56 protein-coding genes (1 of these 56 running past the window's edge) are annotated in these 55,034 nt (G+C 67.0%); 31 read left to right on the top strand and 25 right to left on the bottom strand.

The window, feature by feature from the left end:
* Positions 1-109 precede the first annotated feature (109 nt).
* From J0F76_RS03040 to J0F76_RS03030, 3 genes are all read left to right on the top strand, one after another.
* Positions 110-316, top strand: coding sequence for a cold-shock protein (locus tag J0F76_RS03040; RefSeq protein WP_089388183.1), 207 nt, complete (start codon positions 110-112; stop codon positions 314-316).
* An 81-nt stretch (positions 317-397) separates the two neighbouring features.
* Positions 398-1,024, top strand: coding sequence for a DsbA family oxidoreductase (locus tag J0F76_RS03035; protein WP_207465583.1), 627 nt, complete (start codon positions 398-400; stop codon positions 1,022-1,024).
* Positions 1,025-1,079: 55 nt separating this feature from the next.
* Positions 1,080-2,300, top strand: coding sequence for a multidrug effflux MFS transporter (locus J0F76_RS03030; RefSeq protein ID WP_242689948.1), 1,221 nt, complete (start codon positions 1,080-1,082; stop codon positions 2,298-2,300).
* Here the strand turns inward: J0F76_RS03030 and J0F76_RS03025 are convergent.
* From J0F76_RS03025 to J0F76_RS03010, 4 genes are all read right to left on the bottom strand, one after another.
* Positions 2,259-2,825 (bottom strand): nucleoside/nucleotide kinase family protein, encoded by a 567-nt coding sequence (locus J0F76_RS03025; RefSeq protein ID WP_341351552.1) that lies wholly within the window; start codon positions 2,823-2,825, stop codon positions 2,259-2,261. The two genes, J0F76_RS03030 and J0F76_RS03025, sit on opposite strands and share 42 nt — an antisense overlap.
* A gap of 113 nt (positions 2,826-2,938) precedes the next feature.
* The gene (locus tag J0F76_RS03020) at positions 2,939-3,712 is read right to left on the bottom strand and encodes an ATP-binding cassette domain-containing protein (protein ID WP_242689947.1); all 774 of its coding nucleotides are present in this window, start codon (positions 3,710-3,712) and stop codon (positions 2,939-2,941) included.
* On the bottom strand, positions 3,709-4,764 hold the full coding sequence (locus tag J0F76_RS03015; protein WP_207465579.1) for an ABC transporter permease: 1,056 nt from the start codon (positions 4,762-4,764) through the stop codon (positions 3,709-3,711). The genes J0F76_RS03020 and J0F76_RS03015 overlap by 4 nt, the downstream gene beginning before the upstream one ends.
* A 54-nt stretch (positions 4,765-4,818) precedes the next feature.
* Positions 4,819-5,847, bottom strand: coding sequence for a sugar ABC transporter substrate-binding protein (locus J0F76_RS03010; protein WP_207465577.1), 1,029 nt, complete (start codon positions 5,845-5,847; stop codon positions 4,819-4,821).
* A gap of 120 nt (positions 5,848-5,967) precedes the next feature.
* Here J0F76_RS03010 and J0F76_RS03005 point away from each other — a divergent pair, with 120 nt between their 5' ends.
* Entirely contained in the window at positions 5,968-7,074 is a 1,107-nt protein-coding gene (locus tag J0F76_RS03005) for an ROK family transcriptional regulator (protein WP_207465575.1), read from the top strand.
* A gap of 125 nt (positions 7,075-7,199) precedes the next feature.
* On the top strand, positions 7,200-7,820 hold the full coding sequence (gene rpsD / locus J0F76_RS03000) for a 30S ribosomal protein S4 (protein WP_207465573.1): 621 nt from the start codon (positions 7,200-7,202) through the stop codon (positions 7,818-7,820).
* Positions 7,821-8,031: 211 nt separating this feature from the next.
* Here the strand turns inward: rpsD and J0F76_RS02995 are convergent, their stop codons facing one another.
* Positions 8,032-9,318: a glycosyltransferase family 4 protein gene (locus tag J0F76_RS02995; RefSeq protein ID WP_207465563.1), complete on the bottom strand. Its 1,287-nt coding sequence runs from the start codon at positions 9,316-9,318 to the stop codon at positions 8,032-8,034.
* 124 nt (positions 9,319-9,442) lie between these two features.
* On the opposite strand from J0F76_RS02995, the gene hisC reads away from it, so the two are divergent.
* Entirely contained in the window at positions 9,443-10,534 is a 1,092-nt protein-coding gene (gene hisC / locus J0F76_RS02990) for a histidinol-phosphate transaminase (protein ID WP_207465561.1), read from the top strand.
* Positions 10,531-11,454 (top strand): prephenate/arogenate dehydrogenase family protein, encoded by a 924-nt coding sequence (locus J0F76_RS02985; RefSeq protein WP_207465559.1) that lies wholly within the window; start codon positions 10,531-10,533, stop codon positions 11,452-11,454. The genes hisC and J0F76_RS02985 overlap by 4 nt, the downstream gene beginning before the upstream one ends.
* Here the strand turns inward: J0F76_RS02985 and J0F76_RS02980 are convergent.
* Complete coding sequence (locus tag J0F76_RS02980; protein ID WP_207465557.1) at positions 11,451-12,380, bottom strand: DUF2125 domain-containing protein; 930 nt, start codon at positions 12,378-12,380, stop codon at positions 11,451-11,453. The genes J0F76_RS02985 and J0F76_RS02980 overlap by 4 nt on opposite strands.
* Before the next feature lie 63 nt (positions 12,381-12,443).
* Here J0F76_RS02980 and J0F76_RS02975 point away from each other — a divergent pair, with 63 nt between their 5' ends.
* The 3 genes from J0F76_RS02975 (at position 12,444) to J0F76_RS02965 (ending at position 16,138) form a co-directional block, all read left to right on the top strand.
* Positions 12,444-13,001, top strand: a complete 558-nt coding sequence (locus J0F76_RS02975; RefSeq protein WP_207465555.1) for a gamma-glutamylcyclotransferase — start codon at positions 12,444-12,446, stop codon at positions 12,999-13,001.
* 215 nt (positions 13,002-13,216) lie between these two features.
* A complete protein-coding gene (locus tag J0F76_RS02970) occupies positions 13,217-14,434 on the top strand; it encodes a coiled-coil domain-containing protein (protein WP_242689952.1) in 1,218 nt (405 codons plus the stop codon).
* A gap of 3 nt (positions 14,435-14,437) precedes the next feature.
* A complete protein-coding gene (locus J0F76_RS02965) occupies positions 14,438-16,138 on the top strand; it encodes a peptidoglycan -binding protein (protein WP_207465553.1) in 1,701 nt (566 codons plus the stop codon).
* Here the strand turns inward: J0F76_RS02965 and J0F76_RS02960 are convergent, their stop codons facing one another.
* Together J0F76_RS02960 and J0F76_RS02955 are read right to left on the bottom strand one after the other, a co-directional pair.
* Positions 16,139-17,161, bottom strand: a complete 1,023-nt coding sequence (locus J0F76_RS02960) for a YihY/virulence factor BrkB family protein (RefSeq protein WP_207465551.1) — start codon at positions 17,159-17,161, stop codon at positions 16,139-16,141.
* Between the two features lie 13 nt (positions 17,162-17,174).
* Positions 17,175-17,861 (bottom strand): hypothetical protein, encoded by a 687-nt coding sequence (locus tag J0F76_RS02955; protein ID WP_207465549.1) that lies wholly within the window; start codon positions 17,859-17,861, stop codon positions 17,175-17,177.
* 175 nt (positions 17,862-18,036) lie between these two features.
* Between J0F76_RS02955 and purB the strand changes: the two genes are divergently transcribed.
* From purB to gap, 4 genes are all read left to right on the top strand, one after another.
* Positions 18,037-19,350 (top strand): adenylosuccinate lyase, encoded by a 1,314-nt coding sequence (gene purB, locus J0F76_RS02950; protein ID WP_207465547.1) that lies wholly within the window; start codon positions 18,037-18,039, stop codon positions 19,348-19,350.
* A gap of 70 nt (positions 19,351-19,420) precedes the next feature.
* The gene (locus J0F76_RS02945) at positions 19,421-20,431 is read left to right on the top strand and encodes a FliG C-terminal domain-containing protein (RefSeq protein ID WP_207465545.1); all 1,011 of its coding nucleotides are present in this window, start codon (positions 19,421-19,423) and stop codon (positions 20,429-20,431) included.
* Between the two features lie 41 nt (positions 20,432-20,472).
* Positions 20,473-20,616 carry a hypothetical protein gene (locus J0F76_RS02940; protein WP_207465542.1) on the top strand — a complete coding sequence of 48 codons (144 nt, stop codon included), beginning with the start codon at positions 20,473-20,475 and terminating at the stop codon, positions 20,614-20,616.
* A gap of 88 nt (positions 20,617-20,704) precedes the next feature.
* Positions 20,705-21,706 (top strand): type I glyceraldehyde-3-phosphate dehydrogenase, encoded by a 1,002-nt coding sequence (gene gap / locus J0F76_RS02935; protein ID WP_207465540.1) that lies wholly within the window; start codon positions 20,705-20,707, stop codon positions 21,704-21,706.
* A 32-nt stretch (positions 21,707-21,738) separates the two neighbouring features.
* Here the strand turns inward: gap and J0F76_RS02930 are convergent, their stop codons facing one another.
* On the bottom strand, positions 21,739-22,038 hold the full coding sequence (locus J0F76_RS02930; RefSeq protein ID WP_207465538.1) for an antibiotic ABC transporter: 300 nt from the start codon (positions 22,036-22,038) through the stop codon (positions 21,739-21,741).
* Positions 22,039-22,177: 139 nt separating this feature from the next.
* Here J0F76_RS02930 and pyrC point away from each other — a divergent pair, with 139 nt between their 5' ends.
* From pyrC to J0F76_RS02910, 4 genes are all read left to right on the top strand, one after another.
* Positions 22,178-23,221, top strand: coding sequence for a dihydroorotase (gene pyrC / locus J0F76_RS02925; RefSeq protein ID WP_207465536.1), 1,044 nt, complete (start codon positions 22,178-22,180; stop codon positions 23,219-23,221).
* On the top strand, positions 23,218-23,889 hold the full coding sequence (locus J0F76_RS02920; protein ID WP_207465534.1) for an orotate phosphoribosyltransferase: 672 nt from the start codon (positions 23,218-23,220) through the stop codon (positions 23,887-23,889). Before pyrC ends, J0F76_RS02920 begins: the two co-directional genes overlap by 4 nt.
* Before the next feature lie 109 nt (positions 23,890-23,998).
* On the top strand, positions 23,999-25,486 hold the full coding sequence (locus J0F76_RS02915; RefSeq protein ID WP_207465532.1) for a replicative DNA helicase: 1,488 nt from the start codon (positions 23,999-24,001) through the stop codon (positions 25,484-25,486).
* Positions 25,477-25,833: a DMT family protein gene (locus J0F76_RS02910; RefSeq protein WP_207465530.1), complete on the top strand. Its 357-nt coding sequence runs from the start codon at positions 25,477-25,479 to the stop codon at positions 25,831-25,833. The genes J0F76_RS02915 and J0F76_RS02910 overlap by 10 nt, the downstream gene beginning before the upstream one ends.
* Before the next feature lie 284 nt (positions 25,834-26,117).
* Here J0F76_RS02910 and fba read toward each other — a convergent pair whose 3' ends face one another.
* From fba to J0F76_RS02885, 5 genes are read right to left on the bottom strand one after another with little or no spacing between them, the layout of a single operon-like run.
* Positions 26,118-27,152 (bottom strand): class II fructose-bisphosphate aldolase, encoded by a 1,035-nt coding sequence (fba, locus tag J0F76_RS02905; protein WP_207465528.1) that lies wholly within the window; start codon positions 27,150-27,152, stop codon positions 26,118-26,120.
* Positions 27,153-27,158: 6 nt separating this feature from the next.
* Positions 27,159-28,139 carry a class 1 fructose-bisphosphatase gene (locus J0F76_RS02900; protein ID WP_207465525.1) on the bottom strand — a complete coding sequence of 327 codons (981 nt, stop codon included), beginning with the start codon at positions 28,137-28,139 and terminating at the stop codon, positions 27,159-27,161.
* A gap of 1 nt (position 28,140) precedes the next feature.
* The gene (gene derI, locus J0F76_RS02895) at positions 28,141-28,602 is read right to left on the bottom strand and encodes a D-erythrulose-4-phosphate isomerase (protein ID WP_207465523.1); all 462 of its coding nucleotides are present in this window, start codon (positions 28,600-28,602) and stop codon (positions 28,141-28,143) included.
* Between the two features lie 13 nt (positions 28,603-28,615).
* Complete coding sequence (locus tag J0F76_RS02890; RefSeq protein WP_207465520.1) at positions 28,616-29,377, bottom strand: triose-phosphate isomerase; 762 nt, start codon at positions 29,375-29,377, stop codon at positions 28,616-28,618.
* 12 nt (positions 29,378-29,389) lie between these two features.
* Positions 29,390-30,154 (bottom strand): DeoR family transcriptional regulator, encoded by a 765-nt coding sequence (locus J0F76_RS02885; RefSeq protein ID WP_207465518.1) that lies wholly within the window; start codon positions 30,152-30,154, stop codon positions 29,390-29,392.
* A gap of 145 nt (positions 30,155-30,299) precedes the next feature.
* Here J0F76_RS02885 and tkt point away from each other — a divergent pair, with 145 nt between their 5' ends.
* Complete coding sequence (gene tkt / locus J0F76_RS02880) at positions 30,300-32,330, top strand: transketolase (protein ID WP_207465515.1); 2,031 nt, start codon at positions 30,300-30,302, stop codon at positions 32,328-32,330.
* 83 nt (positions 32,331-32,413) lie between these two features.
* Here tkt and J0F76_RS02875 read toward each other — a convergent pair whose 3' ends face one another.
* From J0F76_RS02875 to J0F76_RS02855, 5 genes are read right to left on the bottom strand one after another with little or no spacing between them, the layout of a single operon-like run.
* Positions 32,414-33,364 (bottom strand): sugar-binding transcriptional regulator, encoded by a 951-nt coding sequence (locus J0F76_RS02875; protein WP_207465506.1) that lies wholly within the window; start codon positions 33,362-33,364, stop codon positions 32,414-32,416.
* Positions 33,364-34,509 (bottom strand): iron-containing alcohol dehydrogenase, encoded by a 1,146-nt coding sequence (locus J0F76_RS02870; RefSeq protein ID WP_207465503.1) that lies wholly within the window; start codon positions 34,507-34,509, stop codon positions 33,364-33,366. Before J0F76_RS02870 ends, J0F76_RS02875 begins: the two co-directional genes overlap by 1 nt.
* Positions 34,509-35,441 (bottom strand): sugar phosphate isomerase/epimerase family protein, encoded by a 933-nt coding sequence (locus tag J0F76_RS02865; protein WP_207465500.1) that lies wholly within the window; start codon positions 35,439-35,441, stop codon positions 34,509-34,511. The genes J0F76_RS02870 and J0F76_RS02865 overlap by 1 nt, the downstream gene beginning before the upstream one ends.
* 5 nt (positions 35,442-35,446) lie before the next feature.
* Positions 35,447-36,976 (bottom strand): glycerol-3-phosphate dehydrogenase, encoded by a 1,530-nt coding sequence (locus J0F76_RS02860; protein ID WP_207465499.1) that lies wholly within the window; start codon positions 36,974-36,976, stop codon positions 35,447-35,449.
* 1 nt (position 36,977) lies between these two features.
* Entirely contained in the window at positions 36,978-38,543 is a 1,566-nt protein-coding gene (locus tag J0F76_RS02855; RefSeq protein WP_207465496.1) for an FGGY-family carbohydrate kinase, read from the bottom strand.
* 384 nt (positions 38,544-38,927) lie between these two features.
* Here J0F76_RS02855 and J0F76_RS02850 point away from each other — a divergent pair, with 384 nt between their 5' ends.
* From J0F76_RS02850 to J0F76_RS02835, 4 genes are all read left to right on the top strand, one after another.
* The gene (locus J0F76_RS02850; protein WP_207465494.1) at positions 38,928-39,593 is read left to right on the top strand and encodes a DUF2291 family protein; all 666 of its coding nucleotides are present in this window, start codon (positions 38,928-38,930) and stop codon (positions 39,591-39,593) included.
* Entirely contained in the window at positions 39,590-41,125 is a 1,536-nt protein-coding gene (locus J0F76_RS02845) for a sugar ABC transporter ATP-binding protein (protein ID WP_207465491.1), read from the top strand. The genes J0F76_RS02850 and J0F76_RS02845 overlap by 4 nt, the downstream gene beginning before the upstream one ends.
* A gap of 23 nt (positions 41,126-41,148) precedes the next feature.
* Entirely contained in the window at positions 41,149-42,183 is a 1,035-nt protein-coding gene (locus tag J0F76_RS02840; protein ID WP_207465490.1) for an ABC transporter permease, read from the top strand.
* An 85-nt stretch (positions 42,184-42,268) separates the two neighbouring features.
* A complete protein-coding gene (locus tag J0F76_RS02835; RefSeq protein WP_207465489.1) occupies positions 42,269-43,216 on the top strand; it encodes a D-ribose ABC transporter substrate-binding protein in 948 nt (315 codons plus the stop codon).
* A 51-nt stretch (positions 43,217-43,267) separates the two neighbouring features.
* Here the strand turns inward: J0F76_RS02835 and trxB are convergent, their stop codons facing one another.
* The gene (trxB, locus tag J0F76_RS02830) at positions 43,268-44,263 is read right to left on the bottom strand and encodes a thioredoxin-disulfide reductase (RefSeq protein WP_207465488.1); all 996 of its coding nucleotides are present in this window, start codon (positions 44,261-44,263) and stop codon (positions 43,268-43,270) included.
* Between the two features lie 145 nt (positions 44,264-44,408).
* On the opposite strand from trxB, the gene J0F76_RS02825 reads away from it, so the two are divergent.
* Positions 44,409-44,909, top strand: coding sequence for an Lrp/AsnC family transcriptional regulator (locus J0F76_RS02825; protein ID WP_207465487.1), 501 nt, complete (start codon positions 44,409-44,411; stop codon positions 44,907-44,909).
* Between the two features lie 81 nt (positions 44,910-44,990).
* Here the strand turns inward: J0F76_RS02825 and gshB are convergent, their stop codons facing one another.
* Complete coding sequence (gene gshB / locus J0F76_RS02820; protein ID WP_207465485.1) at positions 44,991-45,935, bottom strand: glutathione synthase; 945 nt, start codon at positions 45,933-45,935, stop codon at positions 44,991-44,993.
* A gap of 159 nt (positions 45,936-46,094) precedes the next feature.
* Between gshB and fabA the strand changes: the two genes are divergently transcribed.
* From fabA to J0F76_RS02800, 4 genes are all read left to right on the top strand, one after another.
* Positions 46,095-46,604 carry a bifunctional 3-hydroxydecanoyl-ACP dehydratase/trans-2-decenoyl-ACP isomerase gene (gene fabA / locus J0F76_RS02815; RefSeq protein WP_207465482.1) on the top strand — a complete coding sequence of 170 codons (510 nt, stop codon included), beginning with the start codon at positions 46,095-46,097 and terminating at the stop codon, positions 46,602-46,604.
* A 36-nt stretch (positions 46,605-46,640) separates the two neighbouring features.
* Positions 46,641-47,870, top strand: coding sequence for a beta-ketoacyl-ACP synthase I (gene fabB / locus J0F76_RS02810; protein WP_207465480.1), 1,230 nt, complete (start codon positions 46,641-46,643; stop codon positions 47,868-47,870).
* 15 nt (positions 47,871-47,885) lie between these two features.
* Positions 47,886-48,674, top strand: a complete 789-nt coding sequence (locus J0F76_RS02805) for an enoyl-ACP reductase FabI (RefSeq protein WP_207465478.1) — start codon at positions 47,886-47,888, stop codon at positions 48,672-48,674.
* 66 nt (positions 48,675-48,740) lie between these two features.
* On the top strand, positions 48,741-49,583 hold the full coding sequence (locus J0F76_RS02800; protein WP_207465476.1) for an alpha/beta fold hydrolase: 843 nt from the start codon (positions 48,741-48,743) through the stop codon (positions 49,581-49,583).
* Here J0F76_RS02800 and J0F76_RS02795 read toward each other — a convergent pair.
* From J0F76_RS02795 to J0F76_RS02780, 4 genes are read right to left on the bottom strand one after another with little or no spacing between them, the layout of a single operon-like run.
* Positions 49,561-50,064 (bottom strand): phosphatase PAP2 family protein, encoded by a 504-nt coding sequence (locus J0F76_RS02795; RefSeq protein ID WP_242689946.1) that lies wholly within the window; start codon positions 50,062-50,064, stop codon positions 49,561-49,563. The two genes, J0F76_RS02800 and J0F76_RS02795, sit on opposite strands and share 23 nt — an antisense overlap.
* A gap of 5 nt (positions 50,065-50,069) precedes the next feature.
* A complete protein-coding gene (locus J0F76_RS02790; protein WP_207465474.1) occupies positions 50,070-50,480 on the bottom strand; it encodes a cytochrome c in 411 nt (136 codons plus the stop codon).
* 46 nt (positions 50,481-50,526) lie between these two features.
* Complete coding sequence (locus J0F76_RS02785) at positions 50,527-51,198, bottom strand: ABC transporter ATP-binding protein (RefSeq protein ID WP_207465472.1); 672 nt, start codon at positions 51,196-51,198, stop codon at positions 50,527-50,529.
* Positions 51,191-52,492 carry a lipoprotein-releasing ABC transporter permease subunit gene (locus J0F76_RS02780; protein ID WP_207465470.1) on the bottom strand — a complete coding sequence of 434 codons (1,302 nt, stop codon included), beginning with the start codon at positions 52,490-52,492 and terminating at the stop codon, positions 51,191-51,193. The genes J0F76_RS02785 and J0F76_RS02780 overlap by 8 nt, the downstream gene beginning before the upstream one ends.
* A 135-nt stretch (positions 52,493-52,627) precedes the next feature.
* Here J0F76_RS02780 and radA point away from each other — a divergent pair, with 135 nt between their 5' ends.
* The 3 genes from radA to purF all read left to right on the top strand — a co-directional run.
* Positions 52,628-54,004, top strand: a complete 1,377-nt coding sequence (gene radA, locus J0F76_RS02775) for a DNA repair protein RadA (RefSeq protein WP_207465468.1) — start codon at positions 52,628-52,630, stop codon at positions 54,002-54,004.
* A 42-nt stretch (positions 54,005-54,046) separates the two neighbouring features.
* A complete protein-coding gene (locus J0F76_RS02770; RefSeq protein WP_207465466.1) occupies positions 54,047-54,643 on the top strand; it encodes a CvpA family protein in 597 nt (198 codons plus the stop codon).
* A gap of 137 nt (positions 54,644-54,780) precedes the next feature.
* A protein-coding gene (purF, locus tag J0F76_RS02765; protein WP_207465464.1) for an amidophosphoribosyltransferase crosses the window boundary here: on the top strand, positions 54,781-55,034 show its 5' end (the start). It continues 1,237 nt past the right edge of the window; 254 of the gene's 1,491 nt are visible here — the first part of the coding sequence; its start codon is at positions 54,781-54,783; the stop codon falls past the right edge of the window.

The following is a 55,034-nucleotide window of genomic DNA, read 5'->3' as shown; positions in this document are numbered from 1 at the left end:
GAGCGAATGCCTTTCTACCGCCTCCCTTCATGGGCAGCCGGAAGTTCGAAAGCGGGCTGCACGGCCTGGCGCAATCCTGCGTCGGGATGACTTGAAGGAGAGAACGGTTATGGCGACCGGAACGGTTAAATGGTTCAACGCCACCAAAGGCTATGGCTTCATCGCCCCCGATGACGGCGGCAAGGACATCTTCGTCCACATCTCGGCCGTGGAACGCGCCGGGCTGACGGGCCTGAAAGACAACCAGAAGATCGCATACGAACTGCAGTCGGGCCGTGACGGCCGCGCCTCGGCCAGCGATCTGAAGCTGCTCTGATCCAGCTTTCAAGGGTTGCGGAACGGCCCGCTTGCGGGCCGTTTTCCATTTGCGGCCGCCCTATGCCAGAAGGAACCCGCCATGATCCCGCTCGACATCTTCGCGGACCCCGTCTGCCCGTGGTGCCTGATCGGCAAGGTGGAACTTGACCGCGCACTGGAAAGCCGCCCGTCCCATCCCTTCCGGATCGCCTGGCATCCGTTCCGGCTGAACCCGCAGATGCCCCCGGGTGGCATGGACCGGATCGAGTACCTGCGCACCAAGCTGGGCGACCGTGCCGAACAGGCGTCCCGCGCCGTGGCGCAGCGGGCCGCCAGCCTTGGCCTGACGCTGAACCCATCGCCGCGCGAACCCGATACCACCGATGCGCACCGGCTGATGCATTGGGCCGGGCTGGAAGGCGCGCAGACCCGCGTGATGTCCGGCCTGCTGCGCGCCCACTGGCAAGAAGCGCGCGACATCGGCGATCCGGACGAACTTGGGCGCATCGCAGGCGCCGCGGGCATGGACGCGGACCTTGTCGCCCGTCTGCTGGCCGGTGCTTCCGACCGCGATGAAGTCGCCGCCCGAGAGCAACATGCCCGCCAGCGCGGCATCACCTCGGTCCCGACCTTCATCGTTGCCGATCGCCACGCCGTCAGCGGCGCGCAGCCTGCCGAACTCTGGCAGCAGGTCATCGACGAGTTGACCAAGGCACCGTCGAACTAACTTGCACAGTATGCAATTTTGGTGTATGGGGCTGGCCTGACCGAAAGGCCCCTTCATGTCCGTGACCGTTTCCGACGCAAGCGCCCCCCAGCGCCGTTTGCCTCTGCCCGAGTTCGTGGCGATGCTGGCGTTCCTGTTCGCCACCGTCGCCTTCTCCATCGACGCCATGCTGCCCGCGCTGCCCGATATCGCGGCCCAGCTGACCCCCGGCAACGTCAACCGTGCGCAGCTGATCCTGACGGCCTTCATGGCGGGAATGGGTCTTGGCACCCTGTTCGCAGGTCCGTTGTCGGATGCGATGGGGCGCAAGTCGGCGATCTTCCTGGGAACGGGCATCTACATCGCCGCCACCATCGCGGCGATCTTCGCCAATTCGATCGAGTTCCTGCTGGCCGCCCGTTTCGTCCAGGGCCTTGGCGCCTCTGGTCCCCGGATCATCGGGCTGGCCCTGATCCGCGACCTCTACTCGGGCCGGGAAATGGCCCGCATCTCCTCCTTCGTGATGATGGTGTTCATCATGATCCCGGCCTTGGCACCTTCCATCGGCGCGGGCATCATCTGGTTTTCGGGCTGGCAAGGCGTGTTCGGCGCCTTCATCCTGTTCGCGCTGGTTGGCGCAAGCTGGCTGGGGCTTCGGCAGGCGGAAACCCTGCCGCCCTCGGAACGCAGGCCGCTGCGCCTCGGTCCGCTGAGCGCCGCCGCCCGAGAGGTCCTGTCCGATCGCCAGGTCATGCTCTGCACGCTGGTCCTGACGCTTGGCTTCGGGCAGATGTTCGCGCTCCTGTCCTCGGCCCAGCAGCTTTTCGGCGAGGCTTACGGCAAGGGCGACAACTTCCCCGCCTGGTTCGCGCTGATGGCGATCCTGTCGGGGGCCGGCACGCTGCTGAACGCGACCTTCGTGATGCGCTTCGGAATGCGGCGGATCGCCAAATGGGCCTATATCATGCAGACCGTCGTGTCGGGCGTCATGCTGACGCTGACCCTGACGGATGCCCTGCCCGCCAGCTTGCGTTTCCCGGCCTTCTTCTTCTGGGCCGTCAGCGTGTTCTTCATGGCGGGCGTGACCTTCGGCAACCTCAACGCCCTGGCCTTGCAGCGCATGGGCCATATCGCCGGCATGGCCGCGTCGATCATCGCGGCCCTGTCCACCATCGCCGCCACGCTGATCGCCGCTCCGGTCGGGCAGCTTTACAACGGCACCGCGGTTCCGGCGATCACGGCGGCCCTGATCTGCTCAGCCTTTGCCTGGTTCCTGATGGGACGGCTGCGCGACTGACACATCGGCCCGGCGCGACTGCCGGGCAACAAGGCGCGCATTGGCCAGATCGTTCCGCAGATGCGCGGCGATCTGGCCTTCATCCTTGCCATAGCCCTGCCATCGCGCCGTCAAGCGGCGTTCCAGTTCCGCCTCGGCCACGTCCAGCCAGATCGTCAGATCATATCGCAACCGGCTCCAGGGCACGGCGTCCAGCAGCAGGTAATTCCCTTCGATGACGACGATCCGGTGATGCGGCGCCACAACGCCCGCCCCGGCAATGGCGATCTCGCGGTCCCGGTCGAAGACGGGAAAGATCACCTCGCTGCCCGGCACGGCCGTCCGCTCGACCAAAGCGGCAAATCCCTCCGCGTCGAAGGTCTCGACTGCTCCCTTGCGGCTGCGAAGACCGCGCGCCTCCAGCAAACGGTCATCCAGATGAAAGCCGTCCATCGGCACCAGCACGGCATCAGGAAACCGCGCGGCCGAGGCCGCGGCCAAGGTGGACTTTCCCGACCCGGGCGCCCCCGCGACGGCAACCAGCACCCGCGGGCCCTCCAGTCCGCGAATGCGATTCAGCAGCCCTCGCCCTTCTTCGTTGTCGAAATACCCTGGGGGGAGTCCGAAGGACGGGGGGCAATGCCCCCCTGCCGCATCAGTCATGCCGCCAGCGCCTCGGGAACCCGTGCGCCGGTCATATAGGCGACCGCGTCCGACATCGTATGTTCCTTGGGATTGATGACGCAAAGCCTGCGGCCCAGCCGATGGATATGGATGCGGTCCGCAACCTCGAAGACATGGGGCATGTTGTGACTGATGAGCACGATGGGAATGCCGCGCGACCGCACGTCCAGGATCAGGTCCAGCACCCGGCGGCTTTCCTTGACCCCCAATGCCGCGGTCGGTTCATCCAGGATGATGACGCGGCTGCCAAAGGCCGCGGCGCGCGCCACCGCCACCCCCTGCCGCTGGCCGCCCGACAGCGTCTCGATCGGCTGGCCGATGTTCTGGATGGTCATCAGCCCCAGCTCCGACAGCTTCTGGCGGGAAAAGGCGTCCATGGCGGGCTTGTCCAGCATCCCGAACCACTTGCCCAGAACGCCCTGGCGACGGATTTCCCGACCCATGAACATGTTGTCGGATATCGACAGCGCGGGCGACAGGGCCAGCGTCTGGTAGACCGTCTCGATCCCCGCCTGCCGCGCCTCCAGAGGGCTCGCGAAACTGACGGGCTTGCCGTCCAGCCGGATCTCGCCCTCGTCGGGTTGCACGGCGCCGGAAAGCGCCTTGATAAGGCTTGATTTTCCTGCGCCGTTGTCGCCGATCACGGCCAGGATCTCGCCGGGATAAAGGTCAAAGTCGGCGTGGTCCATCGCGGTCACGCGGCCATAGCGCTTGACCAGGTTGCGGGCGAAAAGAAGCGGCTCGGTCATGATGAGATCTTCCTGATCCATTGGTCGATGGCGACGGCGACGATGATCAGCCAGCCGGTCGCGAAAAGCTGCCACAGCACGTCCACGCCGGCCAGCCGCAGCCCCGAGTTGAAGACGCCGACGATCAGCGCCCCGATCAGCGGACCCAGGATCGAGCCCCTGCCGCCAAACAGCGAAATCCCCCCGATCACCACGGCCGTGATGGATTCCAGGTTCGCCTCGAAGAATGATGTCGGGCTGACCGATCCGACGCGGCCGATGGACGACCAGGCGGCAAGTGCGCAGATCACGCCCGCGACGACATACACCGACATCAGCACGCGCCTGGTCTGGATGCCGGCCAGAGAGGCGGCCTCGGGGTCGTCGCCCACGGCATAGACGCGGCGGCCCCAGGCGGTCTGGTACAGCGCATACCACAGCACCGCGAACACGATCAGCATCAGCACCACGCCATAGGTCAGCACGGCGCCGCCCAGGTTGAAACGCTCGCCGAACAGCTTCAGCAGCGGCGCCTCGGCGTCCAGGGTCTGGCTGCGGATCGTCTCGCGGTTCGACAGGTAATAATTCAACGCAAGGAAGATATTCCACGTCCCCAGCGTCGTGATGAAGGGCGGCAGCTTCAGCCGCGTCACAAGCGCGCCGTTCAGCGCGCCGGTCGCCGCGCCCACCGCCAGCCCGACCAGGATCGAGATCGGCACGGGAAGCCCGAAATCGACCGACAGCTTGCCCATGATGACAGAGACCATCACCATGACCGCGCCGACCGACAGGTCGATGCCCGCCGTCAGGATCACCAGCGATTGCGCGGCGGCCAGCGTGCCCACCACGGCGACCTGCTGAAGGATCAGCGACAGGTTGAACGCCGAGAAGAAGTTGGGCGAAATCAACCCGAAGGCGATCAGCGACAGCACCAGCACGATGACCGGAACCATGGTTGGATAGCGGTGCAGGAAGTGCTGCACCCAGTCAAGCGCGCCGCGCGAGTGATGCTCGAAGCTGGCCACCGTCTCGGACGGATTGCGCGCGACCACGGGGTCGGGTGTGTCGGACATCGGTGTCTCCGGTCATGAAGGGGCGGCAGCAGTGCCACCGCCCGGATGATCAGGTCAGCCCCAGCACTGGGCCAAGCCGTCCTCGACGCTGATCGAGGGCACGCCCTCGACCGGCTGGTCCGTGACCAGGTTCACGCCGGTGTCGGTGAAATCCAGCCCTTCGGTTGCCTGCGGCTTGGTGCCGTCCTTGGCGAAGGCGGCAATCGCCTCGATCCCCATCGACGCCATCTTCAGCGGATACTGCTGCGAGGTCGCGCCGATCACGCCCGCCTTGACGTTTTCGACGCCCGGGCAGCCGCCGTCCACCGACACGATGGTCGCGTTGCCTTCCATGCCAAAGGATTTCAGCGCCTCATAGGCGCCCGCTGCGGCCGGTTCGTTGATGGTGTAGACCAGGTTGATCGCCGGGTCCTTCTGCATCAGCGCCTCCATGGCCTGACGCCCGCCCTCCTCGTTCCCCGAGGTGACGTCGTGGCCGACGATGCGGGCGTCATCCTCGTCGCCGATGACGTTGTTGTCCTTCACGTCGACGCCGAAGCCTTCCAGGAACCCTTGGTCGCGCAGCACATCGACCGAGGGCGCGCTGGCGGACAGATCCAGCATGGCGATCTTGGCGTCCTTGGCGCCGTCGCCCATCTTGCCCGCGGCCCATGCGCCGATCAGGCGACCCGCCTCGCGGTTGTCGGTGGCAAAGGTCGCGTCGGCCGCGTCGATCGGGTCAAGCGGCGTGTCCAGCGCGATGACAAGGATGCCCGCGTCGCGCGCCTGCTTGACCGATTCGGTGATCGCCTTGGTGTCGGACGCGGTGATCAGGATGCCCTTAACGCCCGCCGCGATGCAGCTTTCCATCGCCTGCTGCTGGGTCTCGTGGTCGCCGTCGATCTTGCCCGCGAAGCTCATCAACTCGATGCCGAGTTCCTCGGCCTTGGCGGTCGCGCCTTCCTTCATCTTCACGAAGAAGGGGTTGATGTCCGTCTTGGTGATGATGCAGGCCTTGACCGGCTCTTGGGCGGCCGCGACGCCCGCCGACAGGGCCAGGACCGATGCCGCCACCAGCAGGCGTACCGAAGATTGGGTGATCATTCTTGAAACTCCTCCGATTGGCGGCACCTCCTCCGCCTTGCCGTTTCAGAAAGCATGAAGCGTTTCCGCTTGTCAATAAATCAATCCTGTTGATTAATGCCGCAGGAAGGGACAACGCAAATGCCGAATGACCTCACGCCCTGGATTGATCTCAGCTGGAACGAACGCCAGATCCTGTCCTTGGTCCGGCGACGCGGCCCCTTGCCCCGTGCTGCCCTTGCGCAAACGACCGGCCTTTCGCCGCAGGCCATCACCAATCTGACCAGAAACCTGATCCGGAACGGCTTTCTGGATGCGGGGGCGGTCGTGCGCGGCAAGGTCGGGCAGCCGTCCACACCGTTGTCCCTGGCGCCTGACGGCGCGCAGTTCCTGGGCCTGAAGATCGGGCGCAGGCTGGTCGAGTTGGCGCTTGTCGATTTCGTGGGGCGGGTAAAAATCCACCGACAGGAAATATACGGCCATCCCACCCCGGATCGCGTGCTGACCTTTGCCCGCAATGGCATCGCGACGATCCTCGGATCGTTGCCGCCAGATGCACGAATCGCGGGCCTTGGCGTGGCGACGCCGTTCCGTCTTTGGGATTGGGGGTCCGAGATGGCGGGCTGGCACGGCTTCGACCTGGCCGGCCGGCTGGCCGAGGACCTGCCCTTCCCCGTCTTTCTGGAAAACGACGCCAGCACCGCCTGCGCGGCCGAACTGATCTTCGGCCGCTCTGCCCTGCCCCGCGACTTCGTGCATCTGTATGTCGCGCATTTCGCCGGCGGAGGCGTGGTCCTGGATGGCCGGCTGCGGGTCGGCCCCCGCCGCAACGCCGGGGCGCTGGGGTCCATGCCGATCCCCGGCGGCCGGCAGCTTCTGGACTGCGCCTCGGTCTCGACCCTGGAAGCCCGGCTGGGCCGGTCCCTGCCCCCGGACGATTCAGGCTGGCAGGTGCCCCCGGACACCGAAGGGCGATGGATTGCCGAGGCAGGCGATGCGCTGGCCTTTGTCGCCCTGTCAGCCGTGGCCTTGCTCGACATCCCGGTCGTGGTCATCGACGGGGCCATTCCCCGGCCCACCCGGGCGGCGCTTGTCGAAGCCACCCGCGCGGCCATGGCCAGGCTGCCGGCAGCGGGCATCGACCGCCCCGAAATCATCGAGGGCAGCCTGGCCCGCAGCGCCCGTATCCTGGGGGCCGCCGCCCTGCCGCTTGCGCATTTCTTCGAACCCGGCGGCGCGCTGACTTGACAGTGGCGCACCCGGCCTTATAAGCGCGCACTTCATTGGTGTTGGTGGACCCCGCAAGGGGAAACCTGTCGGATCTCCGGATCAAAGGACAACGCCCTTCGTATAACGCAAGAAGGAGATCAGCCGTGACCAAACGCACGTCTGCCAAGTACAAGATCGACCGCCGCATGGGCGAAAACATCTGGGGCCGCGCCAAGTCCCCGGTCAACCGCCGCGAATACGGCCCCGGCCAGCACGGCCAGCGCCGCAAGAACAAGCTGTCGGACTTCGGCACCCAGCTGCGCGCCAAGCAGAAGCTGAAGGGCTATTACGGCGACCTGACCGAAAAGCAGTTCCGCCGCATCTATGCCGAGGCCGAGCGCGTCAAGGGCGATACCGGCGAGAACCTGATCGGTCTGCTGGAGCGCCGTCTGGACGCCGTCGTCTACCGCGCCAAGTTCGTGCCGACCATCTTTGCCGCCCGCCAGTTCGTGAACCACGGCCACATCACCGTGAACGGCCAGCGCGTCAACATCGCGTCCTACCGCGTCAAGGAAGGCGACGTCATCGCCATCCGTGATCGGTCGCGCCAGTTGGCCATCGTTCTGGAAGCCGTCGGCCTGGCCGAGCGTGATGTTCCGGACTACCTGGAAGTCGACCACAACAAGATGACCGCGACCTTCGTGCGCACCCCGGCGCTGGGCGATGTCCCCTATGCCGTTGTGATGGAGCCGAACCTGGTCGTCGAATACTACGCGAAGAACTGATCCTTCGCAGTTTCATCGAAAGGGCCGCATCATCGCGATGCGGCCCTTTTCGTTTGGCACCGGGCATTCGGGTCATTTCGAAATGCCGGACCACACCGCAAGCATCCTCCCGTCGTCAGGGATGCTTGTCCAGCACCTCGCCTGCCCGAACAAGCTCCCGGACCGCATGTCGTGGATGCACCTCATCCGGCAGGCACTACGTCCCCGCCGCTCAGGCTGCGGCCGCCCCCGCTTTCTGTCCGGCGGCGACGTCGGCATAGATTTCGATCATGCGATCCACCTTCGCTTCCCAGTCGAAACGGCTTTTCGCGGTCACCTGGCCGGTCCTGCCCAGGCGCAGCCGCAGGTCGGGATCGTCGGCCAGCGTCACGATCGCTTGCGCAAGCCTTTCGGCAAAGTCGGCGCGCGGGGCGGGATGAACCAGAATGCCGCTTTGATCGTCCAGATAGTCCAGCGGCCCGCCCCAGGCGCTGGCGATGACAGGCAGGCCCATCGCCATGGCCTCCAGCACGACCGCTCCCCCGCATTCGCGCAGTGAATTCAGGATCAGCGCGTCCGACCGTCCCATGATCTCGGCGCAACGCTCTTGCGGCTGGAAACCGTGGAAGACCACGCTGTCGGCAATCCCCAGCTCTGTTGCCAACGCCTGCAAGGAGCCCCGCTCCTCTCCGTCTCCCAGCAGATCGAGCGTGACGTCGGCGCCGCTGTCCCGTGCCCGCGCGATTGCCCGCAGGGTGATGTCTATGGCCTTCAGCTTGACGAAGCGGCCGACGAAGACCAGGCGCAGCTTGCCTGCCGGCGTTGCCGGACGATCGGTCCCCGGGGCCCTCCAACGGCTGAAATCGATCCCGTTCTCGATCAGGGTGCCGATGCGGGGGTGGTCGGGATCGGGCAAGGCGCGCCGGGTGCGGTCGTTGGCCACCAGCAGGGCGGCGGCCCGGTGCTTGCCGGGCATGAGCCTGTTCAGCGTCAAGGCCAGCCGACGCCCGCCAAGGATCGCGGCGCGCACGCCCTTCTGCTCGTAATCCTCATAGCCGGGGGGATAATCCATTCCGCCGTTCATCGGCCCCAGGACCAAGGGCAGTCCGAAGCGATGCAGGCTGGTCGGCCACAAGGGCGACACGGGCGTCGGCTGGTGAATGACCTGCGCCTCGCCTGCGGCGACAAGCCTTCGAATGATCCGCCGCTGATGGAGCCTGTTCAGCCAGTTGAGCAGGCTGCCGCCAAGCAGCCACGGAAAGGGCTCTGGCAGGCGCCCGAAGACGGACCACGCCATCTTGTGCCAGCGGGTGTCGGGAACGAAATGCATCCGGCCCGGATCGCAGTCGGGCATCGCAAGAAGTTCCTCGGCGTTGCGCTGGTGCGCGATCAGCCTGACCGGGTAGCCGCGCTTCAGCAGCAGCCGGAAGTAGTTCAAGGGCAGGAAGGCTTCGCCACCGAACCGCGCCGAGGCATTGTCCGCGACGATGACGACCTTGGGAAAGCTTGCCTGAAACATCTACTTGAAGACCGAGCTGAAATCTTGCGGCGGTTATCCGCAATGCAGGACGGGATCACAACTGGTTTCGGCACTTTCCAAGACCGGCCCCGGCTAATAAATAGTCCGGGAACAAGGAAAGCCAATGACGCAAATCACCCCCCAACCCGGCATCATGGATATCGCGCTTTATGTCAGCGGCGAAAGCAAGCTGCCGGGGCGTGGCGAGGTGCTGAAGCTGTCGTCGAACGAGAACCCCCTTGGATGCAGCGACAAGGCGCGCGCCGCCTATGCCGATGCCGCGGCGAACCTGCACCGCTATCCATCGACCGACCACGCCGCCCTGCGCCGCGCCATCGGAGAGGTTCACGGCCTTGACCCCGACCGGATCATCTGCGGCGTCGGCTCGGACGAGGTCCTGCAGTTCGTGGTGCAGTCCTTTGCGGGCGTCGGCGACGAGGTCATCACGACCGAGCATGGCTTTTCCATGTATCCGATCCTGGCCCGCATGGTCGGCGCCGTGCCCGTCACCGTGCCCGAGGCCGAGCGCCGCATCGACGTGAACGCGATCCTTGCCGCGTTGACCGACCGGACGCGGATCGTCTTCATCGCCAATCCGGCCAACCCGACCGGCACCATGCTGGGAGCGGATGAGCTTCAGCACCTGGTGGATGGCCTTCCCGCGACGGTCCTGCTGGTCCATGACGGCGCCTATACCGAATTCGCGGCAGGGGCCGATGGCGGCGCCGCCTTGGTGGACAGGCACCCCAACGTCATCATGACGCGGACGTTTTCGAAGATTCACGGCCTCGGGGGGCTGCGCATCGGCTGGGGCTATGCGTCCCGCGACATCATCGACGTGCTCAACCGCATCCGGCAGCCCTTCAACCTGTCGAACGCGCAGATGGCCGCAGCCGAGGCCGCGATTCGCGACACCGCCTTCCGCGATCACTGCGCCGACCTGAATGACCGGATGCGCGACCGGATGCGCCAGTCGCTGATCCAGATGGGGATCGGCTGCGACGAAAGCTTCGCGAACTTCGTGCTGGCGCGCTTTGCCAACCCCTCGGAAGCGGAAGAAGCCGACGCGGCCCTGCGGCAGGACGGCATCCTGGTCAGGCGCGTTGCCGGATACGGCCTGCCCGCCGCGTTGCGCATCACCGTCGGGGACGAGGACGGGGTCACCCGCGTGATCGACTGCCTGGGCCGCTTCATGGCCGATCGGAGGAGCGCATGAGCGTCATCTATGACCGCGTCGCCCTGATCGGCCTTGGCCTGATCGCCGGATCGATGGCCCATGCGATCCGCGAGATGGGCCTTGCGCGCGAAGTGGTGGGCTTCGCCCGCAGCGCGGAAACCCGCGACATCGCCCGCGACATCGGCCTTTGCGACCGCATCGCCGACAGCGCGGCCGAGGCTGTGGCCGGTGCCGACCTGATCGTCCTGGCAGTGCCGGTCGGCGCAATGGGCCCCGTGGCCGAGGAGATCGCCGGACATCTGAAGCCCGGCGCGACCGTCACCGACGTGGGCTCGGTCAAGCAGGCCGTTATCGATGCCGTGGGACCGCATATCCCGGCGGGCGTTCATTTCGTGCCCGGCCATCCCCTTGCGGGGACCGAGCATTCCGGACCCCGCTCGGGCTTTGCAAGCCTGTTCCGCAATCGCTGGTGGCTGCTGACCCCGCTGCCCGACAGCGACCCGGCAGCCGTTTCGCGCCTGCTGGACCTGGTCCGCGCCATGGGCGCCAAGACCGACAGCATGGAGGCCGCGCATCACGATCTGGTCCTGGCGGTGACAAGCCACGCGCCTCACCTGATCGCCTATACGATGGTGGGCGTCGCCGACCACCTGCGCCGCGTCACGGACGAGGAGGTGATCCAGTATTCCGCCGCCGGCTTCCGCGACTTCACCCGCATCGCCGCCAGCGACCCGACCATGTGGCGCGACGTGTTCCTGCACAACAAGGAGGCGACGCTGGACATCCTCGGCCGCTTCACCGAGGAACTGTTCATGCTGCAGCGCGCCATCCGCATGGGCGACGGCCAGCAGCTGTTCGATTACTTCACCCGCACCCGGGCGATCCGCCGCGGAATCATCGAGGCCGGGCAGGACACCGCCGCGCCCGATTTCGGACGCGTCGCCCCTGCCGGCCGTTAGGGGACGGGCCAGGCCGGGGCCGCGCCGATCTCGATGGTGCCCAGATACATGCGGCCATCCCGCATCTCCAGCGGGATGCGGACCTGCCCGTCGGGCGCGGGCGGCAGTCCGGCATCACCCCCGTCAAACTCCATCTGGCCGATCCGGTTCAGCATGGCCCGCGCAAGCAGGCGGACGTTCGGCGGCATCAGGCCCGCCTCGATCGCGGCCTCCAGCATGGCGGCGGCATCGCTGCTGTAGATGGCGACGCGGCCCTGGGTTCGTCCATCCCCGCCCTTGGAAAGCTGCCCTGCCAGCCGCAGCGCGAAGGCCCCCGCATCGACCTCGAAATCCTCGCTCGCCACGCCAAGCACGGCGGGCGGCTGCTGCGTCGTGGCGGCAAGCGGGCGATCCAGCCACAGCCGCAGCCCGCCCCGTGCGGACGAAACCTGCGGAAGATGCAGCCGCGGCAGAGCGACCTGCACCTGGTAGGGATGTCCCGCAAGCCGGTCGTCGGACACGCGTTCCGCGGTCATGCCGCCCTCTTCGGCAAGGGGCCGGCCATCAAGGGACAGCGCCGCGAAGCCGGCCCTTGCCTGCGTGACCCTGCCCAGGGGTGACAGGGTCACGGCGCCAGTGGCCCGGTCCATGCCGACAACCCGGTTTCCGGCGGCGCCCTGCAACATCGCCTCCGGGGGCAGGGCAAGCCTTATCGTGGTCGGGGCCGCCGGCGTGAGCCACAGATCCAGCGCCGGCAGTTCCACCTGCCCTTGCCGCGCCGGAATGACCAGCCCTGTCATCACCAGGCCCAACCGCCCCGCCCCCGGCTGCGCTGCGACCGTTTCGGCCTGCACATGCCTCCGGGCTTGCGCCACCAGAAGCGGCTCGGCCGCGAACCACAGCCCGGCAAGACCCAACACCCCCGTCAACAGAAGCTTTCCGATCACCCTTCGCCCTTTCCCCGCTGTCCCGGCTGTCCTAACTTCCGATGAATGAACGGGTTTGGAGTCATGCGAAAGATCGAATGGGTCTTCGGTTATGGGTCGCTGATATGGGATCCCGGCTTTGCGCCGGTGGAAAGGGCGCGCGCCTGGGTGACAGGCTATGCGCGCAGCTTCTGCCTCCGCTCGATCCAGCACCGCGGCACGTCGGAACGACCGGGGCTTGTCCTCGGCCTGGATGAACAGCCGGACGGCGAATGCGGCGGCCTGGCGCTCGGGATTGCCGACAGCGACCATGACGAGGTGCTGGCCTATCTGCGCGCCCGCGAACTGGTCACCGACGCCTACCGAGAGACGATCCTGCCCCTGCGGCTGGAGGACGGCCGCCGGGTCGAGGCGCTGGCCTATGTCATGCGGCGCGACCACTGGCAGTATGCGGGCGGTCTGGATCTGTCGGAACAGGCCCGCATCATCGCCCGGGCGCAGGGTGGACGCGGCCCGAACGCGGAATACCTGTTCAACACCGCCGCCCATCTGGCGCAGATCGGGCTTGCCGATGCGGTCATGGACCACCTGACCGACGAAGTGCGCAAGTTGCTGGAAAGCGACAGGAACCGTCCGGCCTGACCTCGGATCGCTTGGCAAGTGAAAGGGTGCGCCCTACACTTCCCGCATCACAGCCTTGGCCAGGGGAATGCGACCAGTTGAGCGACACGAGCCAGCAGCCTGACCCTTCCGCCCATCCCCGCCTTGGCGCGGCGAACCGGCGGATCAGCGCAACACGGACGCAAGGCCCCGGCCCGGCAAGCCCCCACTTCTCGCAGCCGGTGCGGCAGGTCGTGATGATGATCACGGTGCTTGCCCTGGTCCTGGCAGGCGGCTGGATCACCTATGGCCGCATCCTGCCGATCTTTCGGGCGAACCTGTGGCTGAACGGCTTGATCCTGGGGGTCTTCGCGCTGGGGGTGCTGGCCTGCTTCTGGCAGGTGGCGCAGTTGACACAGTCGGTAAGCTGGATCGAACGCTTCGCCAAACGGCGCGGCAACGCGGTCGAAAAGGGCATCGCGGCGCGCGGCGGCCTCGACACCAGCGATCAGCCCCCGCGCCTGCTGGCACCACTGGCCGCGCTGCTTGGCACGCGCGGACCGGCCGGGGGCGTGATTTCGACGGGTGCTGCGGCGTCGATCCTCGATTCGGTCGCCACCCGCATAGACGAGCTGCGCGACATCACAAGATACCTGGCAAACCTGTTGATCTTCCTGGGTCTTCTGGGAACGTTCTACGGGCTTGCCACGACAATTCCCGCCGTGGTCGAAACCATCCGCACCCTTGCCCCGCAGCAAGGCGAAAGCGGCATCCAGGTCTTCGACAAGCTGATGAGCGGGCTGGAATCCCAGTTGGGCGGGATGGCCACCGCCTTTTCGTCCTCGCTTCTGGGGCTTGCGGGATCGCTGGTGGTGGGCCTGCTGGAACTGTTCGCCACGCACGGCCAGAACCGCTTCTACCGCGAGCTTGAGGAGTGGATGTCCGGCTTCACCCGCGTCAGCCTGGCCGGGTCGGAAGGCGACGCGGTCGATCAGGCCGCCCTGGCGGGGTTCCTGGAACAGATGGCGGGCCAGATGGACCGCTTGCAGCAGATCCAGGCCGAACGCGACGCGCAGCGCGACGACGCCGCCGCCATGGCCGACGAACGGGTGGTCGTGATGGCCCAGGCCATCGAGGCCCTGGTCCAGCGCAGCGAGGCCGAGCAGGAGGCTTCGCTGTCCCGCGTCGCTTCCTTGACCGAGGCCTTGTCGCGACTGGCCGAGGGTCAGGACCAGTTGGTCGACCTGACGCGCCTGCAGGCGGAACGCCCTGCCGCCCCGCCCCCCGATCTTGCGGGCATCGAATCCGCGCTGAACCGGCTGACCGCCGACCTGACCGACGGACGCGAGGAAATGGTCGCCGAACTGCGCTCCGACATCCTGGTCCTGACCCGCGCGGTCCGGGCCGCGCGCTTCAACGATCCCTTCCGCGACGATCTTCTGCGCGACCCGCTGGTCTCGCGGGACGGGGGCTGAGCCATGGCCCTGCGCCGCGCCGCGTCCGGGCACCGATTCTCGACCAACATCTGGCCGGGCTTCGTGGACGCGCTGGCCACGCTGCTGATGGTGCTGGTCTTCGTGCTGACGATCTTCACCGTCATGCAGTCGGTGCTGCGCGAGCAGATCACCGACAAGGATGACACCATCGCCAGCCAAGGCGAGGTGATCTCGGCCCAGGAACAGCGGCTGGAGCGATTGGGCCAGCAGGTGGCCGCCCTGGGCCAGGCGCTGACCGTGTCCGAGGACCGGGAGGCAGGATTGCAGGACCGGCTTGCCGAGGCCCAGGCCGAGGCGCGGGATCGCGCCGCCCGCATCACGCGCCTGTCCTCCCAACTTGAAACCAGCCGCGGGGAACTGGCGCAGGCCCGCAGCCGCCTGACCGATTTCGAGGCAGAGGTCGCGGCCCTCATGGCCGCACGCGCCGCCGACCAGGAACAGGCGCAGGCCCGTCAGGAACAGGCCCAGGCCCGGTTGACCGAACAGCAAAGCCGCACCAGCGCCGCCGAATTGGCCGTGGCCGCCGCCCGCCAGGAAATCGATGCCCAAGCCGAACAGGCCCGGCTTGCCGCCGCGCGCCGCGATGCGCTGGAGGCGCTGGTGGCCGATCTTCGCAAAAGCAACCAGGCGGCCGAGACGCTGGTGGCCGATCTTCGCGAAAGCGATCGGGCGACCGAGGAACGCGCGGGCGAGTTGCAGACCAAGTTGACCGAAGCCGAGGCCGCGCGCCTGACCGATGCCGAAGCGGCGCGGGCGTTGCGCGAACGCCTGGAAAGCGCGGATGCCGAACTGACCGCCATGACGCTGGCGCTGGAGGAAAGCCGCAGGAAGGCCGAGGAAACGCTGACCCTGCTGGCCGGCGCCGAGGCCGCGCGGGACCGGGCAACCCAGCAGGCAACCCGCAGCCTGACCGAAGCCGAACGTCAGGCGGCCCTGCTTGCCACGGCGGAGAAGGCCCTGGCCGACCAGCAGAACCTGTCGCAGGACAGCCAGCGCCGCGTCGCCCTGCTGAACGAGCAGGTGGCCTCGCTGACGGCGCAGCTTGGTTCCCTGCAGGCGCTGCTGGATACCGCGGGCGAGGATCAGCGGCAGGCGGAACTGCGGGTCGAGAACCTTGGCCAGCAGTTGAACGCCGCCCTTCTGCGCGCGGCCGAGGAAAAGGACCGCCGCCTGACGCTGGAGGAGGAGGCCCGGCTGCGCGCCGAGGAAGAGGCGCGCGACCTGGCGCGCTATCGCTCGGAATTCTTCGGGCGCCTGTCGGAGATCCTGTCCGGCCGCGAAGGCGTCCAGGTCGTCGGCGACCGCTTCGTCTTTCAGTCCGAGGTGCTGTTCCCACCCGGCGCGACAACGCTGTCGCCCGAAGGACACGACCAGATCGCCCGGGTGGCGAAGCTGCTGTCCGAAGTCGCCGACGACATCCCGCCCGAGATCGACTGGATCATCCGCGTGGACGGGCACACCGACAACACGCAGCTTTCGGGCACCGGGCGCTATCGAGACAACTGGGAACTCAGCCAGGCGCGCGCGCTGGCCGTCGTGCGCTACATGACCGACGAACTGGGCTTTCCCGCGAACCGGCTGGCGGCCACGGGCTTTGCGGACACGCGGCCCGTTTCCCAAGGCCAATCCGCCGATGAGCTTGCGGCCAACCGGCGGATCGAATTGAAGCTGACCGAGCGCTGATCAGACTTGGTCGGTTTTCCGCCTGTCGGGCACGCCGGCCAGTTTCTTCAGGTGGCTTTCGATCTCGGAATTCACCTCGGCGCCGACCAGCACGACGGTCGAGGCGAACCACAGCCACATCATCAGCGCGATCACCGCGCCAAGCGAGCCGTAGGTCTCGTTGTAGTTGGCGAAATTTGCCGCATACCAGCTGAACAGGATCGAGGTCAGGACCAGCCCGACCGCTGCCAAAACGGCGCCGGGGGAAATCCAGCGCCAGCGCGAGTCGGGCGCGTCCGGTCCCCAGCGGTAAAGCGCCGCCAGCGCCAGGATCAGCACGCCGAACATGATCGGCCAGCGGATCAGCCCGACCCATGTGCTTGTTGTACTGGTCAGCGGCAACATCTGGAGCAGGATGGGGATCACCGCGATGATGCCCAGCATCAGGATGATCATCACGATGCCGCCCAGTGTGAAGGCCATCGACACCAGGTTGAGCCGCAGGAAGCCGCGGGTTTCGGTCTGGAAGAAGGCGACGTTCAGGGCCGAGAGCAGCGCCTTCATTCCACCGTTGGCCGAATAGAAGGCGACCAGAAGGCCGGCGATCCCGGCAAGCGACAGGGCCGTTCCGGGCGACGAGGTGATGGATTCGACCTGTCCCCGGATGATCTCCAGCGCGCCCTGCGGCAGGAAGCTCTGGAGCATGTCCAGATGCCCCGAGATGGTGGCCGGATCGGCGACAAGGCCATAGATCGACACCAGCGCCGTGATCGCCGGAAACAGCGACAGCAGGCCGAAGAAGGTGATGCCTCCCGCCACCGCCGTCACCCGGTCGGTTCCGATCTGTCCGAAGGTCGATTTCGCGATGGCCATCCAGTCGGCCTTCGTCAGGTCCCAAAGCCCGACATCCTTGCCCTTCGGATGGGTTCGCGCGGCCGGCACGGGTTCCGGCGCGCCGTCGGTCTTCATCCCGAACCGCCGGCGCGCACGGTCGTCCAGATCACCAAAAAGGGCGTCAAGTACGCCGGGCGTCGTGCTTCTCATGGCCTCGTCCCGCTTACATCCGGTGGACGCGATCGGAATCGCCCGCATCCCGGCGCGTGCCGGCGACGTGCTCTCCGCGCAGGGCCGATCGCAGCTGGTCCGCCGTGGCCGCGAATTCCGAGATCACGTCGGTTGCCTGCCGGGCAACGCTGCGAAAGCCATCCATGGCGACGCCCAGGGACTTGGCCACGCCTTCAAGGCTTTCGGACAGCCTTTCGGACGTATGGATCAGATCCTCGACAAAGTTGCCCTTGCGCGCTTTCGCCGGCTTGGGGGCCTTGGGGGCTTCGCGATGCTGCGAAGCCTCGGCGCGCAAGCGCGCGACCTCTTTCCGGTCCTCGCGGTCCTGCGCGCGGACCCGGCGGCGCATCGCCTCGCGCTCATCCTCGTCCATCTCGACGAAGCGGGGGGCCGCATAGCGGCGCTGGTGCTTGGGGTGCGGATCGCCTGCCACGGCATCGGCAACGGCGCGGACGGCATATACGGCGGCCGCGGTGCCGCCCGCGACACCAAGGGCGATGCCGCCCCAGACGGCGATCTTTGCGCCAAGCGAGGGGGTCGGATAGGACGACCGCCCGTCCGGCGCCATGCGCCCCGAGGGGATCGTCCGGCGCGACTGCTGATAGCCTGGATATTTGTGGCCCTGCGGCACGGGACGGGGGCCGAACCGCGTCTCGCTGGTGCGGTCGGCTTCGGTCATCGGGCGGTCATCGTCATGGGTCGGGTGCATCGCATCTCTCCGGCGTTGTCGGATTGGTCGAATCCTCAACAGCTTGCGCCGCTGGAATGTTCCCATTCCGGCCGTGGGGGAAATCGAAATCTTGCCGCCGCGTCATCACCCCGCTATGCCCGCCCCATCCGGAAAGGAGCCCGCCATGATCCCCCGCTATGCCCGCCCCGAAATGACCGCCATCTGGTCCCCTGAAACCAAGTTCCGCATCTGGTACGAGATCGAGGCCCATGCCTGCGATGCCCAGGCCGACCTGGGCGTCATCCCGCGCGAAAACGCCGAAGCCGTGTGGCGCGCCAAGGACGTGGAGTTCGACGTCGCCCGCATCGACGCCATCGAGGCCGTCACCAAGCACGACGTCATCGCCTTCCTGACCCATCTGGCCGAGCATATCGGCTCGGACGAGGCGCGCTTCGTCCACCAGGGCATGACCAGCAGCGACGTGCTGGACACCACGCTGAACGTGCAGCTTGTCCGCGCCGCCGACATCCTGCTGGCCGATCTGGACCGCGTTCTGGAGGCGCTGAAGCGCCGCGCCCATGAGCACAAGGACACCGTCCGCATCGGCCGCAGCCACGGCATCCACGCCGAGCCGACGACCATGGGCCTGACCTTCGCCCGCTTCTACGCCGAGATGGACCGCAACCGGACCCGCCTTGAAACGGCGCGGTGGGAGGTTGCGACCGGTGCGATTTCCGGCGCTGTCGGCACCTTCGCCAACATCGACCCCGCGGTCGAGGAGCATGTCTGCGCCAAGCTGGGCCTGCGCCCCGAGCCGATCTCGACCCAGGTCATCCCGCGCGACCGCCACGCGATGTTCTTCGCCACCCTGGGCGTGATCGCCTCCAGCATCGAGAACATCGCCATCGAGATCCGCCACATGCAGCGGACCGAGGTTCTGGAAGCCGAGGAATTCTTCAGCCCCGGCCAGAAGGGGTCCTCCGCGATGCCGCACAAGCGCAACCCGGTCCTGACCGAGAACCTGACCGGCCTTGCCCGGCTGGTGCGCATGACCGTCATCCCGGCGATGGAGAACGTGGCGCTGTGGCACGAACGCGACATCAGCCATTCCTCGGTCGAACGCGGCATCGCGCCCGATGCGACCATCACGCTGGACTTCGCGCTGAACCGGCTGGCAGGCGTGATCGACAAGCTGGTCGTCTATCCCGAAAACATGCTGCGCAACATGAACAAGTTCAAAGGGCTGGTCATGTCGCAACGCGTGCTGCTGGCACTGACCCAAGCCGGCGTCTCACGCGAGGACGCCTATCGGCTGGTGCAGAGAAACGCCATGAAGGTCTGGGAACAAGGCGCTGACTTCAAGGAAGAATTGCTTTCCGACCCCGAGGTGACGGCGGCCCTGTCGCCCGCCGAGATCGAGGAAAAGTTCGACCTTGGCTATCACACCAAGCACGTCGACACGATCTTCCGCCGTGTGTTCGGGCAAGGCGGGAAATAGGCCGACGTAAACCGCGTGTTAGGAAAGCTCTGCCAGATTGGCCGCAAGGACGGTCAATCTGGGCAGGGCCATGACGATACACACGGGTTTGAACCAACGGCAAAAGGCGGCGGTCATCGTCCGCCTTCTGCTGGATGACGACGAAGCGTCCAGCCTGTCGCGGCTGGACAGCGAAAGCCAGACCCTGCTGGCCGAGGAAATGGCGGGGATGGAGTTGATCGACCGCCAGACCCGTGACGCGGTCATCACCGAATTCTGCGACCGGCTGGAATCGGTGGGCGTGACCTTCCCCGGCGACCTGGACGGCACGCTGGCGATTTTGGGGCAACAGCTTTCGGAAGACAGCACCGACCGGCTGCGCCGCCGCGCGGTGATTCAGGGCCGGGGCGATCCCTGGATTCGCATCGCCGCCCTGCCCGCCCCCGCCGTCCTGTCGCTGGCCACCTCCGAGGCGGTCGAGATGGTGGCCCTGATGCTGTCCAAGCTGCCGGTGGAACGCGCGTCCGAAGTGTTCGTGGGCCTTCCCCGCGAACGGGCGCGCGCCGTGGCGCAGGCCATGTCCATGACGGCGGGCGTCACGCCCGAATCGCTGCACCGTGTCGGCCTGATCCTGTTGCAGGCGGCCGAGGCCCTGCCCCGCCCTGCGCTTTCCACCCCCGCGACGGACCGGATGGGGGCGATCCTGAACTTTGCCACCGCCGACCTGCGCGACGACGTTCTGGACAGCCTTGACCGGCACGACGCCGATTTCGCGGGCAGCGTGCGCAAGGCGATCTTCATCTTCGCCCATATCCCCGCCCGCGTCATGCCGCGCGACATCCCGCGCATCATCCGCGAGGTTGACCAGCTGGTCCTGGTCCGCGCGCTTGCCGCCACCGGCGAGGCCGAGGCCGCAGCGGCCGAGTTCATCCTGACGAACCTGTCTCAGCGCATGTCCGACGGCCTGCGGGAGGAACGCAACGATCTGGGCAAGCTGCGCGGCTCGGACATCGAGGAGGCGATGACCGAGGTCGTCTCGGCCATCCGCCGTCTCCAGGAAGCGGGCGAGATCACGCTGCTTCTGCCGCAGGACCAGGATTAGCGGCGCTTGCACCGCCCGCGCGACAGGCGGATAAGACGGACATGACCAATACCATCGCCATCGCGCTTCTGGTCGTGATCCTGGGGCTGTTTGTCGCCGACCAGTTGTGGCTTCAGTGGCAGTTGCCGCTGATGGCCGCCCGCATGATGGACGGCTTCATCGAATATCTCAGCTTCTGGCGCTAACAAGCCGCCGACGCGCAGCACGGCATTTGCATCAGCCGAAACAGCACGATACGAGGGGCGCAACGTCACTTGGTCGGGAGAGAGAACCATGGCTGTCAAAGTTGCGATCAACGGTTTCGGGCGGATCGGCCGGAACGTCCTGCGCGCCATCATCGAATCCGGGCGCACCGATATCGAGGTCGTCGCGATCAACGATCTGGGCCCCGTCGAAACCAACGCGCACCTGCTGCGCTATGACAGCGTCCACGGCCGCTTCCCGGCGCAGGTGACCGTCAACGACGATTCCATCGACGTGGGCCGCGGCCCGATCAAGGTCACCGCGATCCGCAATCCGGCCGAGCTGCCCTGGGGCGACATCGACGTGATCATGGAGTGCACCGGCATCTTCACGTCCAAGGACAAGGTCCAGCCGCACCTGTCCACCGGCGCCAAGCGCGTGCTGATCTCGGCCCCCGGCGACAATGCCGACAAGACCATCGTGTTCGGCGTGAACGACGACACGCTGACCGCCGACGACCTGGTCGTGTCGAACGCGAGCTGCACGACGAACTGCCTGTCGCCCGTCGCCAAGGTGCTGAACGACAGCATCGGCATCGCAAAGGGCTTCATGACCACGATCCACAGCTACACCGGCGACCAGCCGACGCTGGACACGATGCACAAGGACCTGTACCGCGCCCGCGCAGCCGCCCTGTCGATGATCCCGACCTCGACCGGCGCCGCCAAGGCCGTGGGCCTGGTGCTGCCGGAACTGAAGGGCAAGCTGGACGGCGTGGCGATCCGCGTGCCGACGCCGAACGTCTCGGTCGTTGACCTTGTGTTCGAAGCCAGCCGCGACACCTCGGTCGAGGAAATCAACGGGGCCATCAAGGCGGCGGCCGACGGCCCGCTGAAGGGCATCCTCGGCTATACCGAGGAGCCGCTGGTCTCGTCGGACTTCAACCACGATCCGCATTCGTCGGTCTTCCACATGGACCAGACCAAGGTAATGGAAGGCCGCCTGTGCCGCATCCTGACCTGGTACGACAACGAATGGGGCTTCTCGAACCGCATGTCGGACACGGCGGTGGCGATGGGCAAGCTGATCTGATCACAGAACGGCGGGGGAAACCCCGCCGTCTTCTATCGCACCTTGGTCAGGCGGCGCGAATTGGCGCGGGTCCGCTTGCCGTAGGGGCGCAGGGCCGCAGCCATCACGCGCTCGGCACTGTGTCCACGACCTGCCGCCTGCGCCATGGCAAACAGCGATTCCGTGGCGGCGGCCTGCTTTTCGGCCACCATGCGGAACGGCTCTCCGGGCGCCTGGGTCATGACCCCCATCATCCCCGCAGTCCGAAGACCGATCACGGTCTGCGCCTCGATGGCCATCCGGGCAAATTGTGCCCACAGGCGAACAGGGTTCTTGGGCATCATGGGGAACATCGAGTCATCCTTTGCATCAATCCCCCTAAGGTGGGGTGACGTGAAGGTCAGCACAAGAGCGACCTTGGGACAGGGTGCAATGCGATTTATGCAAGTCCCGCGCTTGGCAACGCGCCGGCGCCATGTATAGAGGCAGGCCATGACCGACCGCATCACCCTTCGCCGCCCCGACGATTGGCACCTGCACCTGCGCGACGGCGCGATGCTGGCCGCCGTCGCGCCCCATTCCGCGGACTTCGGCCGCGCCATCATCATGCCGAATCTCGTGCCGCCGGTCGTGACCGGCGCCCAGGCCGCCGCCTATCGCGACCGCATCCTGGCAGCCCTGCCCGCAGGCGCCGCCCTGCAGCCGCAGATGACGCTGTACCTGACCGACGGGACCGACCCCGCCGATGTCGTGGCCGCCTTCCGCGACGGCATCATCCGCGCGGTCAAGCTTTACCCCGCCGGCGCCACGACCAACTCCGCCAGCGGCGTGACCGATTTCGACCGCGTGCAGCCGGTTCTGGAGGCGATGGCCGAAGCGGGCGTGACCCTTTGCGTGCATGGGGAAGTCACCGACCCGGCCGTGGACATCTTCGACCGCGAGGCCGTGTTCATCGACCGCGTGCTGGACCCGCTGCGCCGCCGCACCCCCGGCCTGCGCGTCGTGATGGAGCATATCACCACCAGCGACGGCGTGGCCTATGCCCGGTCCGGCGGCGACGACCTGGCTGCCTCGATCACCACGCATCACCTGGTCATCAACCGCAATGCGATCCTCGCTGGCGGCATTCGCCCGCATTACTACTGCCTGCCCGTCGCCAAGCGCGAATCGCACCGCCTGGCGCTGCGCGAGGCCGCGACAGGCGGCGAGGCGCGGTTCTTCCTGGGCACTGACAGCGCCCCCCATGCGGACAGCGCCAAGCTGCAGCCCTGCGGCTGCGCGGGCTGCTTCACCGCGCCCAATACCATGTCGATCCTGGCCCAGGTGTTCGAGGACGAGGGCGCGCTGGACAGGCTGGAAGGCTTCACCAGCCTGCATGGCGCCGCCTTCTACCGCCTGCCTCCTAACGACGACCGGATCACCCTGGTCAAGCACGACACGCCCGCCGCATACCCGGCGCAGATCGACGCGGGCGACGAGACCGTCACCCTGTTCGATCCCGGCTTTCCCCTTTACTGGCACCTGGAGGACCGATGAGCCTGACCTTCCCCACGCGCGAGGAGATCGCCCGCCTGTCCGCCCGGATGCTGCTGGAAATCAAGGCCGTCGATTTCAACGCAAAGACGCCCTTCACCTATGCCTCGGGCCTGAAGGGGCCGACCTATGTGGATTGCCGCCGCATCATCAGCTTTCCGCGCGTCCGCCAGACCCTGATGGACTTCATGGCAGCGACCGTGATGCGCGACGCGGGATTCGAGGTCTTCGACAACGTGGCGGGCGGCGAGACGGCGGGCATCCCCTTCGCGGCCATGGTCGCCGAACGGCTGGGCCTGCCGATGACCTATGTGCGCAAGAAGCCCAAGGGCTATGGCCGCAACGCCCGGATCGAGGGGGTGATGACCGAAGGCCAGCGCGTGTTGCTGGTCGAGGATCTGACCACCGACGGCGGCAGCAAGCTGTCCTTCGTCGATGCGATCCGCGACACCGGCGCCACCTGCGCGCATACGGCGGTGATCTTCTACTATGGCATCTTCCCCGAGACGACGCAGCGTCTGGCCGATCATGGGGTTTCCCTGCATCACCTCTGCACCTGGTGGGACGTCCTGGCCGAGGCGAAGGCGCAGGCTGCCTTCGACACGGAAACGCTGGCCGAGGTCGAGACATTCCTGACCGATCCCCGCGCCTGGCAGGCCGCGAACGCCTGACTTATCCACAGGCGATCCACAGATCGGCCCCCCGATATTCCATCGCGCGGCGTTCCCCGGGCGGTGCATCGGGTGTAGAACAGGGGATTAAGAACAAAGGGGGCAGTTCATGACCAACCTGCGCGCGATCATTCCGGGCCAGCCCGTCGGCGCCGAGGACGCAGCCTCGATCCCCTTCTCGCTCGAGGCCGAGCAGCAGCTTCTGGGCGCGCTGCTGACCAACAACGATGTCTTCGACCGCGTCAGCCAGATCATCAAGGCCGACCACTTCTATCACCCCGTCCATTCACGCATTTACGAGATCTGCGCGGAACGCATCCGCAAGAACGCGCTTGCCAGCCCCGTCACCATCAAGGCCTTTCTGGAACATGACGAGGGGCTGAAGGAACTGGGCGGCGCGCCCTATCTGGCACGCTTGGCGGGGGCCGCGATCAGCGCCTATGCCGCGCGCGACTATGCGCAGATGATTCGCGAATTCGCCCTGCGGCGCGAGCTGATCCAGCTGGGCCAGGACATTTCCGCCCGCGCGGCCACCGTCGAGGTCGGCGACGAGGCCGAGGAGCAGATCAAGGCCGCCGAACAGACGCTTTACAAGCTGGGCGAGGCAGGCACCGCCGAACGCGGCTTCCAGTCCTTCCTCAAGGCCGTGACGGGCGCCGTCCAGGCCGCAAACGCCGCTTATCAGCGCGACGGCAAGCTGTCGGGGATCTCGACGGGGCTGATCGACCTGGACGCCAAGATGGGCGGCTTGAACAATTCCGACCTGGTCATCCTGGCGGGCCGTCCCTCGATGGGGAAAACCTCGCTGGCGACCAACATCGCCTTCAACATCGCCAAGGCCCACAAGACCGGCGAGCGTCCCGACGGCACCATCGGCACGGTCGAGGGCGGCGTCGTGGGCTTCTTCAGCCTGGAGATGTCAGCCGAACAGCTTGCCGCGCGCATTCTGTCGGAAGCGGCCGAGGTCCCCTCCGAACGCATCCGCAGCGGCAACATGGACGAGGCCGAGTTCCGCCGCTTCGTCGAGGCCGCGCACGCCTTGCAGAACTGCCCGCTGTATATCGACGACACGCCTGCCCTGCCGATCAACCAGCTTGCCGCCCGCGCGCGCAAGCTGAAGCGGACTCATGGGCTGGATGTGCTGATGGTGGACTATCTTCAGCTTCTGAAGGCCGCCTCGGCCAAGGACAGCCGCGTGAACGAGGTCAGCGAGATCACGCAGGGCCTGAAGGCCGTGGCGAAGGAGTTGAACATCCCCGTCATCGCCCTGTCGCAGTTGTCGCGCCAGGTGGAAAACCGCGACGACAAGCGTCCGCAGCTTTCGGACCTGCGCGAATCCGGCTCGATCGAACAGGACGCCGATATCGTGATGTTCGTGTTCCGCGAGGAATACTACAAGGAGCGCGAAAAGCCGTCGGACAGCGACCTCGATGCCATGGCCAAGTGGCAGCAGATCATGGAGCAGTGCCACGGCAAGGCCGAGGTGATCCTAGGCAAGCAGCGCCACGGTCCCATCGGCACGGTCGAGCTGTCCTTCGAGGGACAGTTCACGCGATTTGGCAACCTGGCGAAGGACCGGCAGGCGCAATGGGACTAGGCCTGCCGGTCCCTGCCATTACCATCGGCCTGCTGATCGCCTCCAACGTCTTCATGACGGTGGCCTGGTATGGGCACCTGAAGTTCAAGACGGCGCCGCTGCTGACGGTGATCGCTGTCAGCTGGTTCATCGCGCTGTTCGAATACATCCTGCAAGTGCCCGCCAACCGCATCGGCCACGGCCATTTCAGCGCCGCACAGCTGAAGACCATCCAGGAGGTCATCAGCCTGTCGGTCTTCGCGCTGTTCTCGTGGCTGTACCTGGGCGAGCGCATCGGCTGGCAGCACGGCGTGGGCTTCGGCCTGATCTGCCTTGGCGCGTGGTTCATCTTTCACGACTTCGGCTAGGCGCCCCGGCCGCGTCCCGGACCGAAGCTCGGCCGCGCCGGTAAGCACTCTTGGCAGCTGCCGGTTCTGATCGCGGACCGGCATCTGCGATGCAGATCGGCTCGGGCTCAAGGGCCTGATGCCGGAACGGCCCGATGCGTCTGGCTGGCACCGCCTCGGGGCCAGCCTCCGCCATGGGCGAGACCTTCCTCTCACGGCCATTTTCTTCAGGTGTCTTCCCGAAGGTCGGCTTCAAGGCAAGCGGCCACCCGCTGGGGTGGCCGCGAGCCGATCAGTCGGGCCGGTCAGTACCGCGAGGCCATCACCGACAGGGGCAGCGGCACGATCTTGTCGGCATTGCCGGCGGTACCGAAAGCTTCGAACCGGTCCTTGCAGACCTGCGACATCATCTGCATCGCGGGCTTCAGGTACTTGCGCGGGTCGAACTCGGACGGTTCTTCCGAGAAGACCTTGCGGATCGCGGCGGTCATGGCCAGGCGGTTGTCGGTGTCGATGTTGACCTTGCGGACGCCGTGCTTGATGCCGCGCTGGATCTCCTCGACCGGGACGCCCCAGGTCGGCTTGATGTCGCCGCCATAGCTGTTGATGATCTGCTGCAGATCCTCCGGCACGGACGACGACCCGTGCATCACCAGGTGGGTGTTGGGCAGGCGAGTATGGATTTCCTCGATCACGTGCATCGCCAGGATGTCGCCGTCGGGCTTGCGGCTGAACTTGTAGGCGCCGTGCGAGGTGCCCATGGCGATTGCCAGCGCGTCCACGTTCGTGTCGTTGACAAAGCGCACGGCCTCGTCCGGGTCGGTCAGAAGCTGGTCGTGGCCAAGCTGCTCGGTCGCGCCGTGGCCGTCCTCCTGATCGCCCATGCCGGTTTCCAGGCTGCCAAGGACGCCCAACTCGCCCTCGACCGAGACGCCGCAGGCGTGCGCCATCTCGACCACCTTGGCGGTGATGTCGCGGTTATAGGCGTAGTCGGCGGGCGTCTTGCCATCGGCCTTGAGGCTGCCGTCCATCATCACGCTGGTGAAGCCGTTCTGGATCGCGGTGGCGCAGGTGCCCAGGCCATTGCCATGGTCCAGGTGCATGCACAGCGGAATGTTCGGGAAAGCCTTGGCAAAGCCCTGGATCAGCCCCGCCAGCACCAGGTCGTTGGCATAAGCCCGCGCGCCCCGGCTGGCCTGCAGGATTACCGGCGAATTCGTCGCCGCTGCTGCGGTCATGATCGCCAGACCCTGCTCCATGTTGTTGATGTTGAAGGCGGGGACCGCGTAGCCGTTCTCGGCCGCGTGGTCGAGAAGCTGGCGCAGGGTGATCATAGCCATGGGGTCTTATCCTTTGCTGGGTTCGGCCAGATAGCCGAGGATCGTCTCGACCTCGTCCTTAGCGCCGAATATCAGGGGCGTCATGTCGTGTACCGCTAACGGTTTGCGATAACGGATGGGCTGCGTGCCGTCCGAAGCAAGACCGCCCGCCTGTTCGACCAGAAAGGCGATGGGCATGGCCTCGTAGACCAGCCGCAGCTTGCCGTTCCGGTATCCGGGGCGGTTGTCGGCGGGATAGAGGAACGCCCCGCCGTTCAGCAGGATGCGGTGCAACTCGCCCACGGCGGCGGCCAGCCAGCGCATGTTGTAGTTCTTGCCCAGCGGCCCGTCCCGGCCCGCGCGCAGGTCGGCGACCCAGGCTTGCAGGCCCCGCGCCCAGTGGCGTTCGTTGGACGCATTGTAGGCGATGGTCGAGGCGGCGGGCTTCAGCGTGACGTTCTCGCGCACCATGCGGAACTCGCCGGCTTCGGCGTCCCAGCCGGCGATGTGGGTGCCGTCGCCCAGCGACCAGCCGAAGTCCATCGAATGGCCGAAGGAGGCGTATCCCGCCGCGACCACGCATTCGCCGGTGCGCAGGAAGCCCTCGGGCGCGGCGGGCATGATGCTGAACAGCATCCCCAGCGGCGCACCGATGCCGATGCTGCCGGACCCGTCGATGGGGTCCATCGCCACGTCCCAGTCCCCGTCGGGATTCAGCTCGATCACCGCCTCGGCTTCCTCGGACAGCACCTGGCGCACGCCCGCGTCGCGCAGCACGGCGATCATGTGATGATGCGCGCCGACATCCAGCGCCTTCTGCTTGTCGCCGGTGTCGTTGACGCCGACGATCTCGGTCGGGTCGCCGTGCAACCGACCCGCGCCGAGGCGTTCCATCAAGGGCGGCTGGGCTTCGGCGATGGCGCGGACGATGGCGGCAGGGCCATCCCCCGCCAGCACCTGCGACAGAAGGCGGCCCGTGGCCGGGCCGTCGTTCGGCAGTTTCAGCATGTCAGGCCTTGTTGTATTTCGCATCGACCGCGTCGATGGCGTTCACGTTGCCTGCGGATTTACCGGCCTTGTCGAAGTTTTCTGTCTCGGCCAGCCACTTGTCGGCAATGGCCTTGGCCAGTTCCGGCCCGATCACGCGGGCGCCCATGGTGATGATCTGCGCGTCGTTCGACAGCGCGGCGCGTTCGGCGGAATAGGTGTCGTGGGTCAGCGCGGCGCGGATGCCCGGCACCTTGTTGGCCGCGATGCAGACGCCGATGCCAGTGCCGCAGACCAGGATGGCGCGGTCATAGGTGCCGTCCTTGACCTGGCTTGCCACCCGATCGGACAGGTTGGCATAGAAGGCATCCGGACCTTCGTCGGTGCGGCTGATTTCCGCAACCTCGTATTTGCCTTTCAGGTGGTCGGCCAGGGTTTTCGCCAGACCTTCACCCGCGCTGTCGCCTGCGATTGCCAGTTTCATGATGTTCTCTCCTTCAGATGACGGCGCTGCAACGCGCCAGGATGTCAAGATAGCCGTCCACGTTCCAGGCGGAGCGGCCGATGAACAGCCCGTCGATGTGCGGGCATTGGATCAGTTCCTCGCAGTTGCCCGGATTGACCGAGCCGCCGTAAAGGCAGGGCACGCGACGACCCAGCACGTTCTGCGCCACCGCGATGATCTCGGCCTGCCGCGCATCGGCGTAGTCCGCCGACGCGGGGATGCCGTTCGCACCAATGGCCCAGACGGGTTCGTAGGCCAGCAGGATCTCGGCGGTCTTCTGGTCGCCCGACAGCTTGGACAGCGCGCCGCGCACCTGCGTTTCCAGCACGTCCTGCGCGCGCCCCCCCTCGCGTTCGGCCAGCGTCTCGCCGATGCAGATCAGCGGGATCAGGCCGTGGCGGACGGCGGCCTCGGTCTTGAGGCCCACGGTCTCGTCCGTCTCTCCGAAATGCTCGCGGCGTTCGGAATGCCCCAGTTCCACGATGTCGAGGTTGCAGTCCTTGAGCATCACCGGCGAGACCTCGCCCGTCCAGGCGCCCTCGTCCGCCCAATGCATGTTCTGCGCGCCGACCTTGACCGATGTGTCCGCCAGCCATTCCTTGACCTGCCGGACGGCGGTGAAGGGCGGGATCACGAAGCGCTGGATGCGCGGGTCGCGGTCGGCGTCCACTGCTGCCAGCCCTTCGGCGAAGACGCGCGCCTCGGCCAGCGTCTTGTTCATCTTCCAGCTTGTGCCGATCCAGAAATCGCTCATGTCAGTCCCCAATTAGTCCCTTGCAATGGTCAGCCGCAGCCCGGCCCGGTCGATCGCGGCGCGATCCTCGGGGGCCGGTACGGCATCGGTGATGATGGCGTCGAAGTCGGTCAGGTCCGCCAGCGCGTGCAGCGCCGACCGGCCGAAGCGGGTGTGGTTGACCAGCAGCACGGCCCGGTCGGCACTGGCGATCATCGCGCGCTTGGCGCGGACCGCCGCGTCGTCCATGTGAAAGGCCCGCAGCCCGGCCACGGCAGGGGTCGAGATGAAGGCCAAGTCGGCGCGCAGCCGCGACAGTGCATCCTCGGTCACGACGCCGAAGAAGCCGTTGAACTTGGCGCTGTAGGTGCCGCCCAACGCGATGAGGGTCACGCGGGGCGCGTCCTTCAGCCGCTCGATCACGGCGGCGTTGTTGGTGATGACGGTCAAGGGGGCCTTGTCGGTCAGGCTGGCGCCCAGAAGTGCCGCCATGGAGCCGTCGTTGACCATGACCGTCATGCCCGGTTCGACCATCTCCAGCGCCGCGCGTGCCATGCGGGTCTTGGCATCGCTGTCCTGCAAGGCGCGGATGCGGAAGTCGCTTTCAAACTGCGTCCCCGCCTCGATGGTCGCGCCTCCGCGCACCTTGCGCAGCACGCCCGCCTGTTCCAGGTCGTCCAGGTCGCGGTGGATGGTCATGCGCGACACGGCGAAACGGTCGGCCAGATCGTCCAGATCCACGGCACGCGCGCCCACCAGAAGATCCATGATCGCCTGCCTGCGTTCCTCGCGCTTCACCCGTACCTCCTCGGTTGCCACGGTTTGTAACACCGTCAGCAAAAATCACAACATCATTTTTGTGACTTTGTGATGGCAGTTTGTGATTATTGTTGTGATCGCTAGCGGTCCGGGGTATGCACCCCCAAACCCGTCGGAGGACCAAATGCCCCTAGATTCGCCCAAAGACCCCAAGATCGCCGCCAAGGCCGAACTGGACCCGCAGAACTTCGCGCTGGCCAACTGCATCCGCGCGCTGGCCATCGACGCGGTGAACGCGGCGAATTCCGGCCACCCCGGCGCCCCGATGGGTATGGCGGACGCGGCCACGGTGCTGTTCCGCAACCACCTGAAGTTTGACGCGAAAAACCCCGACTGGCCGGACCGCGACCGCTTCGTGCTGTCGAACGGCCATGCCTCGATGCTGCAATATGCGCTTCTGCACCTGACCGGCTATGAGGACATGACGCTGGAGCAGGTGCGGAACTTCCGCCAGTGGGGTTCGATCACGGCGGGCCACCCGGAGTACGGCCATGCCAAGGGGATCGAGACGACCACCGGCCCGCTGGGCCAGGGCATCGCCACCGCCGTCGGCATGGCGCTGGCGGAACGCGCGCTTGCGGCCGAGTTCGGCGACGATCTGGTCGATCACCACACCTATGTCTTCGTGGGCGACGGCTGCCTGCAGGAAGGCATCGGGCAAGAGGCGATCAGCCTTGCGGGCCACCTGGGCCTGGGCAAGATGATCGTGCTGTACGACGACAATGACATCACCATCGACGGCCCGACCTCGATCAGCTTTTCCGAGGATGTCCCGGCGCGGTTCGAAGCCTGCGGCTGGCATGTGCAGAAATGCGACGGCCATGACGGCAAGGCGCTGGATGCGGCGATTGCAGCGGCCAAGGCGGAAACCGGCAAGCCCTCGCTGATCGCGATGAAGACGGTGATCGGCTTCGGTTCGCCCAACAAGGCGGGCACCTACTCGGTCCACGGCTCGCCCTTGGGCAAGGACGAGGCCGCGCTGACCCGCGAGGCCATCGGCTGGGCGCATGAGCCTTTCGTCATCCCCGACGATCTGGCGGCCGAGTGGCAGCAGATCGGCACACGCGGCGCCAAGGACCGCGAGGCCTGGGAAGCCCGGCTTGCGGGCAAGTCCGCCGAGATCCAGGCCGAGTTCAACCGCCGCCAGTCGGGCGAGCTGCCCGAGGGTTACGAGGCCGCGCTGAAGGCCGCGCGCGACGCGCTGTTCGCGGAGCCGAAGAAGGCCGCGACCCGCAAGGCCAGCCAGATGGCGCTGGAGCCGCTGACCGCCGCCCTACCCGAGATGATCGGCGGGTCCGCCGACCTAACCGGGTCGAACCTGACCCGCGTGAAGGCCGTGGACAGCCAGTACACGCGCCAGGCACCGGGCCGCTATATCGGCTATGGCGTGCGCGAATTCGGCATGTGCGCCGCGATGAACGGCATCAACCTGCATGGCGGCTTCATCGCCTATGGCGGGACGTTCCTGGTGTTCTCGGACTATGCCCGCAACGCGATCCGCCTATCGGCGCTGATGGGGGTCGGCACGATCTTCGTGATGACCCATGACAGCATCGGCCTGGGCGAGGACGGCCCGACCCACCAGCCGATCGAGCATCTGGCAAGCCTGCGCGCCATCCCGAACCTGACGGTGCTGCGTCCCGCCGACACGGTCGAAACGCTGGAAGCCTGGGACATCGCGATCCGCAACCGCCATGTGCCCTCGCTGCTGGCCCTGTCGCGCCAGGACGTGCCGCAACTGCGCCTTGAGGCGGGCGACGAGAACCTGACCGCCAAGGGCGCCTATGTCATCCGACAGTTCGGCGAGGGCCGCGACGTGACCCTGATCGCCACCGGGACCGAGGTGCAGCTTGCCGTGCAGGCAGCCGAGGCCCTGCACGCCGACGGCCTGAACGTCGCCGTCGTGTCCATGCCCTCGTGGGAACTGTTCGACGCGCAGCCCGAGGACTATCGCAAGGCCACCCTGGGCGACGCGCCGCGCATTGCGGTCGAAGCCGCGGGCAAGTTCGGCTGGACGCGCTATGTCGCCTCGGAAGACGACGTGATCGGCATGAACGGGTTCGGCGCTTCGGCCCCCATCGACCGGCTGTATCAGGAGTTCGGCATCACCACCGACGCCATCATCGCCCGCGCCAAGGCGCTGACGGGCAAGTAAGCGATACCTGCGCGCGCAAGCCGCGCGCGGGGTCCAGCGACAGCGACCGGGTCGGGCCTTGCCCGACCCGTTTTCCGTTCCGGCTATCCGGCCAGGGCGCGCGCCGTGATCTCGTCCGTGATCAGCCCCCGCAGCCGTCCGCTGTTCAGGGCGGCGCGGATCGCCTCGACCTTGTCGGCGCCGCCTGCGATCAGCACGGTGCGGCTGTCGCCCGGTTCATCAAGGGCGGCCGACAGCGTTCGCGTGCTGAGCGTCGTGTCCAGAACCCGGCCATCGGCATCGAAGAAATGGCCCATCATCTCGCCCACGCCGCCGGCTGCGCGGATTTCGTCGATCTCGCGCGGTTCGATCATGCCGGAGGCAACAAGCTGCGCGCCGGGATCGACCGTGCCCATGCCCACGAACTTCAGCCCCGCACCGTTCGCCAGGTCGAAGATCTCGGCCACGCCCGGCTGCGCCAGCAGCACCGCGCGATCCATCCCCGAGTTCGCAAAAAAGGGCACCGGCAGCACATAGGCCTGCGCGCCCGTCTTTTCGGCCAGCCTGTGCATCACGTCATGCCGGTTGGCCGAATAGTTGCGCGTCAGCCCGCCCAGCAGCGACACGAAATGCGTGCCGTTGGCATCGAAGCGCGGCAATTGCTCGACCGCGGCGGCCAGCGTGCGCCCATGGCCCAGGCCGATGACGCGATGCTCGCCGCGCTCGATCTCGCGGCGCAGGAAGCTTGCGCCCGCAAGGCCAAGCGCGCGCAACGGCAGCCCTTCCTCGCCCAGGTCGGGGGCGACCTCGCAGAAGGCCAGGCCGTAGCGTCCGCACAGCCGATCCTCCAGCAGCGCGCATTCGACGATCTCGCCGTCGATGGAGACCTTGACGACGCCCTCGGCCACGGCGCGCGCGATCAGCCGGTGCGCCTTGACGCCGGTGACGCCCAGCCGCTTGGCGACCGCCGCCTGCGTCAGCCCGCCCGCGTAATGCAGCCAGGCCGCGCGGATGGCGAGGCTTTGTTCCGGGTCGATCCCTGCGCGCCGCGCCATCAGCCCGCCTCCTCCATGATGCGCCGAAGGTCGTTCGGGGTCAGCGCCGCCGGGTTGGCCTTCATCGACGATGACGTGGCGGCTGCATCCGCCGCAGCAGCCTGCGCCTCGGGTCCGACGCCCAGGGCCGACAGGGCGGGCAGGCCCGCGCGATGCGACCAGTCAGCCAGGGCGCGGGTTGCCTCGGGCATCGAGGCGAAGGGCGTGTCGAAGGCCGCGCCGATCCAGCGGGCGACCTGGTCCAGGCGCTCGACCGCGGCAGGGTCGGTGGCGGCGCGGCGGTTCGTCTCCAGCACATGGGGCAGCAGCGCCCCGCAGATCGCGCCGTGCGGGGCGCCGGTCAGCCCGCCCAGCGGTCCGGCAAGGCCATGGACCGCGCCCAAGCCCGCATTGGCAAGCGCCAGCCCGCCGCAGAGGGATACCCAGGCCATGTCGTCGCGAGCCTCGGCATCCTCATCCTCCATCAGCCGCCGCAGCGCCGCAAGCCCGCGCGGGATCGCGTCGCGGCAGAGCGCATCGGTCATGGGATTGGCGCGGGTGCAGACGTAAGGCTCGATCACCTGGGTGACGGCGTCCAACCCCGAGGCCAGCGTCACCGCGCGCGGACAGCCGTCGGTCAGCGCCGGATCGACGATGGCAAGGCGCGGCAGCATCCGGGCGTCGCGCAGGCTGACCTTGCGGCGGTGTTCCGGAACGCCGATCACGGCGTTGCGCGTGACCTCGGCCCCGGTGCCCGCCGTGGTGGGAAGGGCGACAAAAGGCAGCGGCGGATTGTCCAGCGGCAGACCCTGCCCCACGACCTCCAGGTGATCCAGCAGGGGACGGGTCGCGGGGACAAGCGCCGCGATGGCCTTGCCCGCGTCGATCACCGCGCCGCCCCCCACGGCCGCGACGACTTGGGCATCATCGGCCGCGTCGATGCCCTCCTTGATCAAGGCCACGTCCGGCTCTCTCGGGACCGAAAAACCCGTCACCGCGCAGCCCTGCCCCGCCAGCGCATCGGTCAGCCAGTGGGCCCGCCCGGCGTCGCGGCCATAGACCAGAAGCACCCGTTTCCCCAAGCCGGCCACCCTGGCGGCGGCTTGGGCCGCCTGCCCCCTGCCGAACAGGATCTCGGTGGCGGTGGCGAAGGCGAAGGGCTGCATCAGACCCTCAGCTTGTCCGCGCCGCTGTCGATATGCGGCGCCCAGAAGGCCACGCTTTCGGCGATCTGGGCGATCACCTGACGGTCGTTGGGTTCCCGTTCCTTGAAGGACAGTTCCAGGCAAATCTCGTTGTCCACGGCGCCGCCCTCGGCGAATGCCGCCAGCAGCGGTTCGGGCTGGATGGCGCCCTTGGCGTTGTATTCGGCGGTGAAGGGGCGGTGGCCCGACTTGTCCATCATCGACTGCTTGATGTGGATGATCGGGCTGACCTTCGGCACCGCGCGCGCCCAGGCATAGGGGTCGGTGTCGTCGGGATTGGGGCTGGTCACGTCGCCATGGTCGATGTCGGCCATCATCCACATCGGCACCGCCATGTTCGCCGCCGTCAACCGGTCCTGCAAGTCCATGCAGGCGGCGATGGTTTCGCCGAACTCGCGCCCCACGCTCATCGGTTCCCAGAAGACATAGGACAGGCCCGCCGCCTTGGCGTGGTCCGCGACCTCGGCCCAGCAGTCGATGGCGGTCTGGATCAGCGCCTCGCGCCGCTGCGGGTTATCGTAATCCCGATAGGTGAAGATCGCGAACTGCGTGCCGACCGACTGCCCGCCCAGATCGCCGATGATGTCGGCGAAGGTCTTGAACCAGTCCACGTAATAGCGCCGCACGTCGCGGTCGGGGTGGCCGAAGTGGTTCAGCCGCCCGTAAGGCCCGGTCATGCCGCTGGTCACGCGCACCCCGGTGCGGTCCAGCGCCGCCCCCATCTGCCGCGTCAGGCGGCGGATCACCGGGGCGGGCCAGCTTGGGTTGATGAATTCATGCGTCAGTTGCAGGTCGCGGATGCGCAGGTCGCGGGCCACGGTGTCGATCAGGTCGTCGGGATCGGCGAAGCGGTTGACCAGCGGGTTGGTGTTCAGCGAAAGCGTCAGGGCCATGGCGGTCACGCGGCACTGTTCAGATCGGCCGCAAGGTCGGACCCGGCGAACCAGTCGGCAAAGGCGTCGCGTTCGGCGGGCGTCAGGTGCAGGTAATGCTTGGTGCGCCGCCACAGGATGTCCTCGGGCGTCTGCGCCCATTCCTTTGCGACCAGATAGCGCGCCTCGGCCTCGTAGAGGGTGCCGCCGAAGTGACGGCCCAGGCCGTCCAGCGACATCGCGCCCGCCACCACGTCCTTGGTCCGCGCGCCGTACAGACGGGCGTAGTGGACGACCAGCGGACGCGGCATCCAGGGGTGCAACTGTCGCAACAATTCGACGAAGGACTCGAAATCGGCATTGGCGATCTCTCCGCCCGGCAGGGGGGCGGTTTCGGTCCAGTCGCCGCCCATCTTCGGGAAGATATCCTTCAGCTTGTGCATCCCGCGTTCGGCCAGTTCCCGGAAGGTGGTGATCTTGCCGCCGAAGACGTTCAGCAGCGGCGCGCCGCCGTTGGTGTCCAGGTCGAAGACATAGTCCCGCGTGACGGCGGACGGATTGCCCGCGCCGTCGTCGAACAGCGGCCTGACGCCGGAAAAGGCGTGCAGCACGTCCGAGGGCCTCAGCTTTTCCTTGAAATAACGGTTCACGGCGGCCAGCAGGTAGGTCACTTCCTCGTCCGAGATGGTGACGTCCTCAGCCCGGTCGTTCCACGGGATGTCGGTGGTGCCGATCAGCGCCTTGTCGCCTTCGTAGGGGTTGATGAAGATGACGCGCTTGTCGGTGTTCTGGACCAGGTAGGCCTGCTGGCCGGACCACCATTTCGGCACGATGATGTGGCTGCCCTTGACCAGCCGCACGTTGCGGGTCGAGTTCGATCCGGCCACATTGTTGATGATGTCGCTGACCCACGGCCCCGCGCAGTTGACGATGCAGCGGGCGCGGAAGGTGCGGATCTCTCCGGTCATGTCGTTGCGGGTCTGGACGGTCCAGGCGCCATCCTCGCGCCGGGCCGAGATGCAGGGGCTGCGGGTCAGGACCGTTGCGCCCTTTTCCGCCGCGCCCACGGCGTTCAGCACGACAAGGCGGGCGTCGTCCACCCAGCAGTCGCTGTATTCGAAACCACGGTGGTACTTGTCCAGCAGCGGCGCGCCCTCGGGGTCGCGGCGCAGGTCCAGCGTACGGGTGCCGGGCAGCTTCTTCCTGCCGCCCAGGTGGTCGTACAGGAACAGGCCCAGCCGGACCAGCCAGGCGGGCCGATCCTCAGGCGAATGGGGCAGGACGAAGCGCATGGGCCAGATGATGTGCGGGGCGGCGTTCAGCAGCACCTCGCGTTCGATCAGGGCTTCGCGGACCAGGCGGAACTCGTAGTATTCCAGATAGCGCAGGCCCCCGTGGACCAGCTTGCCCGACCGGGACGAGGTGCCCTGCGCCAGGTCGTCCTTCTCGCACAGCACGACCTTCAGCCCCCGGCCCGCCGCGTCGCGCGCGATGCCCGCGCCGTTGATGCCGCCGCCGATGACGAAAAGGTCGATCATGTCGGTGTCAGGGGTCATGCTAATGTCCTTTCGGGGATCGGGCCGCGGCAAGCGCGTCCCAGGCGGGCGGCAGGGCCCGGCGCGATGCGGAAAAGGCGGGATAAAGCGCGTCATAGGCGGCGACCAGCGTGGCGTCCGGTTGTTCGGCCTGGCCCAGCAGCGGCGTCACCCATTCGGCGATGCAGGCGTCCATGTCGGGATAGGCGCCGATGGCAACGGCCGCCATCATCGCGGCGCCCGCCGCGCCTGCCTCGTCGCGGTCAGACACGCGGACAGGGGCGTTCAGGCTGGCCGACAGAATGCCGCGCAAGCCGCGCGACCGGGCGGCGCCGCCGGTCAGGCGCAGTTCACCGGGCAGCGGCCCCATCGCGGCGTAGCAGTCGCGCATGGCCATGCCCAGCCCCTCGGCCACGGCGCGGATCAGGTCGGGGTACCGGTGGCCCGCAGACAGGCCCACGAAGCCCGCCCGCGCATCGGCATTGACGAAGGGCCCGCGCTCGCCCGCGTCCGAGATATAGGGGTGATAGACGATCTGGCCGGGTTTCGACTGCGCCAGCCAGCCTTCGATCTGCTGGACAAGGTCGCGATGGGTCACGGCATGGCCCATGTCGGACATGATGCCCGCCGCCAGCCCCAGCACCCAGTCGAGATTCAGCGTCGCCGCCATGTTGGTCTGGACCTGCGTGACGATGCCGGGGATCGGCAGGCAGATCACATAGCCGGTGCCCTCGTCGTTCAGGTGCACGTCCCCGGCGCGGACGGCGCGCAGGTGGACACCCGTGGACCCCACGGTCGAACAGGCCACGTCGCCCGCTGCCCCGCCGTAAACGCCCGCGCCAAGCGCCGTCATCACCATGTCCACATAGCCCAAGGATACCGGCGTTCCCGCCAGCAGGCCCGTTCGGCGCGCGGCATCGTCGGCCAGCGGATGCGTGACCTGCGATCCGTCGATGATCGGCGGCAGCAGGTTGCGGCGATGGGTCAGGCCCAAAGCCTCGATCACCGCGTCGTCGTATTGGCGCGTGCGGAAGTTGCCGAAGGTGAAACTCGCCTCGGACGGGTCAGTCGCACGCACGCCGGTCAAATTCAGATACAGCCAGTCCTTGCAATGCAAGGCGACCTCGGCCCTGTCCAGCAGGTCCGGCGCATGGGCGTCCATGTGGGCCATCTGGCTGCCCTGCTGGCAGGTGTTCAGTCCGGTGCCCGTCGCCTCGAACCGTGCGCGGTTCGCACCGCCGCGCGCCAAACGCGCCACCGTGGGCGCGGCACGGGCGTCCAGCCACAGCCATGCGTCGCCTACCGGCCCGCCCTTGCCGACCAGCCACGTCCCGTCGCCCTGCGCCGTCACGGACAACGCCGCCGTCCGCGTGGCAAGCCCGTCGACCTTGGCGCCAAGACCGCGCAGGGCCGCCGCGCAATCGTCCCAGGTCTGCGCCAGCGATTGCGTCGCCGCCCCGTCCGCGCCCGAATGATAGCGGTTCGGCACCGATGATGCCGCGACCTGCTGCCCCGAAAGGTCGAAGGCCACCGCCTTGATGACAGACGTCCCGGCGTCGATCCCGATCAGGATGTCACGGCCGGGCATGGCAAGAACCCCAGTGCAACGGGCAGAATGCGCAAGCAGTCATTCCCAAATTCCTCCTGCGCGGGACCACTGCTGGTCCGCGCCCCGTCCCAGATCTATACACCAACGATCCAAGGTCGTGAATGCATTTTTTTGCAGACATCGAAATTAATTTCAGCTAAGGTTGGCTTCAAGTGCAGGGATCGTCAGAGGAGGCACCCTGCCCGTTCAGCCGTCGCGGCCAATGGTCGCAGGGATGAACGACAGGAACGCCAAGGGGGGATCGGACATGACCGGCAAGCAGGCTGTGAATGCGCGGCGCCAGCGCAAGGTTCCGTGCGGCGACACCCGGCCGTCCGGGCCGGGCATCCGCTGACCTCCACCAGACATGCAGGGTCCACATCCATGACACACAGCATCACCCCGAACCCGCCCGCCCCCAAGGCCCCCGCCTCGTCCCGCCGGGGTCTTCTGATCGGCGTGGCAATTGCCGTCCTGCTGCTGGGCGGCATCGCGCTTGACACAACCGTGGTCCACATCGGATCGGAGTCGGACGTGCGCGCGCAGGCCTTTTCCCCCGATACCTACGGGCAGGAACAGTTCCCGCGCATCCAGGCCTTCGTGAAGGAAAAGGCGGTGGATGCCGCGACGCTGGCGCCCGAGGTCCTGGCCGACAAGAACGCGGTGGCCGAGAAATACGGCACGGCCTCGTCCACCGGCGCGATCATGTTCGTGACCGTCACCGGCGTGGCCGGAGAGGCGAAATCGGGCGTCTATCCGCTGCAGGCCGAGGGCGTGCCCGCCGATATCACCATCCGCGTCCAGACCGGCCCCGCGATCAACGGCACCGACCTGCGCGACGCGCCGGGCGACATCGCCTTTGGCGGCTTCAAGAACCAGATCGAATACCAGGACGCCGGATCGGGCATCAACCGCGCCATGAAGGCCGCCGTTCTGGACAACATCGACACCGCCAGCCTGACGGGCAAGACCGTGACCGTCACCGGCGCCTTCCGCCTGATCAATCCCAAGAACTGGATGATCACCCCGGTCGAGGTCGCGGTCCAATGACGGGCGGGCAAATCCAAGGCAATCCCGACGCGGCCGAGGTCGTCCTCGCCGCGCGCAATGTCGCCAAGTCCTATGGCAGCGTCCATGCGCTGAAAGGCGTCAACTTCGACATCCATCGCGGCCAGGTCACGACGCTGTTCGGCGAGAACGGCGCGGGCAAGTCCACGCTGATGAAGATCCTGTCGGGCGTGATCCAACCCACCACTGGCGACATTGTCCTGGACGGCCGGCCGGTCAGCTTTGCCAACGCCAACGAGGCGCGCGACCGCGGCATCTCCATCATCCACCAGGAGCTGTCGCTGGCGCCGAACCTTTCGGTGCGCGACAACATCTTCATGGGGCGAGAGTTGCGCGGCCCCCTGGGCGTGGACTTCGCCGAGGAGGAACGCCAGGTCCGCGCCCTGATGGAGGAACTGGAGGAGGAGATCGACCCCCTCACCCCCGTCGAGGAACTGCGCCTGGGCCAGCAGCAGATCGTGGAAATCGCCCGCGCCCTGTCGGTGGACAGCCGCATCCTGATCATGGACGAACCCACCAGCGCCCTGTCCGCGTCCGAGGTCGAGGTGCTGTTCAAGGTCATCCGCGACCTGACCGCGCGGGGCGTGTCCATCGTCTATATCTCGCACCACCTGGAGGAGGCGCTGACGATCACCGATCACGCGGTCGTGCTGCGCGACGGGACCATGACCGCCTATGCGCCGCGCGATCAGATCGACCTCGACTGGATCGTGCGCAACATGGTGGGCGAGAACTATGACCTGGGCAGCCCGCCCGACAGCGACAAGCGGGGCGTCGCGCTGTCGATCCGCAACCTGTCAGTGCCGGACGCGACCGGCAAGGATCTGGTCCGCGGCCTGTCCTTGGACGTGAAGGCCGGTGAGATCGTCTGCATCTATGGCCTGATGGGCGCGGGCCGCACGGAACTGCTGGAAACCTGCGCGGGGCGCCTGCGCGCCACCGGCGGCGAGATCGTGCTGGAAGGACAGGAGATCAGCCACCTGTCCATCGCCGAACGCATCGCGCGTGGACTGGCCCTTGTCCCCGAGGATCGGCAGCGCGACGGGCTGGTCCAGACCATGAGCGTGGGGCAGAACCTGTCGCTGGCCTCGATCGCCAGCTTCACGCGGGGGCTGTTCACCTCCAGCCGGGCCGAGAAGAAGCTGATCGACGACAGCATCCGCAACGTCACGGTGAAAACCTCGGGCGGGGCTGCGCCCATCGGGTCGCTTTCGGGCGGCAACCAGCAGAAGGTCGTGATCGGCAAGATGCTGGCCACGAAGCCCCGCGTCATCATGCTGGACGAGCCCTCGCGCGGCATCGACATCGGCGCCAAGGCCGAGGTCTTCCGCCTGCTGGCCGAAGGCGCGCGTCAGGGCCTTGCCGTCATCTATTCCACGTCCGAAGTCAGCGAATGCCTGTCCATCGCGCATCGGATCATCGTCATGCACAAGGGCCGGATCTCGGCCGAATTCGATTCCACCGTCACCAAGGAAAAGATCATGGCCGCCTCGGGCGAGTCCGTGGCTGCCTGACGGATCATGTGAGGGAGGAAACCATGTCCGCCACAACCGCACCCGCCGCCAAGGGCAACGGCTTCAGCATCGGCCGCCTGCTGCTGGAAGGCCGCGCCTTCTTCGCGCTGATCGCCATCATCGCGGTCTTCTCGTTCCTGTCGCCCAACTATTTCACGGTGTCGAACTTCCTGATCATGTCGTCGCAGGTCGCCATCTACGGCATCCTGTCGGTGGGCATGCTGCTGGTGATCCTGAACGGCGGCATCGACCTGTCGGTCGGCTCCATCCTGGCGCTGTGCGGCGTCTGCGCGGGCGCCATGATGCAGGGCATCACCTTGGATTGGGCGGGCGTTATCCTTTACCCGCCGGTCTGGGCCGTGGTGGTGCTGACCATCGCCATCGGCGCGCTTGTGGGGGCGCTGAACGGCGTGCTGATCGCCTTCTTCAAGGTGCCGCCCTTTGTCGCCACCCTGGGCGTGATGTATGTGGCGCGCGGCGTCGCGCTGCTGATGACCAACGGGCTGACTTACAACAACCTGCGCGGACAGGAAGCCCTGGGCAACACCGGCTTCAACTGGCTGGGCTTCAACCGCATCGGCGGCGTTCCGATCAGCGTGATCGTTCTTGCGGTGGTCGCGATCCTGGCCGGGCTGATGCTGTCGCGGTCGTCCTTCGGGCGCTGGCTCTACGCCTCGGGCGGGAACGAGCGGGCGGCGGAACTGTCGGGCGTGCCGACGCGCTTCGTCAAGATCACCGTTTACACCATCTCGGGGGCGCTGGCGGCGATTGCCGGGCTGGTGCTGGCCTCGCAACTGACCTCGGCCGGACCGACGGCGGGCACCACCTACGAACTGACTGCCATCGCGGCGGTGGTGATCGGCGGCGCGGCCCTGACCGGCGGGCGCGGCGGCGTGCGCGGCACCATGCTGGGCGCCTTCGTGATCGGGTTCCTGTCGGCGGGCCTCGTCATCATCGGCGTGTCGTCCTACTGGCAGACGGTGTTCACCGGCGCCGTGATCGTCCTGGCCGTGCTGATGAACTCGATCCAGTACGGCAAGGGCGGCCGCAAGTCCTGATCCTAGACCTTCCCCGTCCGGCAAGGGTTGCCGGGCGGAAAGCCTGCCCCAGCGGCAGTGTACCAACCCCAAGGGAGAGAGAGTAATGTTCAAACTGACCCGCCGCGCCATGCTGGCCGCCGCTGCGTCGCTGCCCCTGATGGCCGCCGCAGCCCAGGCCGAGGGGCTGATCACCATCATCGTCAACGACCCGGCGAACCCCTACTGGTTCACGGAAGGCGAGGTCGCCAAGGCCACCGCCGAGGAACTGGGCTATACCGCCAACGTGGCGGCCCACCGGGGCGACACCAACACCGAAAGCACGCTGGTCGATACCGCGATCACCAACAAGTCGGTGGCGCTGATCCTGGACCCCGCGAATGCCGACGGGTCCGTGGGCGCGGTACAGAAGGCCGTCGACGCGGGCATCCCCGTCTTCCTGGTCAACGCCGAGATCAACCAGGAGGGCCTGGCCAAGGCGCAGCTGGTGTCCAACAACGCCCAAGGCGCGGCCCTTGGCGCGCAGGCCTGGGTCGAGGCCGTGGGCGACACCGGCACCTTCGTGGAACTGTTCGGCGCCCCGTCCGACAACAACGCCCAGACCCGTTCCAACGGCTTCGAAACCGTGCTGAGCCAGTATCCCGACCTGCAGAAGGTCGGCCAGGAGGTCGCCAACTGGGACCGCACGCAGGGCTACCAGAAGATGCAGTCGCTGCTGCAGGCCAACCCCGACATCAACGGCGTCATCTCGGGCAACGACGAGATGGCCCTTGGCGCCATTGCCGCGCTGAAGGAAGCGGGCAAGCTGGAGCAGGTCAAGGTCGGCGGTTTTGACGGATCGCCCGACGCGGTCGAGGCCGTGAAGGCCGGCGAGATGCAGTACACCGTCCTGCAGCCCGTCGCCGTCTTCGCCGAGGAAGCCGTCCGCCAGGCCGACAACTTCATCAAGAACGGCTCGACCGGCGTGGAGCAGGAAAAGCAGTTGTTCGACTGCGTGCTGATCAATGCCGACAATGTGGCGCAGATGACGGCGCCCTTCGTGCTGGAGCAGTAAGCACCGATCGCGAAGAAGAAGGGGCGCGGATCACCGCGCCCCTTTTTTCGTTCACTTCGCCATTTCTTCTTCCCGCCAGGCATGGTCGGGATCGGGCTGGCCCGCATCGTCATGATCGGCCAGCCAGTTTTCCGCGTCCAGCGCCGCCATGCAGCCCATGCCCGCGCTTGTCACCGCCTGGCGATAGACGTGGTCGGTCAGGTCACCCGCCGCGAAGACGCCGGGGATCGAGGTGCGGGTGCTGCCCGGTTCCACCTTCACATAGCCGCCGTTGTGCAGTTCAAGCTGGCCCCTGACCAGTTCGCTGGCGGGCGCATGGCCGATGGCCACGAACACGCCGTCCGCCGGGATCGTGCGGGTGCTGCCGTCCACGGTCGAGGCAAGGGTCGCGCCCGTGACGCCCAACGGCGTGTCCACGCCCTGCACCTCGGTCAGCGCATGGTTCCAGATCACCTCGATCTTGGGGTGGTTGAACAGGCGCTTCTGCAGGATCTTCTCGGCCCGCAGGCTGTCGCGGCGGTGGACCAGCGTGACCTTGCTGGCGAACTTGGTCAGGAACAGGGCTTCTTCAACGGCGGTGTTGCCGCCGCCGATCACCACCACCTCGCGGTTGCGGTAGAAGAAGCCGTCGCAGGTCGCGCAGGCGCTGACGCCGAAGCCCTTGAACTTCTCCTCGGACGGCAAGCCCAGCCAGCGGGCCTGTGCGCCGGTCGCTAGGATCACCGCGTCCGCCGTCACCACCCGGCCACTGTCGCAGGTGGCCGTGAAGGGGCGACGTTGCAGGTCCAGCGTCGTGACCATGTCCACCACGATCTCGGCGCCCATGGCGCGGGCGTGCTCCTCCATCTTGACCATCAGCTCGGGACCCTGGATCTCGGTCTCGCCCGGCCAGTTTTCCACTTCGGTGGTGATGGTCAGCTGCCCGCCGGGCTGCATCCCCTGGATCAGCATCGGATTGAGCATCGCGCGCGCGGCATAGACGGCGGCGGTATAGCCGGCCGGGCCGGAGCCCACGATCAGAAGTTTCACATGCGTGCTATCGGTCATCTTGCGTCCCATCCGGTGTTTGTGCATGAGGTAGTCCCTCCGGTCGGAAATCGCAACGCGGGACGCACGCAGAAAGAATATTGCGCGCAAGGTGCCCGCATTGTAGTTTCCGGCAACGCCAAAGACCCGATCAAGAAAGAGCAGCATGGCCGGCGCAAAACTGGACGACATCGACCGCAAGATCCTGGCCGAACTTCAGGCGGACGGCCGGATGACGAATGTCGAACTGGCCCGCCGCGTCGGCATATCCGCGCCCCCTTGCCTGCGCCGCGTCCGCGCGCTGGAGGAGACGGGCTACATCCGCGGCTATCATGCCGACATCGACGCGCGCGAACTGGGCTTCGAGGTGCAGGTCTTTGCCATGGTTCGCCTGGCCCAGCAATCCGAGCGCGACCTGTCGGCCTTCGAGGCCCTGGTGCAGGGCTGGCCCCTGGTCCGCGAATGCCACATGCTGAACGGCGAGATCGACTTCATCCTGAAATGCGTCTCGCCCGACCTGTCCACCTTCCAGCGATTCCTGACGCAATCGCTGACGGCGGCGCCGAACGTCGCAAGCGTCAAGACCTCGCTGGTGATCCGCGCGGCGAAGGACCAGCCGGGCGTGCCGTTCGAGATCGTCGAGGAACGGGTGCGCGAGGCGGGCTGAAGAGCGGGGGCCAGCCCCCGCGCCCCCGGGATATTTGGACCAAGGCAAAAGGGCAGCCGTAGGATGGGGTGAAACCCCGCCCTATGTCGTCAGGCGCCTTTCGATCGCCTGCCAGATGGCCTCGGCCGCGTTGATGCCGTCGAAGCGCTCCAGTTCCTGGATGCCGGTGGGCGAGGTCACGTTGATCTCGGTCAGCCAGCCGTCGATGACGTCGATGCCGGTGAAGATCAGGCCCTTTTCGCGCAAGGTCGGGCCGATGCGGGCGCAGATCTCGTATTCGCGTTCGGTCAGGCCGATCTGTTCCGCCCGGCCACCCACATGCATGTTCGACCGGGCCTCTCCGGTCTGGGGGACGCGGTTGATCGCGCCGACAGGTTCGCCGTCGACCAGGATGATGCGCTTGTCGCCCTTGCTGACGGCATGGATGTATTTCTGCGCGATCATCGGCTCTCGGCTGATGCCTGCGAACAGTTCCAGCAGCGCCGACAGGTTGCGGTCCTCGGGGTCGAGGTGGAACACCCCTGCCCCGCCGTTGCCGTAGAGGGGCTTCACGATGATGTCGCCGTGCCGGTCGCGGAAGGCCCGGATCGCGGCGGGGTCGCGGGCGATCATGGTGGGCGGCGTCAGGTCGGGGAAATCCAGCACCATCAGCTTTTCGGGGCAGTTCCTGACCCAGAACGGGTCGTTGACCACCAGTGCCTTGGGATGCACCCGGTCCAGCAGATGCGTCGAGGTGACATAGGCCATGTCGAAGGGCGGGTCCTGGCGCAGCCAGATCACGTCGAAGTCGGACAGGTCCTCCTCTGCCCAGTCGCCGAAGGTGACGTGATTGCCCTGTTCGCGGCGCAGGGTCACGGGACGGCCGCGCGCGATCACCCGGCCCTCGTCGTAGCGTAGTTGATCGACCGTGTACTGGAACAGCCGGTGGCCGCGCGCCTGCGCCTCCAGGCCGATGCGGAAGGTACTGTCGGCATGGACCGAAACGGCCTCGATCGGGTCCATCTGCAGGGCGACATGCAGGCTCATGGTGTCCTCCTTGAAGGGGTTGGACAGCTTGTCGCCCGGCACCCCGCGGGATGCAAGACCGACCGTCGCATTGACTTGCACGCGCTTTGCCCCAAGTGATAGACGGAACGCCAATTTGGACAAGGCCGGCCGGACGGCCTGCAGGAAAGGCAAGACCGCATGGCGATGGAGAAAACCAGCTTCGACCGCGACGACCTTCTGGCCTGCGCGCGGGGCGAGCTGTTCGGCCCCGGCAATGCGCAACTGCCCGAACCGCCCATGCTGATGATGGACCGCATCACCGACATCTCGGAAGATCGCGGCGAACATGGCAAGGGCCATGTCGTGGCCGAGTTCGACATCACCCCCGACCTGTGGTTCTTCGCCTGCCACTTTCCCGGCAACCCGATCATGCCGGGCTGCCTGGGTCTGGACGGCCTGTGGCAGCTGACCGGCTTCAACCTGGGCTGGCGCGGCTGGCAGGGGCGCGGCTATGCCCTGGGCGTGGGAGAGGTCAAGCTGACCGGCATGGTCCGCCCCGACCGCAAGCTGCTGCGCTATCACGTCGATTTCACAAAAGCCGTGCAGACCCGGCGCCTGACCATGGGCGTGGCCGACGGCCGCGTCGAGGCAGATGGCGAGACCATCTATCAGGTCAAGGACATGAAGGTCGCGCTGTCGTCGAGCTGATGGCGGCCAACTGAACAACACAAGGAGGAAGGCCCCATGCGACGCGTCGTCATCACCGGCCTTGGCATCGTCTCGCCCATCGGCAACAACGCCGACGAGGTCACGGAAAGCCTGAAGGCGGGCCGCTCGGGCATCGTCTTCGCGCCCGACTATGCCGAACACGGGTTCCGCAGCCAGGTCCACGGGATGCCGCAGATCAAGCTTGAGGATCACATCGACAAGCGCAACCTGCGCTTCATGGGTCCGGGCGCGGCCTACAACTTCATCGCCATGGAACAGGCGATCAAGGATTCAGGGCTTGAGGAAGGCGACGTGTCGAACCCGCGCACGGGCCTCATCATGGGATCGGGCGGGCCGTCCACGTCGAACTTCTTTGAGGCGCACCAGACCGTCATCGAAAAGGGCAGCCCCAAGCGGATGGGCCCCTTCATGGTGACGCGCTGCATGTCGTCCACCAACTCGGCCTGTCTGGCGACGCCCTTCAAGATCAAGGGCGTGAACTATTCCATCACCTCGGCCTGTTCGACGTCGGCCCATTGCATCGGCAACGGTGTGGAACAGATCCAGATGGGCAAGCAGGACATCGTCTTCGCGGGCGGGGGCGAGGAACTGGACTGGACGCTGTCCTGCCTGTTCGACGCCATGGGCGCCATGTCGTCGAAATACAACGACACCCCGCAGACCGCGTCCCGCCCTTACGATGCGACCCGCGACGGCTTCGTGATCGCCGGCGGCGGTGGCGTCGTGGTGCTGGAGGAACTGGAGCACGCCCTGGCGCGCGGCGCCAAGATCTATGCCGAAGTCACCGGATATGGCGCGACCAGCGACGGCTATGACATGGTTGCCCCGTCCGGCGAGGGCGGCGAGCGGTCGATGCGGCTGGCCCTGTCCACGCTGCCCGAGGGGCGGACGGTCAGCTATATCAACGCGCATGGCACCTCGACCCCGGTGGGCGACATCGGAGAGGTCAAGGCGATCCGCCGCATCTGGGGCGAGGGCAGCACGCCGCCGATCAGCTCGACGAAGTCGCTGACCGGGCATTCGCTGGGCGCGACGGGCGTCCACGAGGCGATCTACAGCCTGCTGATGTTGCAAAATGACTTCATTGCAGCATCTGCAAACGTGACGACACTGGACCCCGAGATCCAGCCGGGCGAGATTGCCACAAGCCGGGTGGACGATGCCGGCCTCGACTCGGTGCTGTCGAACAGCTTCGGGTTCGGGGGCACCAACGCCGCCCTGCTGATGTCGCGTTACAAGGAATAAGAAACGAGGTCATTGATGGGCGATCTTCTTCAAGGCAAGCGCGGGCTTGTGATGGGGGTCGCCAACGACCACTCCATCGCCTGGGGCATCGCGAAAGCGGTGGCCGCCGAGGGCGCCGAGCTTGCGTTTTCCTATCAGGGTGAGGCTTTCGGCAAGCGGGTGCAGCCGCTTGCGGCCTCGCTGGGGTCGGACTTCCTGCTGGACGTGGACGTGACCGACGACGCCTCGCTTGACGCGGCCTTCGCGGCGATCACGGAACGCTGGGGCCGCCTGGACTTCGTGATCCACGCCATCGCCTTTTCCAACAAGAACGAGTTGACCGGCCGGTTCGTGAACACCAGCCGTGCGAACTTCAAGCACAGCCTCGAGATATCCTGCTATTCGCTGATCGAGGTGGCACGGCGCGCCCACCCCCTGATGACGGAAGGCGGGTCGCTGATCACGCTGACCTATGGCGGGTCGAATCGGGTGACGCCGTTCTACAACGTCATGGGGGTCGCCAAGGCGGCGCTGGAGTCCGCTGTGCGCTATCTGGCGAACGACCTGGGGCCGGACCGCATCCGCGTCAACGCGATCAGCCCCGGCCCCATGAAGACGCTGGCAGGGGCCGCCATCGGCGGGGCGCGCAAGACCTTCCGTCATACCGAGGCCAACGCGCCCCTGCGCGCCAATGCCACGCTGGAGGCGATCGGCGGCACCGCTGTCTGGCTGCTGTCGGACTGGGGCGCCTGCACCACGGGCGAGGTGGTGACGGTCGATGGCGGATATCACGTTCTGGGGATGCCGCAGAGCGAGAATTTGTGAGGTCGAACCGGGGGCTGTCTGCCCCCGGACCCCCGAGGATATTTCAGCCAAGGCAAAGGACGGGCGATGTTCTTCACGACAGACGATGGCGCTCGGCTGGCCTTTTCGGATGAGGGCGAAGGGCTGCCGGTCCTTTGCCTTGCCGGGCTGACGCGGAACATGGGCGATTTCGATTACCTTGCGCCGCATCTGGCGGGGGTGCGGTTGATCCGAATGGATTATCGCGGACGCGGGCAGTCGGATTTCACCGGCGCGGCGACCTATACCGTGCCGCGGGAGGGCAAGGATGCCCTTGCGCTGCTGGATCATCTGGGGATCGGGCGGGCGGCGGTTCTGGGCACGTCGCGCGGTGGCCTGATCGGGCTTCTGCTGGCGGCCGTTGCTCATGATCGTTTGCTGGGGCTGTGCCTGAACGATGTTGGGCCAGTGATCGAGCAGACGGGGCTGGAGCGGATCTTCGACTATGTCGGGCGCAATCCGGCGGCCCGGACGCATGGGGCGCTTGCCGAAAGGCTGGCCGTGGCGATGCCGGGATTTGCCGATGTGCCTGACGGTCGCTGGCTGGCCGATGCGCAGAAGCATTACGAGGAGACGCCCGAGGGTCTGCGGATCAGGTATGATCCCGCCCTGCGCGAGGCGTTCCTGGCGGCGTTCCAGGGTGAACCGCCCGACCTGTGGCCTTTGTGGGACGCGACGGCGGGCCTGCCGGTCGCACTGATACGGGGCGCGAATTCCGACCTGCTGGCGGCCGAGGCCGCTGGCGAAATGCTGCGGCGCCGTCCCGAAACGATCTTCGCCGAGGTGCCGGGGCGCGCCCATGTGCCGTGGCTGGACGAACCGGAGTCGCTGGCCGCGATCAATGCCTGGCTGGACCGCTGCGGGCGGCTCAGAAGCGCATCCCGACGTTGAAGCTGGCCCCCTCGGTCCCGATGCCGAAATCGGCGGCGCCGAAGCTGAAGCCGATCAAGGCGCCGGTCAGCACCTGCTGCGCCGTGTGTTCGCCCGCGTGGACGCGACTGGCGGCCGCCAGGCCCGCCACGCCGTAAAGGCCGATGCCCGCTGCGGGGTCGTCGGGAAAGCACTTGCCGGCAAGGTCGGCGGCGCCAAAGGCCGCTGCGGCGGAATGGCCCGACGGAAACCCCTTTCCCTCGCCCGATGGCCGGACCGAGACCGGCGTGCCGTCAAGCCATGTCTTCAGGCCCAGGACCAGAACCGCCTGCAAGGCGCCGCGGACCGCGAAGTCCTCCAGCCGGTCATCGCGGGCAGCGCAGGCGGCGGCGGCCAGCGGCAGGCCGAACTTCATCGCGGTGCCGAAGTCCTCGAACGGATCGGCGGCTGCGGGTTGGGCCGCCGCCCCAAGGACCGCGGCAAGCAGGACATTCCGGATCATGCGCCCTAACGCTGCATCGCCTCGACATATTCCATCAGCGCGACCAGCCGGGCCGGAGTGGGCGTCTGGATTCCGTCGCCCGCGTCATAGGGGATGGTCGGCCCTTCCAGAAGATCGCCGAACTCTGGCATCGGCGATTCGCTGCGGCCGGGCGTGAAGCCATAGATGTGGCCCATCACCTGCAGGCGCGGGAAAACCCCGCCGTTCTTGGCGGCCACGCGGGTCAGGTCGACGGGCGCCGGCGTCATTCCAGCGGCGGCCGGCCCGCCGCCCCTGCCGTCGGCGCCGTGGCAATCAACGCACAGCGCGACGAAATCGTTACGCGCCCGAGCCTGGTCCGACATCTGTGGCGCGCAGGCCGCGATCAGGCCCGCCATCGCCATTCCGGACAGGGCCGCCCCATATGTTGCCTTCATTGCTGCCTCTCTGGTTGCCTGAGTGACTTTGCCCCGGCGGTGCGGGTCACGCAACCGTCTGATGCAGGCGGACGATGCGATCCATGCGGGCGGCAAGATCGTGGTTATGCGTGGCGATCAGCGCCGACAAGCCGGTCTCGCGGACAAGCGTCACCAGCATTCCGAAGACCCGGTCCGATGTCTCGGGATCGAGATTGCCGGTCGGCTCGTCCGCAAGCAGCAGGGCGGGCTGGTTCGCCAGCGCCCGGCAGAAGGCCACACGCTGCTGTTCGCCCCCTGACAGGGCGGCCGGGCGATGGTCGGCGCGCGGTGACAGACCCACGCGACCCAACAGGTCCTCGGCGCGGCGCGCGGCGTCGCGCTGCGGCACGCCATTGGCCAGTTGCGGCAGGATGATGTTCTCGGCCGCCGTGAACTCGGGCAGAAGATGGTGGAACTGGTAGACGAAGCCCAGCTCGGCCCGGCGCGCCTCGGTCCGCGCCTTGTCGGGCAGGCCGGTCATGTCGCGGCCGTTCAGGATCACGCGGCCGGTGTCGGGCGTGTCCAGCAGTCCGGCGATATGCAGCAGCGTCGACTTGCCCGCGCCCGAGGGCGCGACCAAGGCCACGACCTCGCCCCGCGACACCGCCAGGTTCAGGCCGCGCAGCACTTCGACGGGGGCGGGCCCGTCCTTGCCATAGGTCTTGCCGACTCCTTCAAGCCGCAGGATGTCACTCATAGCGCAGCGCCTCGACCGGGTTCATGCGCGCGGCACGGCGCGCGGGAAAGATGGTGACGACGAAGGAAAGGAACAGCGACAGCGCCACGGCCCGGAAGATGTCCCAGGCGCGCAGTTCGGCCGGCAGGCGATAGATGCCGCGCACCTCGGGCTGCCAGGCGCCGCCGCCGGTCAGCGCGTTCAGCGCCGCCATGATGTTGTCCACGTTCAGCGCAAGAGCCACGCCCAGGATGACCCCCGCGACCGTGCCGATGACCCCGGTGAAGGCCCCGCAAAGGAAGAAGACCCGCAGCACCGCCCCTTCCGTCAGGCCCATGGTGCGCAGGATGCCGATGTCGCGGCCCTTGTTCTTGACCAGCATGATCAGGCCGCTTGTGATGTTCATGGACGCGATCAGCACCAGGACCGACAGGATCACGAACATGACGTCATCCTCCATGTCCAGTGCCGCCAGGAACGACCCCGAGGAGTCGCGCCAGTTCCAGACCTGCGCCCCCTCGCCCGCCGCCTGCAGCAGCGGCATCGTCCAGTCGTCGACCTGCTCGGGATCGGTCACGAAGACCTCGATCTCGTCGGCCACGCCCTCGCGGTTGAAGTAGGACTGCGCCTCGGCCATGGGCATGTAGATGCGGGTGCGGTCGATGTCGTATCGTCCGGCGCTGAAGATATATGTCACCTCGTAGGCCTTCACGCGCGGCGTGGTGCCGATGGCGGTGCGCGCACCCTCGGGGGCGATCAGGCGGATCTTGTCGCCCAGGCCCACGGCCAATTCGCGGGCTATGCCCGAGCCGATGGCAATGCCCCGCTCGAAGTCCTCAAGACTGCCGACCGACGTCCCGGGGTCAACGATGCGCGGCATTGCCTTCAGATCCTCGAGGCTTACGCCGAAAACCTCAGCCACGTTCGAGCTGTCGTTCGCGGTCGCCATGACCTGCCCGCGCACGACCGGCGCGGTGCGGGTGACGCCCGGAACCTGACCAAGCGTGGCGGCCATCGCGTCATAATCGGCGATCCGGCCGGGCACGACATAAACGTCATCCGTGAACTCGTTGCTGATGCGCTGGGGCGCCATGTAGACGGTCGTATGGGCGTTGGCGCCCAGGATCGTGTCCACGAACTCGGCCCGGAAGCCCGCCCGCACGGCCAGGGTCGCGATCAGCGCCATCACGCCAAGCGCGATGCCGATCAGGCTGATCCAGGTCATGACGCTGACGCCCCCCTCGGCCCGGCGGGCGCGCAGGTATCGCCAGGCGATCATGAATTCGTAGCGGGAGAACGGTCGGGGACTGGCCATGCGGATGTGCCTTGATTTTGCGCGCAGAACCTGACCGGGGCTCTGCCAAAGATCAACCCGACAAAGCCGTGAGGGCTTCTTCGTTGCGCAAATACCCAACTTGCGACGGCGGCCCCCAACTGCCACATACCCGTTATGGCAAAACCCACCAATGCTTTCACCTGCACCGCCTGCGGCGCGTCGCACAAGAAATGGGCCGGGCGCTGCGACGCCTGCGGCGCCTGGAACACCATCGTCGAGGAAGCGCCCCTGTCCCAGGGTCCGGGCCGGGGCCTGGGCGCCCACAAGGGCCGCGCGGTTCCCCTCTCCAGCCTCGCCACCACCGAACCCCCGCCCCCGCGCAGCCTGTCGGCGATGGAGGAACTGGACCGCGTCCTTGGCGGCGGCCTCGTGCCGGGCAGCGCGATCCTGGTCGGCGGCGATCCCGGCATCGGCAAGTCCACGCTGCTGCTGCAGGGCGCGGCGGCCTTTGCCCGGCGCGGCGCGAACGCCGTCTACATCAGCGGCGAGGAGGCCAGCGCCCAGGTGCGGATGCGGGCGCAGCGGCTGGGGCTGGCGGATGCGCCGGTCCGGCTGGGGGCCGAAACGAACCTGCGCGACATCCTGACCACGCTGGACAACGAACGGCCGGACCTGGCGATCATCGATTCCGTCCAGACGCTCTGGTCCGACCAGGTCGAGGCCGCGCCCGGCAGCGTGGCCCAGGTCCGCGCCGCCGCGCATGAGCTTGTGACCTTCGCCAAGCGCAAGGGGGTGGCGATCTTCCTGGTGGGCCACGTGACCAAGGAAGGCCAGATCGCCGGCCCCCGTGTGGTCGAACACATGGTCGATACCGTCATCTATTTCGAGGGCGAGCGGGGCCACCAGTTCCGCATCCTGCGGTCGGTCAAGAACCGCTTCGGCCCGGCGGACGAGATCGGCGTCTTCGAGATGACCGGCAGCGGCCTGGCCGAGGTCGCCAACCCCTCGGCCCTGTTCCTGTCCGAACGCGGCCAGCCGGTCCCCGGCAGCGCCGTCTTCGCCGGCATCGAGGGAACGCGCCCCGTGCTGACCGAGGTGCAGGCGCTTGTGGCGCCCTCCACGCTGGCTTCGCCGCGACGCACGGTCGTGGGCCTCGACAGCGGCCGGGTCAGCACGATCCTGGCGGTGCTGGAGGCGCGCTGCGGCATTCCGTTCGCGGGCCTGGACGTGTTCCTGAACGTCGCGGGCGGGATGCGGGTCAACGAACCCGCCGCCGATCTGGCCATCGCGGGCGCGCTGCTGTCGGCGCGCGAAGACAGCGCCCTGCCGCCCGAGGCCGTGCTGTTCGGCGAAATCAGCCTGTCGGGCGCGCTGCGCCCCGTCGCGCAGGCCGAAAACAGGTTGAAAGAAGCGCAGAAACTTGGTTTTTCACAGGCGATTTTGCCCGACAGCCAGAAGGTCGAGGGCACGGGACAGGATCGGGGCGGCATGGGGATCAGCCGCATCGCCGACCTGACGGGATTCGTGGGCGAGGTCTTCGGCGCCGGCTGAAGTGCCTGAAACGACAACATAACCGGCGCAAGGGGCAGTTCCATGGACGGGTTCACAGTTATCGACGCGGTAGTGGCTGCGGGCATCATCCTTTCGGCCATCCTGGCCTGGTCGCGCGGCTTCGTGCGCGAATCGCTGGCGATCCTGGGCTGGATCGGCGCGGCCATCCTGGCCTTCATCTTCGCCGCCGCCATGCGACCCTTGATCGCACAGCTTCCGGTGCTGGACCGTTTCCTGGGCGACAGTTGCGAACTGGCCACCATCGCGGGCTTCGCCGTGGTCTTCGCGCTGGCGCTCGTGGTCTTCTCGATAATCACCCCCTTGTTCTCGTCGGTCGTGCAGCGGTCGGCACTTGGCGGGGTGGATCAGGGCATGGGCTTCCTGTTCGGGGTGGCGCGCGGCATCCTGCTGGTGGCCATCGCCTTCATCGTTTATGACCGCGTGATGACAAGCCAACAGGTTGCGGTGGTGGAAAACAGCCGCAGCGCCCAGGTGTTCGAGCGGATGCGCGGCCAGCTGGACAGCCAGGTTCCCGACGACGCACCGGGTTGGATCGTCAGCCGCTATGAACAGATGGTCGCGGGCTGCACGGCGACTGCCGCGCCGTCAGCCCAGGAAACGCCGCCTGCCGCGAACTGATGCCTTCGCGGCATGGCTGCCTTGCCATGACGTTTAAGTGACGAAAAACCGCCCCCGCCGCCGCACGGGGGCGTGACTTTATGGCGCACCCGCACTACATAGCGCGGGACAGCCCCACAGCCATTCAGGACGCCACGATGCAACCATTCCTGGCCCACCCGTTCGATTCGGACCGTTTGCACGAAGAATGCGGCATTTTCGGTGCGATCGGCGTGGTCGACGCTTCGAACTTCGTGGCCTTGGGCCTCCATGCGCTTCAGCATCGCGGGCAAGAGGCCGGAGGCATCGTCGCCCACGACCCCGAGCACGGCTTCAACAGCGCGCACCGCTTCGGCTATGTCCGCGACAACTTCACCAAGGCCGAGGTGATGGCCACCCTGCCCGGGCCGCT

It is taken from the genome of Paracoccus fontiphilus, from assembly GCF_017356265.1.
Lineage (GTDB): Bacteria > Pseudomonadota > Alphaproteobacteria > Rhodobacterales > Rhodobacteraceae > Paracoccus > Paracoccus fontiphilus.
Note: the sequence above shows the minus strand (reverse complement) of the source record. Positions and strands in the feature narration are given on the sequence as shown.

Coding starts and splice junctions, on each gene's coding strand:
- J0F76_RS02805 (WP_207465478.1), top strand. CDS start 47,886: ATGGGCGATCTTCTTCAAGGCAAGCGCGGGCTTGTGATGGGGGTCGCC.
- J0F76_RS02785 (WP_207465472.1), bottom strand. CDS start 51,198: ATGAGTGACATCCTGCGGCTTGAAGGAGTCGGCAAGACCTATGGCAAG.
- J0F76_RS02770 (WP_207465466.1), top strand. CDS start 54,047: ATGGACGGGTTCACAGTTATCGACGCGGTAGTGGCTGCGGGCATCATC.
- J0F76_RS02850 (WP_207465494.1), top strand. CDS start 38,928: ATGACACACAGCATCACCCCGAACCCGCCCGCCCCCAAGGCCCCCGCC.
- J0F76_RS02920 (WP_207465534.1), top strand. CDS start 23,218: ATGAGCCTGACCTTCCCCACGCGCGAGGAGATCGCCCGCCTGTCCGCC.
- J0F76_RS02870 (WP_207465503.1), bottom strand. CDS start 34,509: ATGCAGCCCTTCGCCTTCGCCACCGCCACCGAGATCCTGTTCGGCAGG.
- J0F76_RS02900 (WP_207465525.1), bottom strand. CDS start 28,139: ATGCTGAAACTGCCGAACGACGGCCCGGCCACGGGCCGCCTTCTGTCG.
- J0F76_RS02825 (WP_207465487.1), top strand. CDS start 44,409: ATGGCCGGCGCAAAACTGGACGACATCGACCGCAAGATCCTGGCCGAA.
- pyrC (WP_207465536.1), top strand. CDS start 22,178: ATGACCGACCGCATCACCCTTCGCCGCCCCGACGATTGGCACCTGCAC.
- J0F76_RS02960 (WP_207465551.1), bottom strand. CDS start 17,161: ATGAGAAGCACGACGCCCGGCGTACTTGACGCCCTTTTTGGTGATCTG.
- J0F76_RS02795 (WP_242689946.1), bottom strand. CDS start 50,064: ATGATCCGGAATGTCCTGCTTGCCGCGGTCCTTGGGGCGGCGGCCCAA.
- J0F76_RS02865 (WP_207465500.1), bottom strand. CDS start 35,441: ATGGCCCTGACGCTTTCGCTGAACACCAACCCGCTGGTCAACCGCTTC.
- gshB (WP_207465485.1), bottom strand. CDS start 45,935: ATGAGCCTGCATGTCGCCCTGCAGATGGACCCGATCGAGGCCGTTTCG.
- trxB (WP_207465488.1), bottom strand. CDS start 44,263: ATGACCGATAGCACGCATGTGAAACTTCTGATCGTGGGCTCCGGCCCG.
- J0F76_RS02995 (WP_207465563.1), bottom strand. CDS start 9,318: ATGTTTCAGGCAAGCTTTCCCAAGGTCGTCATCGTCGCGGACAATGCC.
- J0F76_RS02940 (WP_207465542.1), top strand. CDS start 20,473: ATGACCAATACCATCGCCATCGCGCTTCTGGTCGTGATCCTGGGGCTG.
- J0F76_RS03005 (WP_207465575.1), top strand. CDS start 5,968: ATGCCGAATGACCTCACGCCCTGGATTGATCTCAGCTGGAACGAACGC.
- J0F76_RS02855 (WP_207465496.1), bottom strand. CDS start 38,543: ATGCCCGGCCGTGACATCCTGATCGGGATCGACGCCGGGACGTCTGTC.
- J0F76_RS02860 (WP_207465499.1), bottom strand. CDS start 36,976: ATGACCCCTGACACCGACATGATCGACCTTTTCGTCATCGGCGGCGGC.
- fba (WP_207465528.1), bottom strand. CDS start 27,152: ATGGCTATGATCACCCTGCGCCAGCTTCTCGACCACGCGGCCGAGAAC.
- derI (WP_207465523.1), bottom strand. CDS start 28,602: ATGAAACTGGCAATCGCAGGCGACAGCGCGGGTGAAGGTCTGGCGAAA.
- gap (WP_207465540.1), top strand. CDS start 20,705: ATGGCTGTCAAAGTTGCGATCAACGGTTTCGGGCGGATCGGCCGGAAC.
- J0F76_RS02970 (WP_242689952.1), top strand. CDS start 13,217: ATGATGATCACGGTGCTTGCCCTGGTCCTGGCAGGCGGCTGGATCACC.
- purB (WP_207465547.1), top strand. CDS start 18,037: ATGATCCCCCGCTATGCCCGCCCCGAAATGACCGCCATCTGGTCCCCT.
- J0F76_RS02945 (WP_207465545.1), top strand. CDS start 19,421: ATGACGATACACACGGGTTTGAACCAACGGCAAAAGGCGGCGGTCATC.
- J0F76_RS02835 (WP_207465489.1), top strand. CDS start 42,269: ATGTTCAAACTGACCCGCCGCGCCATGCTGGCCGCCGCTGCGTCGCTG.
- fabA (WP_207465482.1), top strand. CDS start 46,095: ATGGCGATGGAGAAAACCAGCTTCGACCGCGACGACCTTCTGGCCTGC.
- hisC (WP_207465561.1), top strand. CDS start 9,443: ATGACGCAAATCACCCCCCAACCCGGCATCATGGATATCGCGCTTTAT.
- J0F76_RS02965 (WP_207465553.1), top strand. CDS start 14,438: ATGGCCCTGCGCCGCGCCGCGTCCGGGCACCGATTCTCGACCAACATC.
- J0F76_RS02800 (WP_207465476.1), top strand. CDS start 48,741: ATGTTCTTCACGACAGACGATGGCGCTCGGCTGGCCTTTTCGGATGAG.
- J0F76_RS03040 (WP_089388183.1), top strand. CDS start 110: ATGGCGACCGGAACGGTTAAATGGTTCAACGCCACCAAAGGCTATGGC.
- J0F76_RS03010 (WP_207465577.1), bottom strand. CDS start 5,847: ATGATCACCCAATCTTCGGTACGCCTGCTGGTGGCGGCATCGGTCCTG.
- J0F76_RS02915 (WP_207465532.1), top strand. CDS start 23,999: ATGACCAACCTGCGCGCGATCATTCCGGGCCAGCCCGTCGGCGCCGAG.
- J0F76_RS03030 (WP_242689948.1), top strand. CDS start 1,080: ATGTCCGTGACCGTTTCCGACGCAAGCGCCCCCCAGCGCCGTTTGCCT.
- J0F76_RS02840 (WP_207465490.1), top strand. CDS start 41,149: ATGTCCGCCACAACCGCACCCGCCGCCAAGGGCAACGGCTTCAGCATC.
- J0F76_RS03035 (WP_207465583.1), top strand. CDS start 398: ATGATCCCGCTCGACATCTTCGCGGACCCCGTCTGCCCGTGGTGCCTG.
- J0F76_RS03020 (WP_242689947.1), bottom strand. CDS start 3,712: ATGACCGAGCCGCTTCTTTTCGCCCGCAACCTGGTCAAGCGCTATGGC.
- J0F76_RS02790 (WP_207465474.1), bottom strand. CDS start 50,480: ATGAAGGCAACATATGGGGCGGCCCTGTCCGGAATGGCGATGGCGGGC.
- J0F76_RS02955 (WP_207465549.1), bottom strand. CDS start 17,861: ATGACCGAAGCCGACCGCACCAGCGAGACGCGGTTCGGCCCCCGTCCC.
- J0F76_RS03015 (WP_207465579.1), bottom strand. CDS start 4,764: ATGTCCGACACACCCGACCCCGTGGTCGCGCGCAATCCGTCCGAGACG.
- J0F76_RS02985 (WP_207465559.1), top strand. CDS start 10,531: ATGAGCGTCATCTATGACCGCGTCGCCCTGATCGGCCTTGGCCTGATC.
- J0F76_RS02875 (WP_207465506.1), bottom strand. CDS start 33,364: ATGGCGCGGCGCGCAGGGATCGACCCGGAACAAAGCCTCGCCATCCGC.
- radA (WP_207465468.1), top strand. CDS start 52,628: ATGGCAAAACCCACCAATGCTTTCACCTGCACCGCCTGCGGCGCGTCG.
- fabB (WP_207465480.1), top strand. CDS start 46,641: ATGCGACGCGTCGTCATCACCGGCCTTGGCATCGTCTCGCCCATCGGC.
- J0F76_RS02975 (WP_207465555.1), top strand. CDS start 12,444: ATGCGAAAGATCGAATGGGTCTTCGGTTATGGGTCGCTGATATGGGAT.
- J0F76_RS02780 (WP_207465470.1), bottom strand. CDS start 52,492: ATGGCCAGTCCCCGACCGTTCTCCCGCTACGAATTCATGATCGCCTGG.
- J0F76_RS02845 (WP_207465491.1), top strand. CDS start 39,590: ATGACGGGCGGGCAAATCCAAGGCAATCCCGACGCGGCCGAGGTCGTC.
- J0F76_RS02910 (WP_207465530.1), top strand. CDS start 25,477: ATGGGACTAGGCCTGCCGGTCCCTGCCATTACCATCGGCCTGCTGATC.
- J0F76_RS02930 (WP_207465538.1), bottom strand. CDS start 22,038: ATGTTCCCCATGATGCCCAAGAACCCTGTTCGCCTGTGGGCACAATTT.
- J0F76_RS02890 (WP_207465520.1), bottom strand. CDS start 29,377: ATGAGCGATTTCTGGATCGGCACAAGCTGGAAGATGAACAAGACGCTG.
- tkt (WP_207465515.1), top strand. CDS start 30,300: ATGCCCCTAGATTCGCCCAAAGACCCCAAGATCGCCGCCAAGGCCGAA.